The organism is Virgibacillus sp. 6R, assembly GCF_001895305.1.
Lineage (GTDB): Bacteria > Bacillota > Bacilli > Bacillales > Amphibacillaceae > Virgibacillus > Virgibacillus pantothenticus.
In genome coordinates this window covers 2018500-2076170 of the sequence record NZ_CP017762.1, presented here as the reverse complement: position 1 = coordinate 2076170, position 57671 = coordinate 2018500, and the positions used below count along the sequence as shown (strand labels likewise).

Genomic DNA, 57671 nt, shown 5'->3' with positions numbered 1-57671 from the left:
AAATGAGCCTCATCTTTATTTTTTAAAGGAAGGTGAGGGAAGCTATTATTTAAAAGGATCTAGCATAATATGAATAGGTTGTAAAACACGGTAAGCATAACTTTTTACGTTTTGACACCCCTATTAATTATCCTATAATTGGAGGTTATCATGGACAAACCTTTATTCAATATTCCCCATCAAACATATTCCATGCTTAGTCAAAGTGAGCGCTATTTACTTGAGTTTATCCATGAGCATATGGATGAAATAGCTGATATGTCCATTGTCACTCTTAGTGAGCGAGCCAATGTTTCTACAGCTACAATCGTAAGGTTAATGAAAAAAATGGGATATAACGGTTATACCTCATTTAAATATCGGTTGAAGCAAGATGAAAAAATGTTAGACGAGAATGATTCATTAACAGATATTGATGACGATATTAAACAGGTAATCAAGAAAAACGAAGAAGAAGTATTGCGAACAATTCAATTGCAAAGCATTGGGCAGATTGAGGATGTCGTACAAAAAATATACAACGCGAAGCGAGTTTATATTTTTAGCCGCGGCTTTTCTGAGATGATTGCGAAGGAAATGATGATTAAGCTGCAAGCATTAGATAAAATTTGTGAGACGCATGAGGATCCAAATATTATTCGCGTGAAATCACGTAAAGTAACGAAACATGATATAGCCATTTTTGTTTCTTTAAATGGAGAAACTGCCGAACTTGTAGAGGCTTGTCAAAATTTAAATATTCGTCAAGTAACAACAATTACTTTAACAACTAAAGTAGATTCGTCATTAAGTCGCTTATCCGACATGACATTATTAGGCTATAAAACGGAGCATTCACTGTTTCCTGAATATGAAGTCCGCTCTCGTTTATCCCTAAATGTGATTGCGCGGATATTGCTCGACTCGTATGTCATACGAACAGGGAAATAAATGTGATTCATAAAATGAACAGTCACTTATAGAGAATAAGCATCTTTTTTGGAAGATAGCTTTTCTCGGTAAGTGGCTTTTTTATTGTAAGCACCCATTTGAATGAAATTTAGATATTACGTATATTCTAGCCCTAACTTCTCCATGAGGGGGTTATGCTGTTTTTCCTCCTACTCTACAATGATTTTTTATTTCTCTCACCATGTTTTTATTCGCTGTGCCCCGGTTTACATAAACTGAAAACATTTACATAAAAAACTGTGCAATACTTAAATTAACAACAAAGAAAGAAGGTGAGGCTGTGATCTATACATGCACGATGAATACAGCGATCGATTTATACGTTGCAATGGAAGCGTTACAACCAAATACAGTTAACCGAACGTACGATGAGGATTACCAGCCAAACGGAAAAGGCGTCAATGTGTCTGTAATGTTGAAAAAGATGGGGATACCAAATACGGCATTAGGATTTATTGGTGGATTCACAGGACAATTTATTAAAGAAGAATTAGAGAAGCTGGGGATTGCAACAGATTTTATTGAAGTAGAAGGCAATACACGTATTAATGTCTTTATTAATGCGAATGAAGAATACAAAATCGTCAACCGGGGACCGGTCATTCATCAACAGGCTGTAAATCAGCTGTTGGCTAAAATAAAGAAAATTCCGACTAAAAGCACGCTTATTGTATCGGGAAGTCTACCAAGGGGAGTGGAGGATCAGATTTTAGTTTCAATTGCCAAAATATGCAATGAAAATGATTTGAAATTGATCCTTGATTCCAGCTCTCCAGCTGTTTTAGAGACGCTTGCTTATAGGCCATACCTTTTAAAGCCAAATGAAGAGGAATTAGCACAGCTATTTGGAGAAGAAGTATCTTTATCTGAAGAACAAATGATAGCATATGGCAAGGAATTAATTCAACGAGGTGCAAGACATGTCATTATTTCCAGAGGAGAAGCAGGAGCATTATATATCGATAAGCAGAAGATTATGAAAGCGAGCTCTCCGAAAGGAAAAGTTGTCAACACAGCATGTGCTGGTGATGCATTACTGGCTTCGTATATTGCCCAAACCCTTAGCAGCGCTTCTATAGATGAGGCATTAGTATATGCGGTAGCGACAGGTGCATCGACCGCTTTTTCAAAAGGATTAAGTGATTTAAGAGATATTCCAGATTTAATTAAAGACGTTGATATTCAACATTTAAGGAGGTAAATCAGCATGACCAAGAAGAAAATTGTTGCTGCTACAGGTTGCCCAACTGGAATTGCACATACGTTTATGGCTGCCGAAGCGTTGCAAAAAGCAGCCGAGAAGTTGAATGTAGAAATAAAAGTGGAAACACATGGACAAGTGGGAATTGAAAATGCATTAACACCCGAAGAAATTAAAGCAGCAGATGGTGTTATTATTGCTGCTGATAAGGATGTACAGGCAGACCGTTTTCACGGCAAGCCGGTAGTAGATGTTCCCGTTTCAAAAGGGATTAAAGATCCTGAGGGACTAATTGAGCAAATTTTACAAGGCAAGGCTTCTATTTACTACGCATCTGGTTATGAAGGAACTGATGAAGGAGAGATAGTTCAAGATGGAGCACCAGAAGGAAATAGCCGTAAATGGGTTCACGCCATTTATAAACATTTAATGAACGGAGTTTCTCACATGCTCCCATTCGTCGTTGGCGGTGGGGTGCTCATTGCGATATCGTTTTTATTCGGAATTTATTCTGCAGATCCAAAGCATGAGCAATACAATGAATTCGCTGCCTTATTGAAAGAAGTTGGCGACTTAGGTTTTAGCCTAATGGTACCTATTTTAGCGGCATTTATTGCCGAGTCCATTGCGAAACGACCTGGTATGGTTGTTGGATTTATTGGTGGTTTATTAGCGAGTCAAGGCGGCGCCGGATTTTTAGGAGGAATTTTAGCTGGATTTATTGCTGGTTATATTATTATCCTTTTGCAAAAGCTATTAAAAGGTTTACCACGTTCCTTAGATGGACTAAAATCGATCTTTTTGTACCCTGTGTTAGGAATCTTTTTAATCGGTATCATTATGAAACCAATTATTATCCCAGTTACCGGATTAAATGAAGGATTGATGGACTTTTTAGCATCTGTTCAATCAACGAATCCACTATTACTTGGTTTAATTGTTGGAGCGATGTGCGGATTTGATATGGGTGGACCATTTAACAAGGCAGCGTATGTTACTGGCACATTGTTACTTGCTGAAGGTAACTTATATTTCATGGCGGGTGTTTCCGCAGCTTGTATTGCACCTCCATTAATTATTGCCTTTGCTACGGTATTGTTTCCAAAATACTTTACTAAAGAAGAACGTAACGCTGGTGCGGTGAACTTTATTTTAGGGTCTACTCACATTACAGAAGGAGCGATACCATTTGCTGCGAAGAATCCGATTGTTGTGTTGCCAATTATTATGCTCGGTTCTAGTATAGCGGCGATGCTAACGTATTTGTTTAAAGTCCAAGTTCCAGCACCACACGGAGGATTTCTCGTTCTGCCTGTTGTAACAGGAGCATTTCAATGGGTAATAGCCATTCTTATTGGTTCCATGGTAGGAGCATTGCTTTATGGTATGTATCGCAAAAAAGCAGCCCAGAAATAAATGAAGGAAGGATGATGGAAAAATGAAACAAATAATCCAACCAGCATGTATTCAGCTACAAGCAACAGCAACCTCACAGCAAGGAGTGTTTCAGGCGATTGCGGATATCGCAGTTGCCAATGGCATTGCACAATCAGCAGAAGCAATTGTAGCTGGACTGAAAGCACGTGAGAAAGAAAGCACAACTGGTTTTCAGGAAGGATTTGCAATCCCACATACGCAAGTGGATGAAGTCAACCAACCAGCAATTATTATTGTGCGGACAGAGACGGGGATCGAATGGGAATCATTTGATGGCAAGCCTGCATTTTTCTTTCTATCTCTGCTCATTCCGAAGTCAGAAGCGGGAACAACGCATTTACAAGCATTATCCGCTTTATCACGAGCATTAATGAATGAAGAAATAAGACAATCCATGCTAACAGCAACAACACCAACAGAACTTGCTAATATCGTTAGTCAAGCTATCTCAGGAGAGGACGATTAATATGCCACTTATATCAACGACACCAATGCTAGAACAAGCTAAAAACGAAAATTATGGAATTGTAGCGTTTAATGTACATTCATTTGACAGTATTTATTGGGTATTAGAAGCAGCGGCAGAAATGAAATCACCGGTTATTTTACAAACGACCGTTGGCACGGTGAAATCACTTGGGGCAGAAAATATTGTAAAAGTAGCAACAGCAGCTGCGGATTACTATCGTGTTCCAACGGGTCTTCATCTAGATCACTGTACAGATTATGAAGTTATTAAACAAGCTGTTCGAGCTGGATACACATCCGTTATGATTGATGCTTCCAGACATGCATTTGCAGAAAATGTACGACAAACGAAGCAAGTCATGGAACTAACGGCTAACTTAGGAGTTAATGTAGAAGCCGAATTAGGAAAAGTAGGTGGGGTAGAGGAAGAGATTGTTGTCTCCGAAAAAGACGCTCAAAAAGCAGTGCCTGAAGAATGTAAAGAATTTGTTGCTTTAACAGGTGTACCTACACTTGCCCCAGCGATAGGCACAGCTCATGGTATTTATAAAGGTGAACCTGATATTGACTTTACCCGTATTGAACAAATTAGTAAAATGCTAGATATTCCACTTGTATTACATGGGGGTTCGGCTGTACCAGAGGAAGATGTGCGTAAATGTGTAGCGTTAGGTATGGCAAAAGTAAATGTTTCAACAGAGCTAAAAAATGCTTATTCCATTGCAATTAGAGAGCATTTTTCGCAACAACCTGATAGTCTCGATCCACGCGCTTATTTACAAACAGCGAAAGAAGCTGCCAAAGCTATGGTTATCTCTAAAATAAAGATGGTAGGCAGTGAAGGAAAAGTTGCAGCTACACCAATAAAATAAACGCTGCTTGTGCTAGAAAATAAGTTTCTAGTCTGATGCTTAACCTTTGCAGCTCTTATTTATTAAATTTTTACCGAATGGTCTTTCCTAAGCATTGGGAGAGGCCTTTTGGTATAATAATAGAGGAAGAATAAGCGAAAATTACATTTCGCTGCCAAATAAATTGAGGAGGCTACTCCATGAAATTAATAGCCATTGATTTAGACGGGACCTTATTATCTGATGATGGAACAATTAGTAATGCAAATATAGCGACCATTCAAGAAGCACAGCAGGAGGGACATATCGTCTCTATTGCCTCTGGTAGATCACTTCCAGATACGAAGGAAATCTTGCGGCTTTCCGCATTAGACTGCCCGATTATTGCAGGTAATGGTGCAACCTCATTTCATCGTGGTGAGCAGGTGCACCAGTTATATATGGATCAAGAAATTGTAAAGCGTATCATTCCAATTTTAAGAGAGCTGCAATTATACTATGAAGTGTATGTAGATGAAGGTGTTTTGCTGGAAGAGGATATGGAAAACATATTATGGCAAGAATTGGAGCAAATTGGTCATGATGTAGCTTATACTTCTGAAACCCTTAAACAAACGATCGCCATCCAACATAGCCAACATGACTTACAGTTTGTCGATCAGTATGAGAAAGTTGTTTCAAACTATGAAGGCATCTATAAAATATTTGTTCTTTCGTTGCTTGATGAAAAACGTAACCAGTTACAACATTTCATGGAATCACAAGGTGGTATATCTATAACTTCATCAGGTAGAGAAAAACTTGAAATTGCTCATCCTCGAGCAAGTAAAGGCTATGCACTAGAGCTAATGGCACATCATTTTGACATTCCCATGGAAAATACAATTGCCATTGGCGATAATTTTAATGATCTCTCTATGTTTGCAGCCGCAGGGGTAAGTATTAGCATGGGAAATGCAGAAGAAGAAGTGAAACAGCAGTCGACGCACACAACATTGAATTATGACGAAGATGGTGTTGCATACGCCATTAGACGTTATGTGCTTGGGGAAGAATAAGTCTGTTGACCGCTGGGAGATGAAAAAGTACAAGGCGAAGGATGGGCCACGTGCTTTTTTTGATTCGTATACAAAAAGGTTGGACAAGCAGAGGAACAGATTGAAATGAAGCGCTGAGTTGATGCAATAGCTGGCTACCTTAAAGTAAACAGGTAGGCTTCGAAATCGTTCATAAGCTAAAGCATTGGAACGAGCAAAGCCGAACACAGCGAAAAAGTCGAGCACCCGAAGCGGAAAAGTTGCGCATCGTAGCAAGAAAGTTGCACACCGAAGCGAGAGCGAATTGAAAAAACCGCTCACCAGAATGGAAAACTATCGCGGTGAGAGCTGAAGATTTCCACTAACGAGGCTAGTTAAAGAGTAGATTATTTTTGCTTCACCAAAAAGCTACATAAGGCGCCAATATTTACTCCCAGTAAGATTGAAATGGCAAACATTCCAATACCCATGCCGGCCCACTCACCAATAGTAAATATACTTAGAATAAGTATCATAAAGCTGATAAGGCTTACAATGGTGGTAAGTAAATACAGAATGGTACGGCGTATATAACGTGCTAAAATAACGACAGAAGAAGCTGTTATTACGCCTGCAAGGATTATCGGCCACCAAGCTTCAAATAAATTACTATACATGGTTAAACATCCTCCAATCTCCAATCGTAGTTCTATTTCAGAAATTACACATTTTTTCATCGTTAACAGATTCTTATTTTAAGCGTATGAATGGTGGACATATATTGCCACACGTAACGACTAAAGTCAAACGGTATAATGTTACACATGAACAAAGGCGCAGGGCGCCCGTTTAGCAACGCAGCGAATGGAACGGTTCAACTAAAGATAAAGGAATCATGCCACTAAAACAGGGGTATGCCGACGTCGGGTGGCAAGTCCGTTTTTAGTCGGCCTTCCCCTTAGCGACGAACCGTGATGACTTATCGTAGGGTGATTTCGTGAAGTCGCATCGTTGCTGGGCTCATGCGCCGGGCGTGGCTAATCGGTTATTTCGTTATCCCAAGCACCTTCATTTTATACTTGCTTATCTTTTAAAAAAAGCGCGTTGAAACAACGCACTATTAGGGTTTACCGTGTTTCACGAATGATATACGCATCAGTAACGCCAGCCTTTTTAACGCGTTCTAAGTGATTTTCCGCATTTGTTCGATTGGAGAAAGCACCCGCCTGTACACGATACCAGTTCCTGCCTGATATTCTTACAAGTGCTACAAAAGCCTGAATACCTTTTGCAGCTAGCATATTGACAAGTTGGTCGGCATTATCTTTTGACTGGAAAGATCCAGCGATAATGCGAAAAATGACATTGGAATTCTCCTTTTTTTGCAAATTAAATGCCTGCTCCAACCCATTCACATGTCCTCTTGCAACTGCTTGTCTCCAGGAAGTGCTTCCCATAAGCGAAGCATCATTGGCATTATCAATAAAACCATTTTCTGTTAATAATGCGGGCATAGATGATTCTCGCAACACATGGAAGTCTGCTTTCTTTTGTCCACGATTACTTAACTGATTCACCTTTGTTATTTCCTCGTGAAGTTGGTCTTGATATTGGCCAGTTTGTGAGCCGCTGGAAAGGGAAGAATGAATATAGTCTTCATACCCTCTTGCTGTACCATTAAACGCATTGCAATGAATCGAAAGGAAATAATCTGCACCCCAGTTATTTGCGTTGTTCGTACGTTGCGTGAGACTAACAGTGGCATCCGTCGTTCTACTCATTCTCACTTGTACGTTTTCATATTCATTAATCAGTATATTACGTATACGTGTGGCAATGTCCAATGTTACATTTTTTTCAAATAATCCATTGCCTGAAGCTCCATTATCCGAACCACCATGTCCAGGATCTACGAATATTTTCATCTATCTTCCTCCCAAATTGATTTTATCCATAATAGCGTATGACGTCGTAAAAGATCGAATTGGATAACCGTATTATTTTAAACGAAAATCCATTTCTGTCTGCGCCTTTTCGTCGTTATATTCGAAGGAAGTATAGGAGAAGGGGCATGAGTATAGTCGATTTTCTATGTATATAGACAAAAGTTCGAATTTTTTCTGTTTAGGATGAAAACATTTAGCATAGCGGAATTGAAATGTTTAAGTAGGGTAGTCTATTGACCGGTTTTGCCAAATGGTCACTCCGGTGAAAAAGCAGGATAACAGAATCAAATAACTCATCAGAGTATAAACATCACTTGAATAGAACGACGGTAGCTTGGCTTTATCTCATACAGAGATCCAGTTCGCTCATCGCAAATGCTGGGAACATAAAGCAAGCACCACACCTACACACGCCCTAACAATCAGAACTATAACATGTTTATCACATATATAAGGTACTTGTAAGACTCCCACTTCAGGAATTGGATAATCTGTATTGCAACAAGTCTAAGTGGGAGATAACAGCACCTAAATACCCGATTCGTTCCTCTAACAATCAGTAGGGGATGAATGAAAACCCCCACGGCTTGAAGGTTCACTTTATTGCGATAAAAAATAATCAGGCGAACGCTATTCAGCCACCTGATTATCCTTCTGCTTCTTTTTTAAGTTGTTTCTTTTGTGGAACTTTTTTCTCCGTGTTTCCTAGAAGTACGTTCTTTGCTTTAATTCTATTCTTTCGATTACTTAATACGTATAATGTATCATCTTCTAGAATAACGGTGTCGCCGGTCGGAGTAATAATTTGTTTATCCCGAATGATACCAATAATAAGTGTGTCATCTGGCAGTTCTATATCATTTAAAGTTTGATAAATAGCGGGAGACTTGGAGAAAATATGTACCTCCATAATCTCTGCCTCGGTCTTACCCAAATGAATAAGTTCCATAGTCGGTTTCGTTGGATCATTTTTTCCGCCGGTTAATCCAAGCTTGGAAGCGAGCCAGGATAACGTACTCCCTTGTACGAGTGCTGAGATAAGGACAACGAAAAAGACGGAATTAAAAATCAGGTCGCTATTTTTTACATCAGCAATAATAGGATACGTAGCTAATACGATAGGTACAGCACCTTTTAAACCGGCCCAAGAGATAAACAATCGCTCTTTTAAACTATATTTCATAAAGATCATCGAAATAAAAACTGCAATCGGCCTTGCGATGAACATAAGGATGAGCGTCAATAATACACCTTGCCAAAAGATAGCAGGTAACTGCTCTGGAAAAACAAATAAGCCGAGCAAAATAAACATAAGAATCTGCATCATCCAGGCAAAGCCTTCGCTAAATCGTAAAATGGAGAAACGGTACATTAAATCACTATTTCCCACAAAAACAGCCATTACATAAACAGCGAGCAAACCACTTCCGCCTAAAAAATCAGCCATAAAATAAGTAGCGGTAGCCATTCCGATCGCAAGCGTCGGATAAAGCCCAGAAGTATCGAGGTTAATATTATTGATAATGAGGACAGTAACTTTCCCAAGCAGTAACCCGAGTATGAGACCTAATCCCATTTGTAAAAAGAAACTGCCGATAGTTGTCCATATCGACGCATCGGGGACTTGAATTAACTCGATAAAAGCAACAGTAAGAAAAACAGCCATTGGGTCATTAGATCCAGATTCTGCCTCTAATGTGGATGTTAGTTTTGCTTTAATGTTTTTATTCCCAAGTACGGAAAAAACGGCAGCTGCGTCAGTCGAGCCAACGATAGCTCCAAATAGCATCCCTTCTAATAAAGTAAGTTTGAGAATATACATGGCGGCAAACCCTGTCACAATGGTTGTCAGCAGAACGCCAAGTGTTGCAAGCGATCCAGCTGCACCTAACACAGGACGCATTAACTCCCATTTTGTTTGCGTCCCACCTTCAAACAAAATGATAATTAATGCCATAATCCCGATTAATTGCATGAGTTGAGCGTTTTCAAAAAAGATAAATTCATTTAACCCCATCCCGATTAAGAGGAAAAGAACAAGAGCGGGTAGCCCAAGCTTAGAGGAGAATTTCGTTGCCAGAACGCCAACGATCAGCATGGCGGAAAAAAGAAAAATAAGCATCTGTAGTGATAACTCCATGTTGAACAATCCTTCCAAAAGACAATCTATTTCTATTATATCGTTATTTTCCCATTTTGAACAAAAATGCACACCCTATTGATGTGATTTTTCCTTATATTCAGGAAGACGTAAGCGGAGATTACCAATACTTAATGTAAAGTTAAAAGGAAAATAGCAGAGGGTTAAGTTGATTTTTTTGTAAGAATTATTCAAAGTAACAATGAGAATAGGGAAGCATCATTTGGTGAAAGCTATACGAAAGCGACGAAAGTCATATATCATTTTTACCAATACTTTTTAATAACATTTATATGTGGAAAGGAAGAGTTTAATTGACAAATAAACAACGGCAATTTAAGGAAACACAAAACCATGGAGAGCATCGCAATGGACGAAAAAGCCCATACAAAAATAGCAACAGCTATGGGGAGGGAGAACCAAACGAATACGTTAATGAGCAAAAAAGGAAGTAGCATGTTTATCATATAGAACCGATTAGAGCTTATGCTAGCTTTCATGTTAAAAGGTGGTTATATATCACATTCCTGATGGGTCAGATGAAGAAGCTTTAGTTATGTTAAGTGATATTCTTCCAACTGGTTTTGAAATAGGTGTGCTCTATGGACAGGTTCAGCCTGGACAAACGGTTGGAGCTGGTCCAGTTGGTATGGCTGCATTGCTAACAGCACAATTTTATTCACCTGCAGAAATAATAATGGTTAATTTGGACGAACATCGACTTAAAGTAGCTAAAAAATTTGGTGCGACGCAGACGATTAACAGTTCTGACGGAAAAGCAGTAGAGAAAATTATGGAATTAACAGGTGGACAAGGTGTAGATTTGCAATGGGAGTAGTCGGAGTGCCGGCCACATTTGAAATTTGCCAACAAATTATTAAGCCAGGTGGAGCGATTCCGGTATTAGGGTTTCACGGAACATCAGTTGAATTCCACCTTGAAGAACTTTGGATTAAAAACATTCGTTTAACAACTGGATTGGTGAGTACGAGTATCACTCCAATGCTCTTGAAAACAGTTCAATCGAAGAAATTGCAGCCTGAAAAGCTGATTACACACCGATTTTCATTTGATGATATGTTACAAGCATACGACGTTTTTGAAAATTCGGCAAAAACGGAAGCGTTAAAATTAATCATATCTGAACAGAATAGTTTTATTACTAGTGTTGCAGGGCAAGTGGGATATGTCTCACTTGCTTTTTCCATGTAACCAAGCATTTTGCATTTTTTAAAGCTATGTCTTTTCCAAGCATGAAAAATTGCTTGGAAATAATGAAAACTTGGTTACCGATAAAACACGTGGACCATTGAGCAAGCTGTTTAAAACCTTATTAAGAGTTAATTATAGGTTATATGATATTTTTCCATACATATAAATTTTATCCCGCATATAAGTTGCTGTAAGACTCCCACTTCAAGAACTTGTAACCCATACTGCAACGAGTCTAAGAGGGAGATAGCAGCACCTAAATATTCCAATTCGTTCTTCTAACAATCAGTGAAAGATGAAGGAAAACCCCCACTGATTAAAGGATCATTTTATAAAGTGAAGATTATAAAAGATGTCGTATATAATGTTAGGACAACGCATAACAAATTCTTTCAACCGTCACCATTTTTTTACATTCCCTTAACATTCAATTGATATACTAAGAGTAAATTTAGGTATAAAGTAGGGGGTATTTCGTTTGGGTAAACATAGACAATTCTGGCTAAAAGGCTTCTTTTCGTTCGCCAAAAACATCCAAACTAAATTTAGTTTGTGGAGCAGATTGTTGATTTTATTTATTGTGTTATTACTTCTTTCAGTGACGGCTGTAGGAATTAGCTCTTACGTACAGGCGAAGAAGATGGCAACATCTTCTATTGAAAATCGATTGGAGCGCGAGACGGAACTGATGGGGTATATTGCAGAAAATCTTAAGTTTTTATATGTGAGTGATGACGAGTATTTTCGACAGCAATTAAATGCGAATGTTCGTAAACAGAAAAAGAAGCTGGCTGAAGAAGGGATACCTTCTGAATACTTTTACATAGAGTCAGGAGAAGTTGTACCACTTCAAGAAAGCGAGGGAAAGCTGCCGACGATTTCAAAAATGTTGGTTAAAGAATTAGAAAAGAAAAAGCATGGGCTTTTACATAAAAAAATTGCGGGAAAGGACTATACACTAACGTTTCAGGAAATGAAAGAGATTAAAGGAATGTATGTACTGCTTGTGCCCACTTCTTCCTATATGGGGCCAGTAAAGGGAATGGCTGTTGATACGGTAATCATTAGTTTGATCAGTACCATGATCGCGAGTGTAGTGATTGCCTGGTTTGTTCGTAGTTTAACGAAGCCGCTCGGCGTTTTGCGGGAGACGATGCGGGAAGTACGGTCAGGGGAAATGAAGGAACCAGACTCATTACAGACGACATTGCCTGAGTTCATATCTTTACATAAAAGTTATACGACGATGATCCATTATATGCGCACGTTACTTAAAGATATCAAGGCAACGACAGGGGATTTAAATGAGGCTGGGGCAGAGTTGCAAGCTTCAGCAGCCGAAAGCTTATATTCTGGTGAGCAGCTGAAGCAGGCAATTCATGTCGTAAAGGACGGAGCGGATCAGACAGCAGCGAGTTCAGAAGAGAGTATGGCACGTTTTCATACTATGAAGGGAAATGTAGAGCAAACAATGGTACAGATGGAACAATTGGATCAAAGTTCACAAGTGATGAATCAATCGGCAGAAACGGGTGAACGGCATATTGGCGAGCTAATTGATACGATCACTTCCTTTGAGTCGGACTTTACACATTTGACGAATACCATTTATAGTGTTCGGAATGATTCCAAAGCTATTACGAAACTAGTTGATATCATACAAGGAATTGCGGAGCAGACGAAATTATTGGCGTTAAATGCTGGTATTGAAGCAGCCCGCGCAGGCGAGTCTGGAAAGGGATTTACCGTCGTTGCCAAGGAAGTGCGCAAACTAGCGGAGCAATCGTCAGAGGCGGCAGTAGAGATTACCGCCACTATTACTAGTATGGAAGGAAATACAGCCTCAGCTGTAAAAGAATTTGATCAAATGCTTGCGAAAACGAAGACGACGTTAACGATGTCAGAAGCAGCAAAAGTGTCGTTTGATGAATTACTACAGGAAATCGGACAGGTTGGGAAGCAATTACGAGTCATGAAAGAAGAAGTACAAGCGGTAGGAAAGATGTTGCCGGGGTTAGAGGAGGCGGCCATTAGTTATTCTTCTGTTTCACAGGAAAATTTGGCTAGTGCGGAACAAATGCTGACAACTAGTGATGAACAAGTAACCCAGCTCAAGACAAACCAACAGGTTGGCAAACGCTTGACTGAAATAGCCGCGGTCTTGTCACAGCATACGAAGCAATTCAATATTTCATAAAGGTATAGACATCATTATCGACGTCTCATAAAAGGACTATCGTTGTTTTTATCCCGTATATAAGGTGCTGTAAAGGCTCCCACTTTAGGAGTTGGATAATCTGTACTGGTCTAAGTGGGAGATAACAGCACCTAAAGCCCGATTCGTTCATCTAACCATCAGTAGGGGATGAATGAAGCCCCTACTGATTGAAGATTCACTTTATAGCTTAGTTGTAAAACATGCTGATAAAATAAGCAGCTTATTTTATTGCTAACGTTGCATATATATTAACGGTATAGCACTACAAATCGCTTACTTATGCTAGCTTTTGAAGCCCCACATGTAACTGGCAGCAAGACCTGCCCTGTAATTCCTACGATGTGAATTCAGAGGATAAACGGAGCATCGAATTGCAAATCAAATTCCCGATTCTGTTCAGATCCCTTTAAGTCTCATTCTTGTGGAACTAACAAGCAGTAGGGGATAAGATAAGAAGATTTATAGTTTTGTTCCTATGTACTAGCGCTGAACTTGTATTCAACTAGTTGAAACCTTTTTAGCTAAGTAATAACGGAAAGAGTAGTCCATTTGTAAACAATACACGAAAAATCCTGCTCCATCATGGAACAGGATTTTTTATTTATAAATGGGGAGGTATTGTTTCTACGTTTATTTTTCGTTAAAGGGGTTAGAAACAGCTTTTTCACACGTGAAAAGCTATTCGTACCTAAGTAAGCTTTCGAAAAAGATATTGATTTTTAACCAAAGCGACCAGAAATATAATCTTCCGTTCTACTGTCCGCTGGGTTCGTGAAGATCGTATCTGTTTCATCATATTCCACCACTTCTCCATTAAGGAAAAATGCGGTACGGTCGGAAATGCGTGCAGCTTGTTGCATATTGTGTGTAACGATGACGATAGAGTAGTCTTTCTTTAACTCTTGAATGAGTTCTTCCACACGTAAGGTTGACTTTGGATCAAGTGCTGAAGTCGGCTCATCCATTAAGATCACATCTGGTTCAATAGCTAAACAGCGGGCAATACAGATACGTTGCTGCTGTCCACCGGAAAGTCCGTATGCATTTTCTTTTAAACGATCTTTTACTTCATCCCAGATAGAAGCGCCACGCAAGCTTTTTTCCACGATTTCATCGAGAATTTTTTTGTTGCGAATGCCGTGTATTTTTGGACCGTAGGCGATATTATCATATATCGATTTTGGAAATGGGTTCGGCTTTTGGAATACCATCCCGACTCTTGTGCGTAAATCTTCTACTTTAAAAGATTTATCCAGGATGCTCTTATCCTTATACGTAATGACACCTGAAGTCTTAACACTAGGAACGAGTTCAACCATGCGATTTAACGTCTTCAAATACGTTGATTTTCCGCATCCGGATGGGCCAATAATCGCTGTTACTTCTTTCTCGTAAATGGACAGGTTAATGTCTTTTAAAGCATGCGTTTCGCCATACCATAGGTTTAAATCTTTCGTATCGTAAACAATTTTTTTATTCACGTTTTGCTTTGTCGTCGCTACGGTTTCTGTAATTGACTTTTGTTCTGTATTCGCATGATTCTTTATGTTCACATTGGGCTTCGTTAACGTAGCCATTTAGTTCACTCCTTTTTAATATCGCTTTTGAAACTTATTACGGATAACGATGGCTGTCGCATTTAAAAGAAAGAGCAATACGAGCAATACGATGATCGTTGCCGCAGCTAAGTTTGCATATTCTTCAACTAAGGAAGAATCAATCGTCCAGTAATATATTTGCATTGGAAGCACCGTAAATCTGTCCATAATCCCACCAGGAAAAGGAATGAGTAAAGCAGGAATACCGATAACAACGAGTGGTGCTGTCTCTCCAATGGCTCTGGATAGAGATAGGATGGACCCTGTTAAAATACCGGGTAATGCGGCAGGGAGAATTATATTTTTTACCGTCTGCCATTTGGTAGCTCCCATACCGTAAGATGCTTCACTTAGGTGTTGCGGAACTGCGCGAATAGATTCCTGGGCCGCGACAATAATAATCGGAAGGACCAGCAATGACATAGTTAGACCACCTGCTAATACAACGTTCCCGAAATCAAGGGCACGGACAAAGATAGTCATCCCGAGAATTCCGTAAACAATGGATGGTACACCGGCTAAATTGGCAATGTTTGTTTGAATAAAAGATTGGAAACGCCCTTTTCTCGCATACAGCTCTAAATAGATGGCTGTACCTACACCGAGAATAAGTGTCACAGGAATGACGACGACCATGAGCCAAAACGTTCCTAAAATTGCACCCATAATCCCGGCACGGTCAGGAGAAGTAGATAATTTATTTGTTAAAAAATCCATATTGATCCAGCTAGCACCTTGGATAATAACACGGATAATTAACACAGCCAGAACGATTAAGCCGAAAATGGTAGCAAGAAAGAACACAGACTTTAATATATTATTTTTTAGTAAACGACCATTCATATTTTTTTGAACTTGGTTTGTATCCACATATTTCATTTTAGTATTCCTCCCTGAACTTACGAGAGACATATCTTGCTAATAGGTTCATAATAAGCGTAAATACGAACAACGTCATGGCAACGGCGTATAAGCTGTAATAAATGGTTGAACCAGCGGGTGCTTCTCCACCGGATACTTCGACAATATAAGCTGTCATTGTTTGCATAGATTGGGTAATATCAAAAGTAAAGTTTTTCGAGCTTCCGCTGGCAATAGTTACGATCATCGTCTCACCAATTGCACGGGAAATACCAAGAACAAAGGATGCAATGATTCCAGAAAGCGCGGCGGGAATGACGACGCGAAATGTAACCTCTAATTTGGTAGATCCTAATGCAAGTGCACCTTCACGCATTGCGTTGGGAACAGATGTCATTGCATCTTCAGAAAGCGATGCAATCATTGGAATGATCATAACACCCATCACGAGTCCAGGACTTAAAATATTTGTCGCTTCCACACTTGGAAAAAATTCGCGTATAAGCGGTGTGACAAACGTAAAAGCAAAGAAACCATAAACGATGGTTGGTATGCCAGCAAGAATTTCAAGCATTGGTTTTAGTGTTCTTCTAACACGTTCAGACGCATATTCACTTAAGAAAACAGCAGTCATGATTCCAATCGGCCCAGCAACGAGCATGGCAATAATGGAAGAAATAATCGTACCGTTAATAAGTGGCAGTACACCGAATTCAGGATTTTGACTTAATGGTTTTAGTACAGTGCCAGTAAAGAAGTCCATAATCGGTACACGTTTGAAAAACTCAATGGTTTCGATTAAAAGTGTATAGACAATTCCAATCGTAGTAAGGATGGAAACAGCAGCAATTAAGAAGAGAAGAGCTGGCATCACCTTTTCGGTTATGCTTGTTAAGTTTTTTCCGTTTTTCTTCTTAGCAATCATATCTTGAATACTTCTTTTGTCTTGATTGTCTATCTTGTTGTCCAGTGCCATCAAGGGGCCCCCTTTCCAGAGCAATAACTCACAAGAAGATGAGAGCGTACGCAGCCCTCATCTTCTAGGTTAAATAATGGTTCAATTAGATAGATGTTTTACAGTGAACGCTTCTTTGTTGAGATAAGAGTGAAACCATTAGTAGAAACAAATTCCGCTAATGGTTCCTCCTACCTTATTTTAGAGCTTCTAAATCGCTAACTAGACTTTGTGCTTCTTCTTCAGGAATTGGAGCAAAGCCAGTTTCCCCAGCGAATTCATTAACATTGTTCATGATATAGAGTGCATAATCAAGTACTTGCGGCTTTTCTTTTGCATGGTTTACGTTTAAGTACGTGAACACTGGTCGAGTGTAGCCAGCGTAGTCGCCGTCTTCAGCAATCGTGTCTAGTGATGGCTCTACTGGACCATCGCCAAAGTCAATGCTTACAGCTTGTACTTTATCTTTGTTGTTGTCATAGTATCCGAAACCGAAGAATCCAATTGCGTTTTTGTCTTCAGCTACAAGTGTTACAAGAGTTGAGTAGTCTTGTTGTAAGTTAATATCACTTACTAGATCTTGCTCTTCTAAAATATTTTCATAGAAAAATTCGTATGTTCCATGGTTTTCATTTGGTCCATAAGTTTGAATTTTTTCTTTTGGCCATTCAGGGTTAATATCTGACCAGTTTGTATATTCTCCAAGGAAGATTCCTTTTACTTGATCTTGTGTTAATTCTTTAGCCCAATCATTCTCAGGGTTCGTAACGATAGTTAAACCGTCTAAAGCTACTTTTAATTCTTTTACTTCTATTCCAAGCTCTTCAGCTTTTGCTTTCTCTTCGTCTTTGATTAAACGAGAAGCATCGTTAAAGTCCGTTCCGTCTTCTACTAAGAATTTTTCAAATCCTGCACTAGTACCAGCGCGGCTAACTTCAACAGATACGTCTGGCTTTTCACCCATGTACTCTTCTGCTAATCTAGCCATTAAAGGATAAACCGTACCGGATCCGTCAATTACAACGCTACCTTCTACTTTTTCAGAATCGCCTTCTGAGCTTGCATTTTCAGATGATTTCTCTTCGCTATTGTCTTTGTTTTCTCCTTCTTTCGAATCCGATCCGCAAGCTGCAATTACTACTGCAAGAGCAGCGATTAGAAGGAACATAAGATACTTCTTGAACTTCATCAAAATTGCCTCCCCTATTTTGAGTAGATATAAAGTTGAGGTTTATCCCTCTCAATTGCTAGTATAGTAGCCAATTATTAAAAGAGTATGTTATGAATGTAAAGGTTTTGTAAATTTTTGTGGAATAACGGTCTTTTTTGTGCATAAGAAAGGAGGGTAGAAACATTCAAAAATAAGGTGAAAGTTGATGATACGGCTTAATAAATCGGGAGAAAAAGAGGGTAGGTTGGTTAGAGTAAGATGGATTCAAAAGTAAGTAATTATCTTTATATTGTAGTTTTGTTAAACTAATGTAAATGAATAGAAAAGAGGGTTATTTATGAGTGCTATTCAGCGTATATACTATAGATTATGGGAATATTACGGTCCGCAGGGGTGGTGGCCCGCCGAGTCGGTGTTTGAAATGATGGTGGGTGCAATTCTCGTTCAACGCACGAATTGGAACAATGTAGAGCAGGCGTTGCGCCGCCTTACTCCATATTTAACACCAGAGAAAATAGCGCGCATGTCTATCGAGGAGTTGGAGTCTGCAATCCGTCCAAGCGGTTTTTACCGGCAAAAAGCGAAGCGCTTAAAAGCTTTCGTCCGTTGGTATAAAGCATACGATTATAAGCCTGAAAAATTGCGGCATGCAGAAACAGATGCCCTACGTACAGAGTTAATGGGGATACACGGCATCGGTGCTGAAACGGCAAATGTTTTATTGCTTTATGCCTTCGATCATCCTGTTTTTGTTGTTGACGCTTATGCACGGCGGATTTTTGCTCGATTCGGTTTGGACATTCCCGAAAAGGAACCAGCATTCCGTATTCAAGTGGAGTCGGAATGCCCCTTGGATACAGAGGGCTTTAAGGAATTCCATGCATTGATCGTGCGGCATGCGAAAGAGCATTGTAAAATGAAACCTATTTGTTCAGGTTGTCCGCTGCTTGCTGATTGCCAACAAGTAGGAGTGACATAATAAAAGGCGTTGCCATATCATATGGTTGCGCCATAGCTGCTCGCAAACGAGAAAAAGTAGTCCGCAACTGTCGTAAGGTCGTTTATAAATACGAGGAAGTCGCCAGGTCGCTCGTAAAGACGAAACGTTGCCCGGGGGCATGCCCTCAGGCTGCTCGCGAAAGAGGAGAACCTGATCGCATAGCCCTCAGACTGCTTGCAAAGGAGGAGAATCCTCCCTCAGACTCTCGCAAAAGATGAACAGTCGTCCAACAAGCCTTTTCGTCGCTCAAGCCATAAAAGGAAATTTGCAAGCATTTAAAATCATCCATCATATAGGCACTGTGCAAAAAAAAGATACAGGTACTCCCCACACTTCCTAATTATAAAAAAAATAACTCCGGCTTGCTTGAAGCCGGAACTATTGATGGCTTATTTACCATGCAATTTTTCGTTAACCATATGATTTAACACATGATTGATACCGATTGTTTGATCGACATCGATTACAAAAGCAATTCCCTTACCAGCTCTGCTTAATTCTGCTTCTTCTTCAATGGCATCTAGGACAGCCTTCGTTTTATCTTTACTAATTAAGGTGAGGACGACTTCTTTTTCAGGCTCGATTAATATATTGAACAGCTTGGCTTTTTCATGAATCCCAGTGCCTCTTCCATTTAGAATCGTTCCGCCTTCTGCACCTGCTTTTTTAGAGGCGTCAACCACTTTATCACAGTTACCTTTATTGACGATTGTGATGATTAAATCATACATGATTTTATCTTCCATTTTCAGTTCCACATCTCCTTCATTAGGTTCGTTGTCATTATCTTCTAACCCTAATAAATGCTGTGTTCCGGTAATTTTTTTCGTGTCAATTACAAAGCCGATTCCTTGCCTTGGCTTATTTAAATTAACCGAGTCGATAATTGCTTGCATCACTTCGGGGTAAATGGTCTCTTCAACGATTGTTAAGATGATTTCTCTTTCCCGTTCAATCGGAATACCTAGAAATCTTTCCTTTTCATTGGTTCTGTAACCTCTTCCGAATAAGATCGTCCCCCCACGGGCGCCAGCTTCCTTAGAAGCACGTATGACCTTTTTGGCTTTTTCTTTTTTAACGATCGTAACGATCAGTTTCTGTCTCGGTTTCTTTGTGGACATACAGCTCCTTCTCCTTTCTGCTATATAAGATACCTAATGTTAAAACAGATAAAATAGGAGCCAAAGCTACAAGTGCAACCATGCCAAACCCATCAAGCAATGGGTCACGTCCCTCGGTTACGGAAGCAATGCCGACAAACATTGCTAAAATAAATGTTGCGGTCATTGGTCCTGTAGCAACCCCTCCGGAATCAAAAGCAATCGATGTGAACGTTTTCGATGAGTATTTTACCATAATCAGCGCAAGAATATAACCTGGCAGGATAAAAAACCAGATGGAGAAGCCGGCAAGAATACGAATCATGGATAACGCAACCGATAAACCAACGCCAATAGAAACGGTATAGAGCAGGACCTTTTCTGGGATGTATCCGCTAGAGGCCCTTTCTACTTGCTGGATGAGCACGCGAACAGCAGGCTCTGCATAAGTGGCGAAAAAACCAAGCACAAAGCCAATTGGGATTAGTATCCATGTATAATTAATCGCACCAAGACTTTTGCCAATTTGTTCTCCAATCGGTAAAAACCCAATATGGACTCCCTGAAGGAAAAAAGACAGCCCAAGGAAGGTTAATAGGATTCCTATTGCAATGTCGAGTAATTTGCGCATGCTAAGTTTTAAAAAAAACAATTGAAAGATAGCAAACAATATAATTAATGGAAGGAGTGCAATGGCAACCTCTCCCATTGTTTGACCAAACCCCTGAAAGATGTGTATATTCATCCGTAAATCACTCCTAAAATTAACACTGAAAGAATGGGGCCAAGAGAAGCTAAAGCAATGAGCCCGAAACCATCTTGAGAGGCTGACTTTCCTCTTAACACGGATGCCACGCCAACACCAAGTGCCATAATAAACGGTACCGTTAACGGTCCGGTTGTAACTCCACCTGCATCAAATGAGATGGGTACAAAAGTTGAAGGGGTAAAAGCCGCTAAAATAAAGATCATTCCATAACCGCCAGCAAGGATATATGTAATCGGAATGGAAAAAATAATTCGCATTAATGAGAGAGCGACAAATATTCCCACCCCTATAGCGACTGCTAGTATAAGGATGGTTTTAGAGATTTCCCCGTTGGATACTTGATCTACCTGTGTTGATAAAACACGTACATCCGGTTCAGCAATGGTGACAACAGCACCTAATAAAAAACCAAAAAACACGATAAGCCAAATAATTTTTGTTTTCGATAAGGCCGATCCTATCATTTCGCCGATAGGAAGCATCCCGATGTTAACTCCCAATAGAAATAGAATTAAACCTATTCCTACCATTAAAACGCCGATTAAAAATTGGATAAAAGTTTCTGTTGGTAACCAAATGAGCGTAAACTGTAAAACCGTAATCACGATTGTAATTGGTAAAATGGATTGAACTACTTCAATAATCGTTTCTTTTATATTATCCATCGACTTCCTCCTTCTTCTATAGGGTCTTTCTCAATATATCAACCTTATGCCACTAAAAGGGGTGTTTAAAAAACATTTATAAAATCCATTCTCAAGTAAGCTGCTAGTTTGCTAGGGCTAATGATGTTAAGGGAACATGGTGTATTGTGCGTGAGCTGTGGGGCTTTAGACAAGTTTCAACTCTTATCGAAAGGCAGATGGGTGCTTTCGGTTAGTTTTTTTATGCATTGTTGTTCATTATCGTAGGGTTGCTTGATTTTGAAAGGGTGTTCTTTGTATTTGGGTATATGAAATACGTTTTTAACTGTCTAGGGATATTGATACATGCTGTTTACGGCAGGGATATCCAAAAGTGGTATAAAAAATAATTATTTACAGTTAAATTATAGCATTATCACTAACAAGGAAAAATAATAACGCATAGAAATTGTAAAAATTCATGAGAAAACATACGAATAGCTCTTGAATGTTTATTCATTATAGTGCATAATGTTTCAATAATAGATAGGTTAAAGGAGTGTCCGTTGTGGGGAAGAAAAAGATTGTTTTAGCTTATTCGGGTGGATTGGATACATCTGTAGCAGTTCGTTGGTTACAGGAAAATTACCATTATGATGTGATTGCCGTTGCGCTTGATGTGGGAGAAGGGAAGGATCTTGATTTTATTCAACGTAAAGCATTGCAGGTAGGAGCTGTGAAATCGTATGTAATTGATGCGAAGGCATTATTTGCGAATGAATTTGTGTTACCTGCATTACAGGCTAACTTATTATATGAAGGGAAATATCCATTAATATCAGCTTTATCGCGACCACTTATTGCAAAGATTTTAGTTCAAATCGCTAAAGAAGAAGGAGCAGTTGCGGTCGCACATGGATGTACAGGAAAAGGAAATGACCAGGTACGGTTTGACGTCGCCTTTACAGCGTTGGAGCCAAAGTTAGATATTGTGGCACCAGTCAGAGAATGGGCGATGTCAAGAGAAGAAGAAATTGCCTATGCTAAAGAGCATGATATTCCGGTGCCGATCGATTTGGATAATCCATTTAGCATTGACCAAAATCTTTGGGGTCGGAGTAATGAATGTGGGATTTTAGAAGATCCATGGATCGAAGCACCGCAAGAGGCATTTGATTTAACGACGGATCCGCAAGCAGCCCCAGATGAAGCGCAAATTGTAGAAATTGCTTTCGAGCAAGGGAAGCCTGTTTCTATAGATGGCAAAAAGCTGCCATTGCAAGAGCTTATTTTGCAATTAAATCAAATAGCAGGAAAGCACGGCGTCGGCAGAATTGATCATGTAGAGAATCGACTAGTTGGAATTAAGTCACGTGAGATCTATGAGGCTCCAGCAGCAGTAACGCTAATTGCTGCGCATCAGGAACTGGAAGCATTAACGTTAACCAGAGAGGTAGCACAGTTTAAGCCGTTAATTGAACAGAAACTGGCACAGGCTGTTTATGATGGTCTTTGGTATTCGCCACTAACGAAAGCATTAACTGCTTTTATTTCGGAAACGCAGAAGGACGTGTCTGGAATTGTGAAGGTGAAATTGTACAAAGGTCATGCTCAAGTGGTTGGTCGAAAGTCAGAACAGTCGTTATATGACTTTGATTTGGCGACGTACAATGCAGATGATGCATTTGATCATGAAGCAGCACTAGGTTTTATAAAATTATGGGGGCTGCCGACAAAAGTACATGCAACCGTAAATCAAACGCATGCCAACATGGGGGAATCTGTAAAAGAAGCGATTTTAGATGTGAAAGAAAGAGAAGATTTACCCCTATAAAATGGAATTTCGCCGGAGTTCACAATTGCCAGCTAAGATTGAGACGACATTAATGAAAATAAATTGCCAAGGCAGAAAGTAATGCCTTGGCAAATTTTATAGATTTCATAAAATTTTACTTTTTACAGCGCTTACTCCGATTTTTTTGTTTAATAGAAGCTATTCGCTTACCAACAATGAAAAATAACTGCTATAATATAGAGTATTCGTTTGAAAATGGCAAGGAGGAAAGAAACGTGGAAAAGGCAGGAAAAATGATAGTGCATATCGGCTTATTGTATATCATTTTCCAATTTGGTAACTGGATACAACGCACTTTGAATTTATTTATCCCAGGAAGTGTTATTGGAATGATTGTGTTGTTTCTATTATTAAGTACAAAACTCGTTCGAGTATCTTGGATTGAAGAAGGGGCCAATTACATTGTTGCTAATTTAGCCTTCTTTTTTATTCCCGTAACAGTTGGAATTATAGAGTATTATGATTTGTTTTTAGGAAAAGGATCTTTATTAATTTTAATCGTGTTAGTGAGCACGATGTTGGTCATGGGTGGCTCCGGATTTTTCAGCCAATGGCTGATGCGTAGAAAGGAATGGAAGCATGAGTGAGTTTTTGATTGCCATTTTAGCTATTTTTGGTACATTTGCCATTTATCATATTGCATTATGGGTTCATCGAACATGGAATTATTCGTTAACTGCTCCTGTATTAGTAGCTACCATCCTTATTATTGTGGTTTTAATTACTTTTCGTATCCCTTATGAGACATATATGGTTGGGGGGAAATGGATTAATGAACTGCTCGGACCAGCAGTAGTTGCACTTGCATACCCCTTATATAGATATAAAGATACATTAAAAAAAGTGGCTGCGCCGATAGTAGCAGGAACATTGCTCGGAGGGATTATTGGAATATCTACAGGCCTATTGCTTGCTCAGTGGGCAGGATTTGAATCAACTATTGTTTACTCTTTAACGCCAAAATCGGTAACAACGCCTGTTGCTATGGCGGTAACAGAAACGATCGGCGGGGTTATGCCGCTAGCTGCTATATTTGTCATGATTGCAGGTATTGGTGGTGTGCTCATGCACCATTATGTATTTCGGTTGTTTCAGGTAGATCACTATTTAGGAAGAGGTGTAGGCATGGGGAGTGCTTCTCATGCAATTGGGACGGCTACTTCTATGGAGGTGAATCAGCTGGAAGGTGCAGTCAGCACGATATCGATGGTCATGAGTGCATTGGTCGTATCAATTATCGCACCAAGCCTTGTACAACTGATGATGTAACAGGAGATGGCTTTATCTTCTCCAAATCTTTGAAAATGCGTTGGCTTGGAGTCTGAGATGTTTTATTCTATAACATAAGATGCTCGTAAAATCCCCATTTCCGGGAGATCGAGTAGATACCAATAAGTCTAAGTCAGGGATAACGGCACCTAAATTCCCGATTCGTTGGGCTTGTGAGATGTTGAACGCAAAAAAGGCATTGCAACAGGACAAGGAAAGCCTCGGAAGCGACGCCTCGCACGCAGAAAAAGCGTTCTTCTTTTTCAAGGACAAGGAAAGCCTCGAAAGCGTCGCCTCGCACGCAGAAAAAGCGTTCTTCTTTTTCAAGGACAAGGAAAGTCTCGAAAGCGTCGCCTCGCACGCAGAAAAAGCGTTCTTCTTTTTCAAGGACAAGGAAAGCCTCGAAAGCGACACATCGCACGCAGAAAAAGCGTCTCTTCCTTTTCAAGGGCGCTTGCGGTTTGAGCCTTTCTACTTTATCAGTGGAGGATGAAATTTCACTTTATCAACGGGGAGGCGTTTCTCCCCGTAACATTTAGTCTAGGCTAACTTGAAGCACGATATTGTTTGGAATAAAATATCATCCTTATCCCGCATATATCCCACATAAAATTGCCAGTGAGTCCTCGCCCCCTATCCTACGAGGTGAATCCAGGAGGATAGGCCTAGCTCAAACTGCCTGTTCTTCTAATAGCTAGTAGGAGATAAAAGAAATCCCACGGATTGAAGCTTCACTTTTTATTACATTTTCCTTCAAAAGACTACCTATATTTGCCAAAAATGTTCCTTTTTTCTCTAGTCAAAGGGTAATGTTCTTTAAAGACGTGAACAGAGCTATGTTACTGTTTTAATGACGTTTATTTAACCAAAGGACGCCTGATTTTGCAATCCGTGGTAATAAACCAGTCAATGGCTTCTGCATCATATTGCCAAATCCGTCTGATTTTCCAAGCGAGCCTAATGTCCCTTTTAGTTTAATTTCCTTTGGTTTCTTTGGTTGTTTGCCTTGCAGTACTGCTAATAATACTTCAGCGACTCGTTCACCTTGCTGACCCGCAAGCTGGCCGCTTGGGGAATATTCCGAAGAAGCGCAGTCACCAACTACATAAATATTCTTGTTTTCAGGTACTTGAAAATATTCATTTACAATGATTTTTTCTTGCTCATCTTTGACAAAAGGGAGCTCCCTAACTAAATAATTTGGTCTAACGCCAGCCGTCCAAATGGTAACATCGTTCACATAACAGACACCATTATTACAGACGCCATCTTTTTCTACATATTCGACATTTGCATGATGCAATACATCGACATCATTCGCTACGAACCACTCGGATACATATTGCTGAATCTTTGGGTCAAATGCTTTTAACACCGTTGCACCACGATCAAGTAAGCGAATATTAAGGTCCGGTCTACTCTCTCTAATCTCTGAAGCTACTTCAATACCACTCAACCCGGCGCCAACGATAGAAACCTTTCCATATGCCTTTAAATCACAAACAGCAAGTCCTGTTTTTCTTGCATTGGAGAACGTCTGTACACTATGGGTAAATTCTTGTGCTCCTTCAATGCCATGATAATTATCCTCACATCCTAAGCCGATAACGAGGTAATCATAAGCTATGATTTCACTCATATTGGAAAAAGAGATCGCTGCATTGGATGTATCAATTTTCGCAATTTCTCCAAAAACATAACGAACTCGTTGATCGTCTGGAAAATGGAGGCGAACATCCTTATCTGCAGACGTACCAGCAGCAATCGTATAAAACTCTGTTTTTACGGAATGATATGGATTCCTGTCGACAAGGGTGATTTCAACATCCTCTGGTAGCTGATGGTCAAGTAATCCTAATAGCGCTTTCAGTCCGCCATATCCCCCACCTAATATGACTAATTTTTTCATGCCACAAAACCCCATCTCTAAAAATTCTTTTAATTTGTTCAAACGCTTATCATGAAAATATAACTCCAACTTACTATTTTAACGGAGTAAATTTATTTGAACAACCCCTTCTATGCTTATTCTAGCGAACATGATGAACGATGTCACCACTTGAATCCGGTTGGTTTTATGACAGAATATTAGTAATGTTGATACACTTTAATGAACAAATAACTAGGTACTGTTCACCCAACATAGCTATGTTATACTAGGCAAAAAGGGAGGAGATGTATTGGAAACAAAGGCAATTCAAGATATTTACCCTGAAGATTATGCTTGGTGCTATGGATGCGGCAGACGAAATGAAACGGGTCTTCATTTGAAAACAGTATGGGACGGGGAGAAAACGGTGACTACGTATACACCACGCGAAGAGCATATTGCAATCCCTGGGTTTGTGTATGGAGGGTTACTAGCTTCGTTAATAGATTGTCACGGTACTGGTTCTGCCTCGATGACTCTTCATAAGAAAAACGGGCATGTCATAGGCGATGGAGCTCAAGCGCCTCGATTTGTAACTGCTTCGCTAAAAGTGGATTTTATGAAACCGACTTCACATGGTGCAGAACTGAAAGCGATTGGGGTAGTGGAGGAGCTTCATCCTAAAAAGTTTAAGGTGATAACGGAAGTATATGCAGATGAGGTTTGTTGTGCTAAAGGAGAAGTTATTGCAGCTGTTATGCCAGATGCATTTAAACCGAATCGTTAAAAAAGCAGTGATGAAGCGACATGTCAGCTTATTAAACGGCTATAATTATATTAACCATAATGATCAGTATTCACTTTATATAAACGAAATGAGGTATAAAGGAGTAACTATAAAACGATGCAAAGACTTACTACAAGTTCTTTATTGGACGTAATTGGAGAGCTATTTTCCGATGAAATTTCCATAGCTGTAACTTCGACGACAGAATATATTTACTATCGGCCAAGCCTGCGTGTTGATTTAAAGATTCGCCCGGGGGATCCAATCAAAGAAGGTACGTTAGCAAATAAAGCAATCGTGACGGAACAAAAGGTGTCTGAATTTATCGATCGTCAAGTGTATGGTATTCCTTATCATGGAATGGCTGTACCATTTCATTATCAAAATAAATTAGAAGGTTGTGTTATGGCTATTTATCCTGCTTTAACAGAAGGAAAATCAGTCATTACGGTAAAGACATCAGATGGGTGGAAACCACTCTCATTTAGTGATGTGCTCTATTTAGAAGTAAAGGACAGAAAAACATGGGTGGTTACGAAAGAATTCACGGGTATACATCGAAAAGCGCTCCAGGAATTTGAATATATGTTACCGAGAGAGTATTTTATCCGCTGTCACCGTTCATTTATCGTAAACGTAAATCATATTACACATATTTATCCAGATACCCATTCCACTTTTTTATTAGCTATGGATAACGGGGATCAACTTCCAGTTAGTCAATCATATTCCAGCTATTTTCGTAAATTACTAGGGTTTTAAAACTAGCTGTTTTAAACGATAAATTTACTGTTTCAAACCGATTCTATCTATCTCTGTCATAGAACCGCAAAAAAGAAAGCGCTTCATATAAAATAGATTGTAAATTCTTAATAAAATGGAAAGGGGTCTAGGGATGGGGAAACAACTAGATAGAATCGGTGATGCACGTTTACATGATCGAATAGTGAGTGCAGAAACGGCAGCAGCTTGGATTCAAGATGGCATGACGCTAGGCTTAAGCGGCTTTACCCGGGCAGGGGATGTAAAAGCTGTGCCAACAGCGCTTATTCGACGAGCCAAATCTGGTGAGAAGTTGAAGGTCAATGTGTTTACAGGTGCTTCTTTAGGCTCTGATATTGACAAAATGATGGCAGAGGCAGGTATGATTCATAAACGCTTACCATTTCAAGCAGATCCAACAATGCGAAAGAAAATAAATGCTGGGGAACATTTATTTGTGGATCATCATCTTTCACACACAGCAGAAATGGTGCGAGCGAATGTATTAGAACCGGTAGATTATGCAATATTGGAAGCGATTTCGGTAACGGATGACGGGCAGGTCATTCCGACAACATCGATTGGAAATTCGCTTGTATTTGCTGAACATGCTAAGGCAATTATTATTGAAATTAATACCGCACAATCAACAGCACTAAAAGGAGTGCATGATTTATACAGTCCGAATTCGCAAGGGGAGCGAGAGCCAATTCCGCTTAAAGAAGTCGAGGATCGGATTGGCACAATAGGTATTCCAATTGATATAGATAAGGTTAAAGGAATTGTGTTTACGAATCAGCCGGACTCTCCTTCTACGATTGTGCAGCCAGATCAGGAAACAGAGATTATGGCTGGACACTTATTGGATTTTTTACGACAAGAAATTGACCAAGGGCGCTTAACTGAAAAGTTGGCACCCTTACAATCTGGAATTGGATCGGTGGCAAATGCAGTACTTCATGGCATGATTCATTCGGAATTTAAGGATTTGGAAGTATATTCGGAAGTCCTACAGGATGCTGTGTTCGATCTAATCGATGCAGATAAAGTAAGCGTAGCCTCATGCTGTTCGATTACACTGTCGAATGGGAAAATGCAGGAGGTATTTAGCAACTTTGATAAATATCGTGACAAAATTATTATGCGTCCGCAAGAAATTTCCAATCATCCGGAAATTATTCGTCGTTTAGGAATTATCGCAATTAATACTGCATTGGAAGCAGATATATATGGCAATGTAAATTCGACGCACGTATCTGGAACAAAGATGATGAACGGCATTGGCGGTTCTGGGGACTTCGCCCGAAATGCTAGGTTAGCCATTTTTGTAACCAAATCAATTGCAAAGCAAGGAGATATTTCCAGTATTGTTCCATTTGTATCTCATGTAGATCATACCGAGCATGATGTAGATGTACTTGTTACTGAACAAGGTTATGCAGATTTAAGAGGGTTGGCACCAAGAGAGCGTGTGCCTTTAATTATAGAAAATTGTGCTCACCCAATGTATCGGGAGCAATTATGGGATTATTACAGAGAAGCGTTAAAAGGTGGCGGGCAGACACCTCATAATTTGGAAAAAGCATTTAGCTGGCATATGAATTATGCGAAAAATGGTACGATGCGTGAACTTGTAGGACAAAGATAACGGCTGATTAGATGCATGAAAACAAAGGGGTTAGACATAATATATATAAGCTTCATTTCTATATAGAGATGAAGCTTTTTTGTTGTATAGGAAACAATAAAATTAGGTGCTTGTGGATAACGAAATAACCGACTAGTCACGTCCGGCTCCATCACCCAGCAACGATGCGACTTTAGAAATGCGCCCTACGATAAGGCCTCATCGGTTCGTCACAAAGAGGAAGGCCAACTAAAAACGGGCTTGCCGCCCAGACGTCGGCATACCCCAGTTTTAGTGGCATGATTCCTTTATCTTTTTTAGTTGATTCGTTCCATCCACTACGTTGCTAAACGGGCGCCCCGCGCCTTTGTTGTATCTAAAAAATGAGCCTGATCATTTCTTTATCATGCATTAAGGTGCTGTAAGGATTCCCACTTCAAGAACTGGAGAACCATACAACAAGTCTAAGTGGGAGATAACAGTACCTTAATGCCCTTTTTGTAAAAGGTCTTTAGGTCATACCATTACGGTACTAACAGGTAATGAGGACTCCAAGAATATTCCCACTAACTGAAGTTTCACTTTAGTGTAGATCATTTTGAGCCCGGGGTGGGTCCAGGTAATGTTGAAGAAGTATTTTTTATCGAGGTGAGAAAATGCAATCATCAGGGGTTTTCCTTGATCGTGATGGTGTTATTAATGAAGTATTATCAGAACGTGTTAAGTTTGTTAATCAGCCAGAAGATTTTTACTTGTTACCCGGTGTAGGTGAGGCGATAAAGCAATTTAACAAACTAGGATACTTCGTGTTTGTCGTTACGAATCAAGGCGGAGTTGGGCTTGGTTACATGACAGAAGGTGAATTAGCGAAAGTTCATCAAAAAATGGCAGAAGAATTAGCGCTTTATGGTGCAGTAGTTGATGCAGTTGCTTATTGCCCGCATAAACCACATGCCGGATGTGCATGCAGAAAGCCAAATGCTGCTATGATAACTCGCTTAGCTAAAAAGTACAATATTGATTTAACGACGAGCTATATGGTAGGTGATCGCCATGCGGATATGGAAGCAGGAAAAAATGCTGGTACAGCAACAATATTAGTAGGGGAAAGAGAGAAGAATCTCCGCTATGCGGATATGGTGTTTCCTGATTTATCATATGTGGCTACCTATCTAACAGGTGTTCAGGCAATGAAGAAACAATAATAAAACTTTGTTAGACAGAACAGGATGCTTTTTTACTACATCGTAACTAAAAATTGAATTTGCAAAATTGCGAATAAAGCAGGGTTTTATCTTTCCGTGTATCGAATTTTTTATCCATGAGCAACGGAAGCAGCAAATGGTAACAGAACGTGTTTTATTATTGGACCAAGAACCAGAGCAATCTTTTGGAGGGCAAGCTTGGTGGTCATTTGGCGGTTTATTTTTAGTGGACTCGCCAGAACAGCGTCGCATGGGGATTACCGATTCTAGTGCATTGGCATGGCAGGATTGGCTTGGTACAGCAGGATTTGATCGCAAGGAAGACAATTGGGGAAAGAAATGGGCAGAAGCTTATGTGGAGTTTGCGTCTGGTGAAAAACGGGCATGGCTTCATGAAATGGGAGTGCGCTTTTTTCCTGTCGGCTGGGCAGAAAGAGGTGGACAACTGGCTGATGGCCACGGTAATTCTGTGCCACGATTCCACATCGTTTGGGGGACAGGACCAGGTATTGTAAAGCCATTTGTTGACAGGGTGCAAACACATATAGATAACGGTTTGATTCAGTATTTACCGAGGCACCGTGTGGATGAGCTGGTAACAAATGATGGTGTGGTATCAGGCGTGAAAGATTCTATTCTTGAAGCAAGTTATGTTGCAAGAGGAGAAGTGAGTTCAAGGAAAGTCGTTGACCAATTTGATTATCAAGCTGAGGCAGTTGTCGTAGCGATCGGGGGAATAGGAGGGAACATGGACTTGGTTTGTAAGCATTGGCCTAAACGTCTAGGTCCGCCTCCAAAACAAATGCTTTCTGGTGTTCCAGCACATGTAGATGGACGCATGCTTGCTATTTCAGAGAATGCAGGAGCAAGAGTCGTTAATCGTGATCGCATGTGGCATTATACAGAAGGAATTAAGAATTGGAATGCCATTTGGCCGCAACATGGTATCCGTATATTGCCGGGCCCGTCGTCCATATGGTTAGATGCGGAAGGAAATCGATTAGCGGCACCTAATTTCCCCGGGTTTGATACGTTAAGTACGCTAGAAGCAATTCAAAACACAGGTTATAGCTATTCATGGTTTATCTTAAATCAAAAAATTATAGAACGAGAATTTGCTTTATCCGGATCAGAACAAAACCCAGATTTAACAGGGAAAAGTTTGAAAAAAGTATTAAAGCGATCTTTACCGGGAGCGCCTAAACCAATTCAAGCGTTTATGGATAAAGGTGAAGACTTTATTATTGCGTCTAATTTAGATAACTTAGTGATCGGCATGAATCGATTAACGAAAGAAAAACGGTTACACGTGTCACATATTGAAAAACAAATTCGTGCTAGGGATAGGGAGATGGACAATCGATTTACAAAGGATGCCCAAGTAACCGCTATTCGAGGCGCTCGTTATTATACAGGTGATCGGTTGATTCGTGTTGCGGCTCCTCATCAGTTATTAGATTCAAAAAATGGACCGCTCGTTGCTGTTCGGCTTCACATACTTAGCAGGAAAACATTAGGAGGCTTGCAAACCGATTTATTAGGACGTGTTCTTGATAACGACAATAAACCGATTACAGGGTTATATGCAGTAGGGGAAGCAGCGGGGTTTGGTGGTGGCGGCATTCATGGCTACCGATCATTGGAAGGAACCTTCGTTGGAGGCTGTTTATTTACTGGCAGGCAAACGGGAAGAGCGCTAGTTACAGAATTCCGCTAACAACGAATGGTTTTCCCGAAATGAATCTGCTTCTTTATGTAAAGCTAATAAATTTTAGGTTGTGAACAAATGTCAGATAACCTTGATACAGGATTAGCGGAAACCATTATAAATAAGGCAAACCCGATTCCGTGGTGGTCGGGTTTGCCTCAATATTTCTGTTTTGAAATGTTAACTTCTGATCGATTTAGATCACCATATGCTAGCTTAAGTCGCAGACAGCTTTAACCAATAGCATTCTGAAAGTTTATTCAATCTCCTCATAAAAATTTTGTTCTGTCAGTGCAGACCAAATACAGTTTTTACGATAAGCGGTGAATTCGCTCATCTAAGCTTGGGTGTGTCGAAAAGATAGACGCTTTTTTATTGCCGTTAATTTTTAACGTAGCAATTGATTTTTCTTCCTCACGTACACGACTAGAATACATTTTTAGAGCTTCCAATGCATGTCGCATTTTGTCTTTACCTGCTAAGTCAGCTCCTCCTCTGTCAGCATGAAACTCCCGATGTCTTGAATAAGCAAATACAATGAGACTACCAAGAACAGAAAAGATAATCTGGAAGAATAAAATCGCAAGAAAATGGACAATAGGTGCCAACTCTTCTTTTACAAAGCGCGTCACGATAAAAGCTGCGATTCGAGCAAGGAAGACAACAAATGTGTTTACAACTCCTTGTAACAGCGTCATCGTCACCATATCGCCATTAGCAATGTGCGCAACTTCATGGGCAATAACTCCTTCCATAGCATCAGCATCCATTTCGTGCAACAGACCGCTCGATACTGCAATAAGTGATCGTTTTTTACTAGGACCTGTAGCAAAGGCGTTTACTTCCTTTGCATAATAGATACCTACTTCAGGCATATGCATTAAACCTGCAGAACGAGAAAGACGGTGCACGGTGTCGACAATTTCTCGTTCTTGCTGGCTTAGATTGTCATTCGGATCGAGCACGTGGACGCCCATCATTTTCTTAGCCATCCAACGAGATAGACCTAATGATAAAAACGAGCCAGTAAATCCAATGATGGCGCTAAAAATGAGTAGCGTTCCAAGCTGTAATTGACCATCTTCTCCAATATAATTCCATGTTCCTGGTATAAGCATAAAAATAATGCTGATCGTTACTAACACTAAAACGTTCGTCAATATAAAGTAGAAAATTCGTTTTCCCATCCACTATTCTCCCTTTTTATTTTTTTGCCATAATGAGACAAGATGTGATCATCTGTTGCTCATTCATATGCAATTATACTGCGTTTCATAACAGCTTCATATTCGTTATTTCATTATGTCATATGCTTGAGTAAAAATACATTGCTATTTAAAATGGAACTAATAATAATTTGGCGTGTTTGTTTATACATCTCCATTTAAAGCTCCTTACTTCATATTATAAATTGTTTTGTAAGAGCTAACAACAGGCCAAGTAAAAAATCCCTTTGGTTATTATTTGTAAGTTAATTATTTGACAATAGTATATAAATCTATTATTATTGTTACATAAAGTAACCTGGTTGTAAAATAACAGAGCTACTTTGTGAATAAATTGCAGCAAAATAGGGAAGTTTGGAACATAAATAAGGTGTTCACAAGGTTTGATGAAACCTTATTAGCTATATGATGATATATCGTATGTTTTGGGTGATTTATGTAATAAACTTATACATTGAAGAGCATCCTAAAACATATCTCATCTTACTTGGAACAAGAACTTCAGTTAAAGTTGCAAGAAACATAAAGGAGATAACGCCATGGAAAAAGTAAAATTAGCAGTCATTTATTACAGTTCTACAGGGATTAATTATCAACTAGCAAACTGGGCAAAAGAAGCAGCAAGTGAAGCGGGTGCAGAGGTAAGACTTGTAAAAGTTCCTGAGCTTGCGCCTGAAGCAGCCATTGCGTCCAATCCAGCATGGCAAGCACATGTTGAGGAAACAAAGGATGTGCCAGAAGCTACTTCCGATGATATTGAATGGGCGGATGCCATCATTTTCTCAACACCAACTCGTTTCGGAAATGTTGCTGCACAAATGAAACAATTTATTGATATGCAAGGAGGGCTTTGGGCATCTGGTAAAACAGCCAATAAAGTCGTAAGTGCCATGTCGTCTGCCTCTAATTCCCATGGTGGACAAGAAGCTACTGTATTATCTCTATATACATCGATGATGCATTGGGGAGCAATCATCGTCCCTCCAGGCTATACGAATGAAGTTGCTTTTACATCAGGTGGTAACCCGTATGGTGTAAGTGTGACGCAAGGAAAAGATGGAAAAATGGTAGAAGATGTTGAAGAAGCTGTGAAGCATCAAGCTAGGCGTACGATTGAAGTTGCGAAGAAAATAAAAGCTTAAAAAACGAACTAGAAGTGAGAGCGAAGTAATTTAGAAACGGCATATTTTTGACTATAACAGGACTGATTGAGACATAAGTTATCGATCAGTCTTTTTTGCTAGAATAAGAAAGTATAAACTTAGGTGCTTATGGATAATGAAATAACCGAATAGCCACGTCCGGCTTCAGCGCCCAGCAACTAGGCGACTTTAGAAATGCGCCCTACGATAAGTCATCATCGGTTCGTTACAAAGAGGAAGGCCGACTAAAAACGGGCTTGCCGCCCGACGTCGGCATACCCCTGGTTGCAGGGGCATGATTCCTAAATCTTTAGTTGATTCGTTCCATTCGCTACGTTGCTAAACGGGCGCTTGCGCCTTTGTTCTATTGATAAAATATAAATACCTGTTTTATTATAGATATCTTACAAGGCTTGCTAAGCTTTAGGTGAAAGATACATATAAGGATAATTTGAGCGTTGCGATATAATTAAAACGCGATCTATTTTAAAAATATCAAGCTGGCGGAAGTAAAAAAAGAACGAGGCGGAAATGAAACAGCTATTACAAAAACAGAAGGATTAAGGAATCAATGTAAGTAAAAAACGGTCCATGCTTCATGCTGGACCGTTTTATCATGAGTCTGTACAGGATATTCGGATATTCATAGTGCTGGAACCATTTAGCTATACACCGAGCATTGCTTGTTGGGATTTACAACCATTTAAGAAGTTCCATCACTCGTCTCATCCATTAACTCGCTAATAATTTCAAAGGACCGCAAGCGATCTTCCAAATGAAAGATTTGCGAACTAATAATCATTTCATCGGCCTCTGTTTTCGTTAAGAAATGTTCTAGCCCTTGCTTGACCTTCTCTTTATTACCAATAATCGTCGTTGTTGGGTTAAGCGTTTGTTCAATTGCTTGTAATTCGAAGGCGGAAAAATGGGCTTCGATATTTTCTATAGGTGGTTGTAATTTTGTCGGTTGTCCACGACGCAAATTCAAAAATTGCTGTTGTAAGGAGCTGGCGATATATTGTGCCTTTTCATCTGTATCTGCTGCAATGACGTTTAGACCTACCATTGCATGGGGTTTTGGCAGCTGTTCCGATGGTTTAAATTGCTCTCGGTACAATTGTAATGCTGGTATCGTATATGCTGGAGCAAAGTGACTGGCAAAAGAAAAAGGCAACCCTTTTTGTGCTGCTAATCTTGCGCTGAAATCACTTGAACCTAACAACCAAATAGGAATATCCAAACCTTGTCCGGGGACAGCTTTTACGCGAGATACTGGTTCCTTTGAAAAATAATCCTGCAATTCATTCACTTGCATTGGAAAATCTTCGACACGCATGTTTAACGTCCTGCGCAACGCATAAGCGGTTGCTTGATCCGTTCCCGGCGCACGTCCAAGACCTAGATCAATTCTGTCTGGATAAAGTGATTCTAATGTGCCAAACTGTTCTGCGATAACAAGTGTTGCGTGGTTAGGAAGCATAATTCCACCTGCACCGACGCGAATATGGCTTGTTTTTTCAGCAATATGTCCGATTAGTACAGAAGTTGCTGAACTTGCAATACCAGGCATATTATGATGCTCTGCTAACCAATAACGGTTGAATCCGAGCGCTTCTACATGTTTTGCTAATTGTACACTATGCTGAAAGGACTCACTTGGGTTACTACCTTCATTTACTGGGGCTAAATCTAACACCGATAATGGAATATGATGAAAGGTTTTCGCTATTGACATGTTACCATTCCCTTCATTCTTCTTAATAAGCAATGATAAGTGCTTTTTTCTTCATCGTCCAATTTTCCGCTCATAATATGGTCCTATAAGTCATGTTCATCCTTTGTGGTGGCGCAACAGTTCACAGAAATATTCAAGTAGAGGGAAGTAACCTTAAAGGTATTCATCGATGGATTTTCTGCATGCCAATACGAAAAGATTGCTAGATTCCAATTTACAGGATGGAAATTATATTTCTGCACGTGACAAAGATGTCATCGTTATTGGGGGTGGCGATACAGGGACGGATTGTTTGGCAACGGCAGTACGGCATAATTGCAGAAGCCTTACACAATTTGATATTTATGATAAAAAGGGTCTCGCACGTGATATCGAAACAAACCCTTGGCCCACAATATCCGAAAATCCACCGTATAGAATATGGACATAAGGAAGCAGCTAGTGTGTTTGGTAGTGACCCAAGAGCTTATGCGGTAATGACGAAGAAATTTGTCGGTGATTCCAAAGGTCATGTGAAGGAAGTTCATACGATTAAAGTGAAGCTTCGATTTGACAAAGCGGGAAATAAAATACGGGAGGAAATTCCTGGAACAGAAAGAGTTTGGCCAACAGATCTAGTCTTGATTGCGATTGGTTTTCGGGGCCCAGAGCAGGATCTGTTAGAGCAAATAGGTGTTGAAACCACAGAAAAATCAACGGTGGCAGCAGAATATAATGACTACCGGACAAATGTAGAAGTTGTTTTTGCAGCAGGAGACATGCGCCGTGGACAAAGCCTCATTGTTTGGGCTATTACGAGGGACGTGGAGCAGCAAAAGAATGCGATCGTTATCTGATGGGAGAAACAACGCTCCCTTCAAAGACCTTAAGAAGGTAGAATACCGCTTAATATGCTATCCAATATTAGTGATTTCTACCTTTGATGATAAAAAATAAGTACCGGGGGAGGGACTCCCCACCTTGCGTAAAATGAATAAGAACTTGCTTTATCAGAAATAAATTAATGATTACATGTGCTTTTACCCTCGTTTCAAGTCACAGATACGAAAAATCGTTAGAAGTAAACGCAGGGATTTGCAACAACTCCTTTCATGAAGTAAGATAATATGGTGAATCATCATTTTATAAAGTGAATCTTCAAACAGTGGTTTTTTCTTTCACCTCCCACTGCTTGTTAGTACCGTGAAGGGAGGACCTAAAGTCCTCTGAGCGAATCGGTCATTTAGGTGCTGTTATCTTCTACTTTGACTTGGTGTAATGGATTCTCCAACTCTCGAAGCCTGAGACTTACAGCACCTTCTATCGGGATAAACGGAATATGGATCACTCTGAAAACTAGATTATCTAGAAATGAGGGTAAATGCATGAGTAAATCATCCATTTATGGATTAACATACGAACAGTTGAAAGATTGGTTAATGGAGCATGGACAGCAACGCTTTCGCGTCGATCAGGTCTGGAATTGGTTATATAAGAAGCGAGTACATCAATTTTCCGATATGAAAAATGTTAATAAACAGACCATTGCGCTATTGGAAGAGCATTTTGTACTTGGAACATTAGCAGAAGAAGTGAAGCAGGAATCGAAAGATGGTACGATCAAATTTTTGTTTCGCCTAGCGGATGGTAATTTAATTGAAACAGTGCTGATGCGATTTAATTACGGTTTATCAGTTTGTGTTACGACTCAGGTTGGCTGTAATATCGGTTGTAGCTTTTGTGCGAGTGGATTGTTAAGTAAAAGCCGTGATTTAACAAGTGGTGAAATTGTTGAGCAGATTATGATGGTGCAAAAGCATCTTGATACACGCGGTGAGGAAGAAAGAGTGAGTCATATTGTCGTGATGGGAATTGGTGAGCCATTGGATAACTTTACCCATTTAATGAATTTCATCTACGTAGTAAATGATGATCGAGGATTAAATATTGGCGCAAGACATATTACCGTGTCTACAAGTGGACTAGCTCATAAAATTTATAAATTTGCCGATACAGGTGTACAAGTAAATTTAGCTATCTCCCTTCATGCACCAAACAATGAATTGCGACGGAGTATTATGAAGATCAATAAGGCGTTTCCAATCGAAAAGCTCATGAAGTCTGTTGATTACTATTTGGAAAAAACAAATCGTCGGATCACGTACGAATATATTATGCTAAAAGATGTGAATGATCATCAGGAAGAAGCTTTACAACTGGCAGAATTATTACGTAACCATCGTAAGTTAGCATATGTTAATTTGATTCCTTACAACCCCGTAGATGAGCATAGCCATTATCAACGCAGTGATTCAGAAACGATTCAAATGTTTTTTGAAACGTTGAAGGGACAAGGCATTCATTGTGGCGTACGCTGGGAAAACGGTGCGGACATTGATGCTGCCTGCGGACAATTAAGAAGCAAACAAATTAAAAAAGAAACGGCAAAATAAACGAAGGAGCCTAGGCGATGAGCTTAGGCTCCTCATTTCTGCTCTGCAAGCAACCCATTTTATTGTCTAATTCCTACGCGTACTCTCTACCTAAACTTCAGCCGTTTAGCTTGAAGGTGAACAAAAACTCCTCCATATTTGTCAGCTGCTTCATTATAAAAACCGCTTTCTAACATCTGGAGATGGGAGTTCACAGCTATCTTTTTTTCCAAACCAGCGGTAGCGATTATTAGCGATCCGGTCATAAAAGAAATCACGAATCGGTTTTGGAATCAAAATAAACGCATATAACAGCTTCCATGCTCCTGTCAATTCTTTACATATATGAAGTACAGCTGTTGATTTGCTGTAGTACTTATCGTTATCGATTAAAATTAAACTGCTCAAATCATTAATGATTTTATGCTCAAACACCAATTTTTGCCCTGTATCCCCTTGGAGCGATGCAAATAAAAATTGCTCTTGTTTATCGTGTTTCAAGATGAATTGTACACTCTGATCACAGAAGTGGCACACACCATCAAAAAGAATGATTTTGCTCATGTTACGTTGACCTCCTTCGTGTATCCAAATTAGATGAGGAAACGTTAAACGGTGCTTTACTTTGGTTCTACTATAGGAAAGGATAAGATTTTTTTGGTTTATAGTATAAGAAAGTATAAAATTTGTTGCTTTGGGATAAGGGAATAACTGAATAGCCACGTCCGGCTTCAGCGCCCAGCAACTAGGCGACTTCACGAAATCGCCCTACGATAAGTCATCATCGGTTCGCGGCAAAGAGGAAGGCCGACTAAAACCGGGCTTGCCGCCCATCGTCGGCATACCCCTGTTTTTAGTGGCATGATTCCTAAATCTTTAGTTGATTCGTTCCATTTGCTACGTTGCTAAACGGGCGCCCTGCGCCTTTGTTCATAAAAAGTCTGTAGTTTAACGATAACATTTATAAAACCCATATTGCCAGCTATATCTAACACGGACATTTTGATACCATCCTTCTTGTTTAACTTGTTTTTCTTTTGGGAACAGTCCCTCTACAGGAAGAACTTTGGATTTTTTCAATTAAATGAGGAGGATAGAGTGATGTCAAAACAGCGACAAGACGGTGCTAAACAAGAACAATTAGATGCTTATCGGGTTCATGACGAGGGAAGAAAGCTGACCACAAATCAAGGGCTAAAAGTTTCTGAGGATGAATTTTCATTAAAAGCCGGAGTACGTGGTCCAACGATCATGGAAGATTTTCATTTTCGCGAAAAAATGACCCATTTTGATCATGAGCGCATTCCAGAACGGGTTGTACATGCACGGGGCTATGCAGCTCATGGTGTTTTTGAAGTATATGAATCGATGGAACCATACACAAAAGCAGATTTTCTAAAAGAGAAAGGGAAAAAGACACCTGTATTTGTAAGATTTTCAACTGTTGCTGGCTCAAAAGGCTCTGGAGAGCTGGCTCGTGATGTCAGAGGATTTGCTACGAAATTTTATACGCAGGAAGGAAATTACGATCTGGTCGGCAATAATATTCCGGTGTTTTTTATTCAAGATGCGATCAAGTTTCCAGATTTCATTCATGCTGTTAAACCCGAACCGCATAACGGTATCCCACAAGCCGCATCCGCACATGATACCTTCTGGGATTTTGTAGCCCATAATCAAGAGACAGCACATATGGTGATGTGGCAAATGTCAGATCGGGCGATTCCACGTAGCTTTCGTATGATGGAAGGCTTTGGCGTGCATACGTTTCGCTTTGTAAATGATAAGGGTGAGGCAACTTTCGTTAAATTTCATTGGAAGCCGACATTAGGAGTTCATTCTACGGTTTGGGATGAGGCACAAAAAATAAATGGTAAAAACCCGGATTTTCATCGTCAAGATTTGTATGAAGCCATTGAAAATGGGGATTTTCCAGAATTTGAACTAGGTGTACAATTAATTGCTGAAGAAGACGCGGATTCATTTGACTATGATATCCTCGATCCAACCAAACTTTGGCCGGAAGAAGAGGTTCCCGTTAAGAAAATCGGCAAAATGACCTTAAATCGGAATGTGGATAATGTATTTGCCGAAACGGAGCAGGTAGCATTCCATCCAGGACATGTTGTTCCTGGTATTGACTTTACCAATGACCCTTTATTACAAGGACGGTTATTTTCGTATACGGATACGCAATTAATTCGTTTAGGAGGACCAAACTTTCATGAACTACCGATTAACCGTCCAGTATGTCCATTTCATAATAACCAACGGGATGGCTACGGAAGACATACGATTAATGTCGGACAAGTTAGCTATCACAAAAATGGATTAGCTCATAACACGCCAGAACCGGCTTCTCCTGAGCAAGGCGGATATGAACATTACCAGGAGAAAGTCGACGGCAGAAAGATTCGCGCAAGAAGTGAAAGCTTCAATGACCATTTTTCTCAAGCAGTTTTATTTTGGAACAGCATGAGTGAAGCAGAGAAACAGCATATCATTGATGCATTCAGTTTTGAGTTAGGAAAAGTGAAGAATGAAGATGTGCAGCAACAAGTAGTAAATATGTTTGCAAACGTAAGCTTAGATATGGTACAGGAAATCGCAGAAAATATCGGCGTGACTGCCCCGAAGGAAGGGGGATCTCCTATAACCAAAACTTCTCCAGCTCTAAGTCAGGAAAACACTGTTAAAACAGCGGCAACGAGAAATGTAGCTGTTCTTTTAGATAAAGGCTTCCATACCAAAGAAGTGATTTCTGTGATAAATCGATTAGTAAAACAAGGAATTCGCCCAGTAGTAGTTGCGAATAAGCGTGGAGAGGTTGCTGGAGCAGAAGGTCAGACAATAGAGGCCAGCGAGAGCTTCTTAACAGCTGATTCCGTTCTTTATGACGCTGTTTATGTTGCCGGAAGTAGACAAATGAGTGAGAAGTTTTCCCAACAGGCAACCCACTTTATTCATGAAGCATTTCACCATTTTAAGCCAATAGGTTCCTCTAATGACGGTGCCACTTTATTGGAAGATAGCGGTATTACCCATGCGAAAGGGGTTATTTTGGAGTCATCTGTCAACGATTTTGTGGATGCCTTTAGCGAGGCAATTGCAATCCATCGTTTTTGGGATAGAGAAGTTCATTTCTAAAGCGTAAAAAATCCACCGCGTGTGCTGTTCCATATTTTCGGACAGTTACCGGCGGTGGATTGTTTTTATGATGATATATTAAGTCTAGGGAGAGCTAGAGTAGCCTTCTTATTGGACGAGATTTTACTGCTTTAGCATGCATGTTGGTAGAGTTATTTTTTCTATCGCTTTTTGTCATATGTTATCTCCTCAACTCTATCATGATGTGTATAGACATTCATGGCTCCTTTTCTTACAAAGCCGATTACCGTAATGCCAAGATCTTCGGCTAGCTCTAAAGCAAGTTTGGTAGGAGCTGATTTGGATATAAGAATACTTATCCGCATTTTGGCGATTTTTAATAGTACTTCGGATGAGACCCGACCACTAAATACAATGACTTTATCCCTTACAGAAGTCTGGTTCATCAACATATGTCCATACAGCTTATCAAGTGCATTGTGACGACCTATATCGGTGCGAATAAGCTGCACATCGTTAACAGTAGCCAAAGCTGCGTTATGCACGCCACCTGTTTGGCGAAATTGGTTTGACGCTTGTTGTAATTGTGTCATAAGCTGTAAACATTGATTACAAGAGAGACTTAAGTTTGACATAATTGTTTTAGCGGTCTTCACATCATTTTTAAAGTAAAACTGGCGGCTTTTTCCACAGCACGAACCGATAAATCGTTTCGAATGATCCTCTTGGTACGTATCAGGCAATTTCTCGATCTCCAAGTAGGCAAACCCAGCTACTACATCCACAGTCAGTTGCTGGATGGCTTTATATTGGAAAATAACTCCCTCAGATGCAAGAAAGCCAACGATCAGTTCTTCCACATGTTCGGGGGAGCAGACCATTGTAGCGAATTCCTTACCATTGATTATAATGGTTATAGGGTATTCTTCCGCCACAGAGGATACTTCTTTTGTAGCGCCCCCGTCATGAAAACGGACAATCTCCCAATCTGCTAAATTATCAGACATGTAATCCTCCCTTTTGTGCGTGTTCAAAGCGAAGGAATTGTAGTGTATTTTTAAACAACGCTTTTATGTGTGAGCACTCTTAATGACTGTCGATTTCTAATTCTTCCACTCGCTTTTCGGCATATTTAACATCTTTCTGTGCATAATAGGTGACGGCCTTTTCTAATATTACTGCTGTATTATATTCAGGTATGCCTGCGTATTGTTCGTATACGCCTTTGGGGATGAGAACATTTCCTTCTGGCCAATGCACTTCCAGATTTCCGGCTTTGACAGGGGCGAACTTGGCACGTCCTGCATATAACCCGTGCTGGTTATACACGACTACTTGTTCCCCTTCTTGAATATCAAGGGATGCTGCATCTTGTTGATTTACTAAAATATCATCTCTATGCGCATTGTTGAATGGATCTGTTTCACTATAAATCATCGAGTTAAATTGCTTTCCTCTACGTGTCGTGACATAAAAATGCCCTTCCGGCTTCCTTAATTCTGGAATGTCCATGGCAATGAGATTTCCTCTTCCATCTGGCGTTGGACAAATGCCATCCTCACAAAGCCAAGCACCACCCCATTGGAAAAGATCACCTTTTTCATTTAAATGCTGAATACCGTCATAATTAGGGGCAGCTTTCGCGATTTCTTCACGAATAGCGCGCGCATCTGGGAAGTGAATCAGGTCTTTAGCCTCGGGTCTTACTCGTTTTGCTAAATCTATATAAATCTCCCATTCTGAACGGGCTTCTTCAATACGGGGACCCTTAATCTCCGGTGAAAAATAGACCATTCTTTCTGTAGAGGTAGAAGTTCCCCCCCCAGGTTGCTCATACCTCGTCATTGCAGGTAACACAATGACAGCTTCTTTTGCATCGACTAGTGTAGACGTATTAAAAATAATATCTTGATGCACTCGTAGCTCTATATTTTCTAAGCATGATTGGACATAATCAGGATTTGGCATCGTCTCAAGAAAATTCCCTCCAGACATATAGTACAGCCTTAATTTTTTTTCATGGTCTTCGGGTAAGTGAGCATTCTCCAGTGATTCACCAACAATGTCTCCTTGCCAAGTCGGAATATCGAATTTCCAAACTTTCTCTACACGTTCACGGTGTTCGTCATTCATGCTTCCACCTGGCAAAGAAAATGGGTCTGCTCCCATCTCACCAGATCCTTGAACACCGGAGTGTCCACGAATTGGCATTAAGCCGCAATGCTCGCGTCCGATAAATCCCCGCAGTAATGCTAGATTTGCAACCTGTGAAATATTATCTGTACCAAATCGGTGTTGGGTTAGTCCCATCGACCAGACAAAGACAGCTGATTTGGAATTTGCTAGGATAGTAGCTAATTCGATCATCCTTTGTTTGGAGATACCGGAGGATTGCTCTAATTGTTCCCACGTATGGTTTTCTACTTTTGCTTGTAAAGCTTCTAATCCATTAACATGTGCTTGAATAAAGTCGTGGTTTAGAGCTGATCCAGGTTGTTCCTTTTCCATGTCAAACCAATGTTTCATAATACCGTGCATAAAGGCAATATCGCCACCAATATTCACTTGGTAAACATCATCTGCTATTTTGGTACCGAATAAAGCAGACTCTGCAATAGAAGGAATCCAATATTCATCCATCGATGGTTCATGATATGGATTAATTACAATGATTTTCGTACCTTTCTTTTTTGCGGCATACATATATTTTGTAGAAACGGGCTGATTATTAGCTGCGACAGACCCCCAAAACAGCAAAACGTCTGTGCCGATCCAATCTTTATAATTGCAGGTGGAGGCGCCAACACCTACGGAGCGGGTTAATGCTGTCTTGGATGGTGAATGACATATTCTGGATGCATTATCGATATTGTTGGTACCAAGAAAACGGGCTACCTTACCAAGCACGTAATACGTTTCGTTCGTTATACCGCGAGATGTAGAATAAAAGGAAAATTGTTTCTGTTGAAGTGCACGCATTTTGTCGGCAATATAGTTAAGCGCTTGATCCCAGGAAATACGTTGAAATTGGCGGTCTCCCGGCTTCCGGATGAGCGGATAAGGAATACGACCGAGCTGGCGTAGTTCCGTGCTGTTCATTTTACGTAACGTTTCTATATCAGCATGCAGAATATCTTGTTTCATTGCTGGCATAGTATTCAAACGAAGAACATTTAAGCGTGTAGTACAAAGGTGTGGTCCGGTTAATGTTTGATCTTTAAGTCCTTGCACCCCAAGGGCACAACCGTCACACACTCCCTGTGTAAGGATCCGTGTAGCGTATGGAAGTCTATCTTTATTGTCCCAAGCGACTTTAACTGTATCGCGAATATGATGTGGTTTTACTTTCCCAAGACCGAATGGAACCTTACTAACCCATAGTGATGGGTTTGGTCGTTTGGATAGCTTGATTGGACCAGTATGTTTCGTTTTCCCCATTACTTCCTCCTCCAATTTATACAGCTCTAATTTACTTGCCTTCATCCTATCATGAAAGCGAATACAATTCAATTTAGGGTTACGCTCTTTATTGCACCGTTTGGAAGCTGGTAATCGTTGCGTATAAAATAAGCCTTTTTCACAATACTAATGTAAGAAATTGGCTGGTGATCGTTTTAAAATGTAAAATGAGTCGTGATCAGTTTGAAGTTGAATGACCCCTGATACCATTCTGCATACGATGACATTTTGGATAGCGAAGTTTTGCGTAACTGTAGTTTAGAAAGCGTTGGGAAACAAAAGGAAAGAAGAAATGTAATACATATGTTTGACGTACTAATTAAACAACCTCTTGAAGGAGGGATATGAAGTGGATTGGTCATGGATTTGGAAGGCTGTTATTATCATCATTGGTGGAACATTTCTACTACGACTTGCTGGCAGAAAATCGATTTCTCAAATGACCTTGGCACAAACTACCATTATGATTGGAATAGGGTCATTGTTAATTCAACCGTTAGCTGGAAAAAATATTTGGATAACACTAGGCGTAGGCACCGTTCTCGTGCTTACCCTTATTTGCATGGAATTAGCACAAATAAAGTCTGATTTTGTAGAGAATATTATAACGGGAAAATCAAAAGTGCTTATACATAATGGAGTGGTGCAAACGGACCAGCTGAAAAAATTACGCTTAACGGTAGATCAGTTGGAAATAAATTTAAGACAGAAGAACGTAACTCGGATAGAGGACGTAGAGTGGGCTACAGCTACATTAGAAGCAAATGGACAAATTGGATATACTTTAAAGCCAGAAGCACAGCCCGCAACGAAAGCGGAAATACAAACATTGTATATAGAAATAAAAAAATTGCGGCACCATTTAGTGCAGCTGGAGCAACATAGAACAGCACAAGGAACTGTGCAAACCCAACTTAACCAAGTGAAATTATTTCAGGAAGTAGATGCCAAACAGCATAACAGTGAAGATGTACCCCCTAAGCAATTGGATTAAAGGAAAAAAGGGGATTGAAAAAGCAGACGAAAGGGAAAGGAATTTATAAGTTTTAGACAAAAAATGGCGTCGTTTGGCTGTGATTTTTTTGCTTCGACAGCAAACCATTTTAAATAAAGTTAAAAAAGTATATAATATAATTTGTGTGTTTTATTACCCATGAAAATGGTCTTTCGTCCCAGTAACCTCAGAGCGGGTGAGCCAAATGCAATTCCAAATACCGAACTTATTCAGAAGCCTTTTGGTTATCCTCCTGTGTCTTACAACCAGAGAAGGGTAAAGGAAACCTACCAATGGAAAATTCACTTTAAGCCTGTTTCGTAGGGGCATCGTGCTAATGTAGGAGCAATCTACTAATTTTCTAGTTATAGGCACATGCAAATAAAAAATTCTCTATTTTTTCTATCCGTTGCTAACATTGTTCGGGCGATGTTTAAAAGGGATTACACGATGTTATATAGGTCTAAAAATAGATTGCAATAATAGAGTTTATATGCTAAGCTTGTAAACACAATATATCGTAATCAGTTCTTTGCAAGCATACTATATATTGTGTTTTTAAGTTAGAAATCAGGTTGTTATTATTAGAAAATTGCGAGTTTTGTATCCGCTAGTTCGAGTTAGGAAACTCAGTTACACCCAAAATGATACAGATATTATTCCTCAAGTTCTCCAGTTAGATGTGCAGTTAGTGAGTATTTGGGATAGGAACTAGAAGGAACATTTCATGATCCAGTTTTAGAATTGTAAATGAAAAGCTTGGCATTATTGCCGAGTTTTCTATTGCCCATTTACTGGATTCTTGAACAGCATCTAATTTGTATAACCGACTAGAAACATGGATGGGTCATTTTTAGTGCACTTTTCGAACAACCTCTTATAGGTTACAAAGCATGTATCATCACCCTTATAGGGTTTAAGTATATAAAGGGAGGATTATGAATGATCATCGACATCGCAACTACAAGAGATAAGCTTGTAGACATTATCGATCGTGCGCAACAGGGGTTAGCTGTTGAAACCGAAGCATATAAGGACAAGGCTTTCAAAACGATTCAGGAGGATACACCGATAGACAAAGCATTGGATATACTTGTGCAAAATGCTTTGGAGAATATGGACGAATCTGCGCCTGATTGGACGTATGTAGCCAGCCGAATTTATTTACAGCAGCTTTACCATCAAGCACGTCAAAATCGTCAATACAATACGGGTGAATATGGTGATTTTTATCAATTAATTACAATGCTTACAGAAGAGAATATTTATAAAACTACTCTTTTAGAAAAGTATTCGAAAGCTGAAATTGATCACTTTGCCAAACAGATTGACCCAGCGAGAGACTTGTATTTTACCTATTTAGGGTTACATACATTAACAACACGCTATTTGGCAACGGATCATGATAAAAATGTGTTTGAACTACCGCAAGAGCGCTGGATGATTATTGCTATGACGCTTATGCAACATGAAGATAAAGCCAATCGGACAGAGCATGTACTAGAAGCTTACTGGGCATTAAGTAATTTATATATGACAGTAGCGACACCAACATTGGCTAATGCTGGAAAAACACACGGTCAACTTTCTAGCTGTTTTATTGATACTGTCGATGATAGTTTACAGTCTATTTATGATAGCAATACCGATATTGCTAAATTGTCTAAAAATGGTGGCGGTATTGGCGTTTATATGGGGAAAATCCGCAGCCGTGGAAGCTCCATTAAAGGATTTAAAGGAATGTCCAGTGGAGTTGTTCCTTGGATTAAACAGCTGAATAATACGGCAGTAAACGTCGATCAGTTAGGAACAAGAAAAGGTGCTATTGCTGTTTATTTAGATGTTTGGCACCGTGATATCGAGGCATTCCTTGACTTGAAGCTGAATAATGGCGACGAGCGAATGCGCGCGCACGATATTTTTACCGGTGTAACCTTGCCAGATCTATTTATGGAACAAGTGGAAAAACGTGGTGATTGGTATTTATTCGATCCTCATGAAGTGAGACAAGTCATGGGATATTCATTAGAAGACTTCTACGATGAGGCAAAAGGGAATGGAACTTGGCGAGAAAAATATGAGGAATGCGTGAACTCAGAGGAATTATCAAAACGAAAAATACCAGCTATCGATATCATGAAACGAATTATGAAATCACAACTAGAATCAGGAACACCATTTATGTTCTATCGCGATGAAGTGAATCGTCAAAATAGCAACAGCCATAAAGGGATGATCTATTGCTCCAATCTTTGTACAGAAATCACCCAAAACCAATCTCCTTCTGAATTTGTGGAGGAATTTTTGGAAAATGAAAATACGATTGTGAAAAAATATAAATCCGGTGACTATGTCGTCTGTAATTTAAGCTCGATTAATCTTGGAAAAGCTGTTCCAGATGAAGTTCTAGATCGGTTAATAAAAATTCAAGTACGTATGCTGGACAATGTGATTGATATTAACACATTACCGATTATGCAGGCTCAATTAACGAATAAAAAATATCGTGCCATTGGGCTTGGAACATTCGGCTGGCACCATCTTCTTGCTCATAACAATATGAAATGGGAAACGGAAGAAGCGGTCCAATATGCAGATGAATTGTATGAGCGAATTGCGTTTCTTACGATCCAAGCAAGCATGGAGCTAAGCAAAGAAAAAGGAAGTTACCCTGCGTTTTCTGGAAGTAAATGGAGTTCTGGGGAATACTTTGACCAAAAAGGCTATGACAAAACAGAATGGCTCGCATTAAAAGATGATGTAAAACAGCATGGTATCCGCAATGGTTATTTAATGGCTGTTGCACCGAACTCGACGACTGCAATGATTGCCGGCTCTACAGCTAGTATCGATCCAATCTTTAAACCGTTCTACTATGAAGAAAAGAAAGACTTTAAAATTCCAGTAACAGCACCAGACTTAACGCATAAGACATACGATGTATATCGTCGTTCCGCCTATATTGTGGATCAGCGCTGGTCGGTTAAGCAAAATGCTGCTAGACAGCGACATGTTGATCAAAGCCTTTCCTTTAATTTCTATGTACCAAATACAATTCGGGCTTCTATTTTGCTTGATTTGCATTTGCAAGCGTGGAGAGAAGGGTTAAAAACAACGTATTATGTCCGATCTACTTCGAATGAAGTGGAAGAATGTGAATGGTGCCAAAGTTGAGGGTACTGATCGCTTATTTGACGTATAGTGGCAACACCCAAGAAGTAGCGACGATTATTCAGGATGAATTACACGCAAATGAAGTGGAAACGGCGGTTCACCGCATTGGCATTGATCCGCCAGTTGACCCTTCCTCGTATGATATCATCTTCCTTGGCACCTTTACGTGGGATATGGGAAGTACACCTGAAGAAGTGAAGGATTTTATCCTTGAGATTGGGTATAAACCGGAAAATGTCGCTGTATTTGGTACAGGTGATACACAATTTGGCGGCGATGACTTATTTTGTCGCGCTGTAGATAAGTTGGTCAAATTTTATCATAGTCCTTGGTCTGGATTAAAAATTGAACAGTCGCCGAGAGGAAAACAAGAGCAACTTGTAAAAGACTGGGTGGAAGGAGTATTATATCATGGCAAAAGTAATGCTGGAAAAAGCAAAGACACTAGAACCGTTAAATCCAAATAAGTCAACAGGGGTATTTGGAGGGGAATCCAGTGGTATTTTAAATTGGAATGATATTGCTTATCCACACTGGTATAAAATGTATAAACGGTTAGTGGGTAATTACTGGCAAGCAGATGAAGTGAATATGCAAAGTGATATTAAACAGTTCCCTACACTTACAGAAGAGGAACAGGACGCATATTTAAAAATCATTGGCTTGCTATCCACATTAGACGCACCGCAAACACGAACAGCTTTATTGATTTCTCTGTATGCAACCGACCCATCTGTACAATCCATTATGGCTGTAATCGCACAACAAGAAGCAGTGCATAATGAAAGTTATTCCTACGTATTATCTTCAGTTGTCTCGTTAGATGAACAGAATAAGTCTTTTCAGCTAGGACGTACAGATTCTGTTTTGCTCAAACGAAATGAGAATTTAACGAAGCAATATAACGCCTTTGTAGAAGAGCCTACGATCGAAAATATCTTAAAGACGTTAGTTTACACAGCCTTATTAGAAGGGATGTTCTTCTATTCTGGTTTTGCGTTTTTCTATAACTTGGCGCGTCATAATAAAATGGTTGGTACGTCCACAATGATTAGTTATATTAACCGCGATGAGCTCGAGCATGGTCGTTTTATATCAGAACTATTCCGTGCTACACTAGCAGAAAATCCAGAGTATAATAATGGAACGTTTATCCAATGGGTGTATGACCATTTTAAGCAGTCCGTCGAATTGGAAATCGAATGGTCGAATTATGTTCTTGGCAATGTAGAAGGTATTGACTTGGACGAAATGGCTGGATATATTAAGTATCGCGCAAATAAGATGTTGCGGATGATGGGGCTCCATGATGTGTATCCAGACTATACCGAAAATCCTATGAAGTGGATTCGTGCATATGTCGATAATTTTGATGGCACGAAAACAGATTTCTTTGAACAGAAATCTAGACAATATACGAAAACAAGTGATTTGAACGGCTTTGATGATTTATAAGCAGAAAATGGTCTTTTACAAGTAAATAGTCCAAAAGCTAGCAGGCAGGTTAAGAAATAGATCCATCTCTTAACTGTCTGCTTTTTTGTTGTACAGGGAACAATAAAATGAGGTGCTTGTGGATAACGAAATAACCGAATAGCCACGTCCGGCGCATGAGCCCAGCAACGATGCGACTTTAGAAATGCGCCTTACGATAGGGCTTGTCGTTCGAAATGCAAAATGTCATTCCTGGGTCCTGCTGGTTGAAAACCTTGTTCTCATGCACACGTTGACCTTTGAAACGCTGATCTTGTAGACATTTGCATTCAACCTCTTTATTTTCCGTATTTTGTTAATGCAACTTATACTCTCATTAGTCGGCAAATACTCTAAACGGCAAGCGTTTCTTCTGCGCAACAATGACCGCTGGATGTTAAACCAATTCTAAAAATTGGGTTGTTGCCAATATTTCAGGAATACTCATGTAAGTAACATAAAACAGAGTGAACACATAAAATTAAATTTTAACCAAATTAGACAAATTGCAACAATTTTTTATTCATATGTTAAAATTTTACTTATACTCACCAAATTAATTCAACCGAAACAAGAACTTTCAATATGAAAAAAGGCAATATATTTATGATAGTAACGAAAGGAGTGTGTAAGTGAAGTGGAAGTAGGTCAACTCATCCAAAAAACGTTGGACGGTTTAAAACAAAGATTGAATAGTGATGGAACTATCACGGTGCAGGAAGAAGGCGGGGCTATCTTTGAACTTTCTTGTTCTTTTCAAAATCCAGCTACAAAAGAACAAATTGAAAACTTCCAATTCGAACATAATTGTTGTTTGCCGATAGATTATCAAAACTTTCTTTTAGAGCACAATGGAGCGCGGATTTTTGAGGACTTAGATTTATATAGTTTAGAAGGATTGATTGCTTATAAGGATCCTAGCTTACCTGATGGATGTATTTGTATAGCAAGTTACTTAGATACCCGTATTGTAATAGATACGCGTATTTATAAACAAGGAGACCATGATTATTTATTTTGTTTGGATTCAGTAGATAGCTTTGAAGATGGCATAAACTTGAATGCTAACTTTGAAATTTGGTTAGACCGTTTAATTATCGCACAAGGAGCAAAATATTGGGAATGGCAAGATTCTAACACATTCTATTACCGTTGGAACATGTCTTAGCCAACAATAACTAGGAAATGATTCCAAACATCGGTTTTTGGTGTTCGGAGTCATCTTTTTGTTGGGGTATTTTTACTGTTTGTTATGTTTTTGTAGATGTACTTCCTTAAGTCTAACGCCATAAATGAAATCCTAATTCCTTTTCTACTTTCTATTTGCCCCTTACGATCAGGCGAAGCAACTTTTCAAGCAATTATTCAAAAAAATATTTGAAACGTCGGGTAAAGCCCAGATAAGCGCATAAAAAACGCGCCCTTATTAGGTGCTTTTCTCTTGAATTGAAGCAATAGCTTTGGGGTTCGTGATAAATTCGCGCTACATGTATTTCAACCATGCGATGAACGCATATACAGAAAGAATCATCCTAGTAATGTTCTCTTTGATTGAATAATTCGAAAACTATATTTATTCCCCCTTTAAAAGTGGAAGGTACCAGAAAAAAGTTAAAAGGGAGATATCGGCGCCTAAGTTCCCGATTCGTTCAATGGTCTTTAAGTCATATCTTTGCGGGACTAAATCAGTGGCGGATGAGAAAACCCTGTTGATGGAAGCTTCACTTTTGTGACCGTTTATTTTAGTATTGCTCTAACACAAATAACCCTTTACATTAACGTAAGGTTAACGTTTATGATAAGGATAAAGGAGGCGTATAGATTGTATATCAAGGAAGTGGCTAGACGTTTGAATACGACAACAAGAACCATCCGTTTTTATGAAGAAAAAGGGTTAATATCACCCACTAAACAAGACAATCAATATCGGACGTTTACAGATGAAGAGATTGTAAGGATCAGTACGATTTTAGCTTTACGTGAATTTGGCTTGGGCATTAGAGACATAAAGCAACTGCTAAATGAACAAGGGCAATACCGAATTCATGATTATTTTAATATTCAGCGGGCAGTACTCTTTGAAAAATGGCTGGAAACGAAAGACATGATTCATACGATTGATCGTTTGTTAGAACAGAACATGGACCAATCGATCTCTAGGGAAGATATATTTACGTTATCCAAGCATTTAAAGCGGTTGAAATCCCTCCGTAAGTCTTGGCATGACAAGTGGGATTTTGATTCACAAGCAGCTGATTATGATCAAAGTCTAAAAATGCATGGATTTCGCTTTAATGTCCACCAAGACTATGAAACAGCTTTGGAGAAAGTAGTTGATACAATGCCATTAGAAGCGGCACAAACATGTTTAGATATTGGTGTTGGCACAGGAAATTTAGGCGCTAAATTTTTAACAAAAGGAATTCATGTCATTGGTGTAGATCAATCGGAAAAAATGTTGCAAGCATGTAAACAGAAATATCCGGAGATGGAAGTACGCAAAGGACACTTTCTAGCGCTACCTATATTAGATCAGCACATGGACGGGATTGTTTCTAGTTATGCGTTGCATCATATCTCAGATGAACAAAAACTGCTTGCATTGGTTGAAATGGATCGAGTACTACGTCCGAAAGGGGCGATCTGCATCGTTGACTTAATGTTTCAGGATGATTCTCAGCGCAAAGAAGTGCTACAACACTTCGAAGAAAGCGGAAATAAAGAAGCTATTTATGCAATAGAGGACGAATTTTATGCAAACCGTTCTTTACTAGTCGATTGGCTGCAGTCGCATAACTATCAGGTCACAACACATACCTTTAATCCAATCTTAAGTATGATTTATGCAACTAAAAATGGACAGGAAATGGACTAAAGTGATGATAAATTTAAAATTTTTGCAAGCAAAGCATATAAAAGCTTTCGCATCGTATCATTTAACAGCTGACCAATTAGCCTTTACTGCCCATCCTTTAGAAAAATTACTGCAAGCCATCCAATCTAGTTACTGTAAGCCTGTTGGGATATGTTATGGCAAAGATATGGTCGGTTTCTTTATATTGCAGTGGGGGGATATTCAGCCTTACAGTTGTGACGAAGATGCGTTGCTGTTACGTGCGTACTCCATTCAACAGCAATATCAAGGGCAAGGCTTTGCTAAACAATCGATGCATGAATTACCTGTTTTTGTGAATGGTTACTTTCCAGATGTAAGAAAGGTTGTTTTGGGGGTGAATCGCAAAAATAAACTTGCACAAAAAGTATATCTAGCCGGTGGGTTTGAGGATACAGGAAGAAGAGTTCAAGGTCAAGTTGGTGAACAATATATTTTTCAGAAAAATATAAAGTTGGAATAAAGTGCGTTACTTTAAACGCTACACAAAAGCTGCCTCTTTTACATGAAAGGCAGCTTATTGTGGCATAACGTTTGTTTAATTTGCAAAATAGGCTTTTAAACCATTGGTAATTCCACTCGCTACTTGATGTTGAAATGGATTGGATCGAATATTCACGAAATCGGAATAATTGGTAATGAATCCTAGCTCTAATAATATCGAAGGTACATCGTTATTTCTTAGAACATAATAGTTATTTGGCGCAGTACCACGATCACGTATCGAAATGGAAGAGGTAAGGCCTCGATGAACGCTCTCTGCTAACTTCTGGTCTGTTGCAGAATAGTAGAATGTGTTTATGCCGTGTGCAGCAGAATTTGGATGCGCATTATAATGTACGCTGATAAATGCGTGAGTAGCATATGCCCGACTAATTTCCACTCGATCATGTAATGAAACGTACTCATCGCTTGATCTTGTTAATAATACATTAGCACCGGCCGCCCGTAATTTCTTAGCGATCTGTTTCGAAGTTTCGAGCGTTAAGAACTTTTCTTGAACGCCGCTAATTCCAATCGAACCGGGATCGTAACCACCGTGCCCAGGGTCTAACATAATATTGTACCCATAAAGTGAAGTGCCAGCGTTATTTGCTTGCACATTCGGCTGTGGTTGTGCCGGAGCGGTTTTGGTTTCCTCATAGGAGGGTGTCTGTACCTGTACTTGTACAGGTTTATTTTGTGTTGTAGGAACTAAGTGATGCTTAGCAACCCATGCTTCTTTACCTTCAAAATAGGTTTGAACCCAACCATATTGCTCATTGAATTCAATCAATTGATCTCCCGCCTGTAATTGTCCTACAATTTCGGAGTCTAATGACGGTCCGCTTCGCACATTTAATACGGCTTGTCCTACGTCATATACGTCTCCATTAGCTGCATGACTACTATGAGGCAGCAAGAACAGAGTAGTTAGCATAATGGCTAAAGATGTTAATACAAGATATACGTTTTTCAAAATGAGCATGGCCTCCTTAAAAAAGAAATTTTTTGCTTTATCCCGTATAATAAGTTGCTGTAAGACGCCCAATTCAGGAGTTGGATAATCTGTACTGCAGCAAGTCTACGTGGGAGATAACAGCATTTAAATACCAGATTCGTTCATCTGACAGTCAGTGGGGATGAATAAAACCCTACTGGTTGAAGATTCACTTTATATTGAATTCGTTCCATTCTCCCCACTTTTGGGGGCGATTGATAGAATACGAGATTAAAGCTATCTTTAGTGTAATGCTATCTTAATAGATGCATCGTTAGGCTAGGCTAAATAGCAATTGCAGTCCTACTCTTGTTAAGAGAATCATAGATTAAGGCTATAATGGTTTTATCTTTCAACCATTAATTATCTTTTTTCCTTTAAATGCACTATATGTACTAGAAAAGAATGAGTGAAAATACCTATCTATATTATCATAAAAGAATAGAAATGCTAGTTTATGATTTACATTGATGTTGATGTAGAACCATAATGGTTTACTTCTTTATCGGTGTAGTTTTTACTTATGTCAAGTTTCTCCTCAAGAAAACTTATTAAAAAGCATTAACCATTAGAGAAATTTTTAAACTAGTTAAAGAAAAAATCGTTCATTCGTACTAGAGAAAAGTAAATCTAACAGACTAGAAGAGCTATGAATAAGTTTTACTTTTACATGAGTTCCTTTTTAGTACAAAAGAAAACAACTGCATAAATTGCAGTTGTTAACGAACGCTTAAGTAGTTATCTATAAAAGGTCGAGACGCTAGAATTGAGGAAATATCACTTTTATCCCGTATATAAGGTGCTGTAAGACTTCTATTTCAGGAGTTTGATAATCTGCATTGCAACAAGTCTAAGAAGGAGGTAACAGCACGTAAATACTCAATCCGTCCAAGATGCCTTTAGGTCATACTTTTGTGTTACTTACAATCAGTAGGGATGAGTGAAAACCCCCACTGATTAAAGATTCACTTTATAAGCAGGCTATATATTCATTTTCTATTTTAGTTTTGCTATATCCTTTACATAGAAGTACGGTTGTCTAGAAACTTTCAAATCAATGATTCGTTGAATAAACGAGAGGCTGCGTCCAAAACTTGTTTATTGTTTACAATCTCTCCTGGCTTACGTGACTGTCCGATAATATAGTTTTCTAAAGACATGCCAAAAAACTGACATATATACTGGAACTGTTGGACGAGAGGTAGCCCTTTTACATGTGGGTGATCCCCGCCAACAAGAATAAGATACACTTTCTTTTCTTTTAATGCTTGTCGAAAGTGAGGATAGTTAGGGTCTCGTAAAATTTGCGACCAACGATCAATAAACGTCTTCATTGGTCCAGACATGCCATACCAATAAATGGGGGTTGCAAAAACAACAATTTCATGCTTTAATAATTGGTCAATTAAAAATGTGTGGTCATCCTGTATTTCTGGGAAACCTTCATCCGCATGGCGTTTATCAACTATAGGTTGGATGTTATAATCACGTAAATAAATATGTGTTGCAACTTCTTTTGGGATGGCGTGATGTGCCAAATACTCTGTATTACCATTTGTTCTCGTCGAACCATGAAATACGACTATACTCATGTTGTAATTCCTCCTCTGTTTAGGTTTATGGCATAGCTTACAGAATCATTTTGAATTTCTTCCTTGTAAGAGTGTATTCTATATGTAGAAGTTTAGAAGTAATGGAAATGGAAATCGGAAAAATGACTGCATTTATTTTGGACTTGAACCAAAAAAGGAGAAACTTTTTTGAAGTGTGTTTCGTATTTCTAAATAGATAAGTAAGGCATAGGTGGAATGTCATGAAAAAAATCGTAACGATATTTATTATATTGCTCATTATTTCTATATATACCTTTTTTCTAAGCTATTGGGCAGGTTCTTATCTCATGTTGGAGCCTGATTGGCAGGAAAGAATAGTCCTGACGCCAGATTCGGTGAAAGACCCAAGAGATATTTACTTTT

At 39.5% G+C, this 57671-nt stretch carries 47 protein-coding genes and 2 pseudogenes (1 of these 49 running past the window's edge); 31 read left to right on the top strand and 18 right to left on the bottom strand.

Features of this window, described 5'->3' with window-relative positions; translation table 11 throughout:
- The first annotated feature begins 150 nt into the window (after window positions 1-150).
- The 6 genes from BKP57_RS09355 to BKP57_RS09330 all read left to right on the top strand — a co-directional run bounded on the left by BKP57_RS09355 (window position 151) and on the right by BKP57_RS09330 (window position 5966).
- Complete coding sequence (locus tag BKP57_RS09355; RefSeq protein ID WP_050350809.1) at window positions 151-930, top strand: MurR/RpiR family transcriptional regulator; 780 nt, start codon at window positions 151-153, stop codon at window positions 928-930.
- 301 nt (window positions 931-1231) lie between these two features.
- Window positions 1232-2152 carry a 1-phosphofructokinase gene (gene pfkB / locus BKP57_RS09350; protein WP_072741410.1) on the top strand — a complete coding sequence of 307 codons (921 nt, stop codon included), beginning with the start codon at window positions 1232-1234 and terminating at the stop codon, window positions 2150-2152.
- Window positions 2153-2158: 6 nt separating this feature from the next.
- Window positions 2159-3568 (top strand): PTS fructose transporter subunit IIC, encoded by a 1410-nt coding sequence (locus tag BKP57_RS09345; protein ID WP_072741409.1) that lies wholly within the window; start codon window positions 2159-2161, stop codon window positions 3566-3568.
- 22 nt (window positions 3569-3590) lie between these two features.
- Window positions 3591-4055 carry a PTS sugar transporter subunit IIA gene (locus BKP57_RS09340; protein ID WP_156875309.1) on the top strand — a complete coding sequence of 155 codons (465 nt, stop codon included), beginning with the start codon at window positions 3591-3593 and terminating at the stop codon, window positions 4053-4055.
- A gap of 1 nt (window position 4056) precedes the next feature.
- Window positions 4057-4929 carry a class II fructose-bisphosphate aldolase gene (locus BKP57_RS09335; RefSeq protein ID WP_072741408.1) on the top strand — a complete coding sequence of 291 codons (873 nt, stop codon included), beginning with the start codon at window positions 4057-4059 and terminating at the stop codon, window positions 4927-4929.
- Window positions 4930-5108: 179 nt separating this feature from the next.
- Window positions 5109-5966, top strand: a complete 858-nt coding sequence (locus BKP57_RS09330) for a Cof-type HAD-IIB family hydrolase (protein ID WP_072741407.1) — start codon at window positions 5109-5111, stop codon at window positions 5964-5966.
- 365 nt (window positions 5967-6331) lie between these two features.
- Here the strand turns inward: BKP57_RS09330 and BKP57_RS09325 are convergent, their stop codons facing one another.
- From BKP57_RS09325 to BKP57_RS09315, 3 genes are all read right to left on the bottom strand, one after another.
- Window positions 6332-6601 (bottom strand): YesK family protein, encoded by a 270-nt coding sequence (locus BKP57_RS09325; protein WP_072741406.1) that lies wholly within the window; start codon window positions 6599-6601, stop codon window positions 6332-6334.
- Between the two features lie 450 nt (window positions 6602-7051).
- On the bottom strand, window positions 7052-7849 hold the full coding sequence (locus BKP57_RS09320; RefSeq protein ID WP_072741405.1) for an N-acetylmuramoyl-L-alanine amidase: 798 nt from the start codon (window positions 7847-7849) through the stop codon (window positions 7052-7054).
- Window positions 7850-8516: 667 nt separating this feature from the next.
- Entirely contained in the window at window positions 8517-10010 is a 1494-nt protein-coding gene (locus BKP57_RS09315; RefSeq protein WP_072741404.1) for a potassium/proton antiporter, read from the bottom strand.
- A 514-nt stretch (window positions 10011-10524) separates the two neighbouring features.
- On the opposite strand from BKP57_RS09315, the pseudogene BKP57_RS09310 reads away from it, so the two are divergent.
- Window positions 10525-11153, top strand: a pseudogene (locus BKP57_RS09310) (zinc-binding dehydrogenase); the annotation flags it as partial.
- 547 nt (window positions 11154-11700) lie between these two features.
- Window positions 11701-13419 carry a methyl-accepting chemotaxis protein gene (locus BKP57_RS09305; RefSeq protein WP_050350817.1) on the top strand — a complete coding sequence of 573 codons (1719 nt, stop codon included), beginning with the start codon at window positions 11701-11703 and terminating at the stop codon, window positions 13417-13419.
- 740 nt (window positions 13420-14159) lie between these two features.
- On the opposite strand, the gene pstB is transcribed toward BKP57_RS09305, so the two are convergent.
- From pstB to BKP57_RS09285, 4 genes are all read right to left on the bottom strand, one after another.
- Window positions 14160-15017: a phosphate ABC transporter ATP-binding protein PstB gene (gene pstB / locus BKP57_RS09300; RefSeq protein WP_050350818.1), complete on the bottom strand. Its 858-nt coding sequence runs from the start codon at window positions 15015-15017 to the stop codon at window positions 14160-14162.
- A 15-nt stretch (window positions 15018-15032) separates the two neighbouring features.
- Window positions 15033-15917: a phosphate ABC transporter permease PstA gene (gene pstA / locus BKP57_RS09295; RefSeq protein ID WP_050350819.1), complete on the bottom strand. Its 885-nt coding sequence runs from the start codon at window positions 15915-15917 to the stop codon at window positions 15033-15035.
- A 1-nt stretch (window position 15918) separates the two neighbouring features.
- On the bottom strand, window positions 15919-16824 hold the full coding sequence (pstC, locus tag BKP57_RS09290) for a phosphate ABC transporter permease subunit PstC (protein WP_373314152.1): 906 nt from the start codon (window positions 16822-16824) through the stop codon (window positions 15919-15921).
- 226 nt (window positions 16825-17050) lie between these two features.
- Window positions 17051-18043: a PstS family phosphate ABC transporter substrate-binding protein gene (locus tag BKP57_RS09285; protein ID WP_072741403.1), complete on the bottom strand. Its 993-nt coding sequence runs from the start codon at window positions 18041-18043 to the stop codon at window positions 17051-17053.
- Between the two features lie 319 nt (window positions 18044-18362).
- Between BKP57_RS09285 and BKP57_RS09280 the strand changes: the two genes are divergently transcribed.
- Window positions 18363-19004 carry an endonuclease III domain-containing protein gene (locus BKP57_RS09280; RefSeq protein WP_050350822.1) on the top strand — a complete coding sequence of 214 codons (642 nt, stop codon included), beginning with the start codon at window positions 18363-18365 and terminating at the stop codon, window positions 19002-19004.
- 410 nt (window positions 19005-19414) lie between these two features.
- Here the strand turns inward: BKP57_RS09280 and BKP57_RS09275 are convergent, their stop codons facing one another.
- Genes BKP57_RS09275 through BKP57_RS09265 form a run of 3 tightly spaced genes read right to left on the bottom strand, consistent with a single transcriptional unit; the run spans window position 19415 to window position 21559 of the window.
- Window positions 19415-20146 (bottom strand): P-II family nitrogen regulator, encoded by a 732-nt coding sequence (locus BKP57_RS09275; RefSeq protein WP_072741402.1) that lies wholly within the window; start codon window positions 20144-20146, stop codon window positions 19415-19417.
- The gene (locus BKP57_RS09270) at window positions 20100-20870 is read right to left on the bottom strand and encodes a DUF1538 domain-containing protein (RefSeq protein ID WP_050350824.1); all 771 of its coding nucleotides are present in this window, start codon (window positions 20868-20870) and stop codon (window positions 20100-20102) included. Before BKP57_RS09270 ends, BKP57_RS09275 begins: the two co-directional genes overlap by 47 nt.
- Entirely contained in the window at window positions 20867-21559 is a 693-nt protein-coding gene (locus BKP57_RS09265) for a DUF1538 domain-containing protein (RefSeq protein ID WP_050350825.1), read from the bottom strand. The genes BKP57_RS09270 and BKP57_RS09265 overlap by 4 nt, the downstream gene beginning before the upstream one ends.
- A gap of 526 nt (window positions 21560-22085) precedes the next feature.
- Here BKP57_RS09265 and BKP57_RS09260 point away from each other — a divergent pair.
- From BKP57_RS09260 to BKP57_RS09245, 4 genes are all read left to right on the top strand, one after another.
- Entirely contained in the window at window positions 22086-23351 is a 1266-nt protein-coding gene (locus tag BKP57_RS09260) for an argininosuccinate synthase (RefSeq protein WP_050350826.1), read from the top strand.
- 236 nt (window positions 23352-23587) lie between these two features.
- A complete protein-coding gene (locus BKP57_RS09255) occupies window positions 23588-23959 on the top strand; it encodes a CidA/LrgA family protein (protein ID WP_232231369.1) in 372 nt (123 codons plus the stop codon).
- The gene (locus BKP57_RS09250) at window positions 23952-24641 is read left to right on the top strand and encodes an LrgB family protein (RefSeq protein WP_050350827.1); all 690 of its coding nucleotides are present in this window, start codon (window positions 23952-23954) and stop codon (window positions 24639-24641) included. Before BKP57_RS09255 ends, BKP57_RS09250 begins: the two co-directional genes overlap by 8 nt.
- 199 nt (window positions 24642-24840) lie before the next feature.
- Window positions 24841-25134, top strand: a complete 294-nt coding sequence (locus tag BKP57_RS09245) for a hypothetical protein (protein WP_198035035.1) — start codon at window positions 24841-24843, stop codon at window positions 25132-25134.
- Window positions 25135-25488: 354 nt separating this feature from the next.
- On the opposite strand, the gene BKP57_RS09240 is transcribed toward BKP57_RS09245, so the two are convergent.
- Window positions 25489-26550 carry an NAD(P)/FAD-dependent oxidoreductase gene (locus BKP57_RS09240; RefSeq protein ID WP_072742403.1) on the bottom strand — a complete coding sequence of 354 codons (1062 nt, stop codon included), beginning with the start codon at window positions 26548-26550 and terminating at the stop codon, window positions 25489-25491.
- A gap of 271 nt (window positions 26551-26821) precedes the next feature.
- On the opposite strand from BKP57_RS09240, the gene BKP57_RS09235 reads away from it, so the two are divergent.
- From BKP57_RS09235 to BKP57_RS22050, 6 genes are all read left to right on the top strand, one after another.
- Window positions 26822-27298: a PaaI family thioesterase gene (locus BKP57_RS09235; protein WP_050350829.1), complete on the top strand. Its 477-nt coding sequence runs from the start codon at window positions 26822-26824 to the stop codon at window positions 27296-27298.
- 117 nt (window positions 27299-27415) lie between these two features.
- On the top strand, window positions 27416-28060 hold the full coding sequence (locus BKP57_RS09230) for a LytTR family DNA-binding domain-containing protein (protein ID WP_050350830.1): 645 nt from the start codon (window positions 27416-27418) through the stop codon (window positions 28058-28060).
- A gap of 133 nt (window positions 28061-28193) precedes the next feature.
- Window positions 28194-29708 (top strand): succinyl-CoA:acetate CoA-transferase ScpC, encoded by a 1515-nt coding sequence (locus BKP57_RS09225; protein WP_050350831.1) that lies wholly within the window; start codon window positions 28194-28196, stop codon window positions 29706-29708.
- 635 nt (window positions 29709-30343) lie between these two features.
- The gene (locus BKP57_RS09220; RefSeq protein ID WP_072741400.1) at window positions 30344-30892 is read left to right on the top strand and encodes a D-glycero-alpha-D-manno-heptose-1,7-bisphosphate 7-phosphatase; all 549 of its coding nucleotides are present in this window, start codon (window positions 30344-30346) and stop codon (window positions 30890-30892) included.
- A gap of 88 nt (window positions 30893-30980) precedes the next feature.
- On the top strand, window positions 30981-32609 hold the full coding sequence (locus BKP57_RS09215) for an FAD-binding dehydrogenase (protein WP_072742402.1): 1629 nt from the start codon (window positions 30981-30983) through the stop codon (window positions 32607-32609).
- Window positions 32610-32678: 69 nt separating this feature from the next.
- On the top strand, window positions 32679-32837 hold the full coding sequence (locus tag BKP57_RS22050; RefSeq protein WP_156875306.1) for a hypothetical protein: 159 nt from the start codon (window positions 32679-32681) through the stop codon (window positions 32835-32837).
- 74 nt (window positions 32838-32911) lie between these two features.
- On the opposite strand, the gene htpX is transcribed toward BKP57_RS22050, so the two are convergent.
- Window positions 32912-33787 (bottom strand): protease HtpX, encoded by an 876-nt coding sequence (htpX, locus tag BKP57_RS09210; RefSeq protein ID WP_072741399.1) that lies wholly within the window; start codon window positions 33785-33787, stop codon window positions 32912-32914.
- Window positions 33788-34365: 578 nt separating this feature from the next.
- On the opposite strand from htpX, the gene wrbA reads away from it, so the two are divergent.
- A complete protein-coding gene (gene wrbA / locus BKP57_RS09205) occupies window positions 34366-34968 on the top strand; it encodes an NAD(P)H:quinone oxidoreductase (RefSeq protein WP_050350834.1) in 603 nt (200 codons plus the stop codon).
- A gap of 703 nt (window positions 34969-35671) precedes the next feature.
- On the opposite strand, the gene BKP57_RS09200 is transcribed toward wrbA, so the two are convergent.
- On the bottom strand, window positions 35672-36703 hold the full coding sequence (locus tag BKP57_RS09200; RefSeq protein WP_050350835.1) for an LLM class flavin-dependent oxidoreductase: 1032 nt from the start codon (window positions 36701-36703) through the stop codon (window positions 35672-35674).
- A 98-nt stretch (window positions 36704-36801) separates the two neighbouring features.
- On the opposite strand from BKP57_RS09200, the pseudogene BKP57_RS09195 reads away from it, so the two are divergent.
- Both BKP57_RS09195 and rlmN read left to right on the top strand, forming a co-directional pair.
- A pseudogene (locus BKP57_RS09195) lies at window positions 36802-37580 on the top strand (FAD-dependent oxidoreductase); the annotation flags it as partial.
- Between the two features lie 487 nt (window positions 37581-38067).
- On the top strand, window positions 38068-39135 hold the full coding sequence (gene rlmN, locus BKP57_RS09190; protein WP_050350836.1) for a dual-specificity RNA methyltransferase RlmN: 1068 nt from the start codon (window positions 38068-38070) through the stop codon (window positions 39133-39135).
- Between the two features lie 153 nt (window positions 39136-39288).
- Here the strand turns inward: rlmN and BKP57_RS09185 are convergent, their stop codons facing one another.
- Window positions 39289-39678, bottom strand: a complete 390-nt coding sequence (locus BKP57_RS09185) for a thiol-disulfide oxidoreductase DCC family protein (RefSeq protein WP_050350837.1) — start codon at window positions 39676-39678, stop codon at window positions 39289-39291.
- A gap of 537 nt (window positions 39679-40215) precedes the next feature.
- Between BKP57_RS09185 and BKP57_RS09180 the strand changes: the two genes are divergently transcribed.
- A complete protein-coding gene (locus BKP57_RS09180; RefSeq protein ID WP_072741398.1) occupies window positions 40216-42261 on the top strand; it encodes a catalase in 2046 nt (681 codons plus the stop codon).
- A 161-nt stretch (window positions 42262-42422) separates the two neighbouring features.
- Here BKP57_RS09180 and fdhD read toward each other — a convergent pair whose 3' ends face one another.
- The gene (gene fdhD / locus BKP57_RS09175) at window positions 42423-43229 is read right to left on the bottom strand and encodes a formate dehydrogenase accessory sulfurtransferase FdhD (RefSeq protein WP_050350839.1); all 807 of its coding nucleotides are present in this window, start codon (window positions 43227-43229) and stop codon (window positions 42423-42425) included.
- 79 nt (window positions 43230-43308) lie between these two features.
- The gene (locus tag BKP57_RS09170; protein WP_050350840.1) at window positions 43309-45660 is read right to left on the bottom strand and encodes an FdhF/YdeP family oxidoreductase; all 2352 of its coding nucleotides are present in this window, start codon (window positions 45658-45660) and stop codon (window positions 43309-43311) included.
- Between the two features lie 370 nt (window positions 45661-46030).
- On the opposite strand from BKP57_RS09170, the gene BKP57_RS09165 reads away from it, so the two are divergent.
- From BKP57_RS09165 to BKP57_RS09135, 7 genes are all read left to right on the top strand, one after another.
- Complete coding sequence (locus BKP57_RS09165) at window positions 46031-46675, top strand: DUF421 domain-containing protein (RefSeq protein ID WP_072741397.1); 645 nt, start codon at window positions 46031-46033, stop codon at window positions 46673-46675.
- Between the two features lie 942 nt (window positions 46676-47617).
- Window positions 47618-49849, top strand: coding sequence for a ribonucleoside-diphosphate reductase subunit alpha (locus BKP57_RS09160; RefSeq protein WP_050350842.1), 2232 nt, complete (start codon window positions 47618-47620; stop codon window positions 49847-49849).
- Complete coding sequence (locus BKP57_RS09155) at window positions 49834-50316, top strand: flavodoxin (RefSeq protein WP_050350843.1); 483 nt, start codon at window positions 49834-49836, stop codon at window positions 50314-50316. Before BKP57_RS09160 ends, BKP57_RS09155 begins: the two co-directional genes overlap by 16 nt.
- A complete protein-coding gene (locus BKP57_RS09150; protein ID WP_050350844.1) occupies window positions 50261-51304 on the top strand; it encodes a ribonucleotide-diphosphate reductase subunit beta in 1044 nt (347 codons plus the stop codon). Before BKP57_RS09155 ends, BKP57_RS09150 begins: the two co-directional genes overlap by 56 nt.
- A gap of 655 nt (window positions 51305-51959) precedes the next feature.
- Window positions 51960-52490, top strand: a complete 531-nt coding sequence (locus BKP57_RS09145; protein ID WP_072741396.1) for an SMI1/KNR4 family protein — start codon at window positions 51960-51962, stop codon at window positions 52488-52490.
- Between the two features lie 654 nt (window positions 52491-53144).
- Window positions 53145-54197, top strand: a complete 1053-nt coding sequence (locus BKP57_RS09140; RefSeq protein ID WP_050350846.1) for a MerR family transcriptional regulator — start codon at window positions 53145-53147, stop codon at window positions 54195-54197.
- A gap of 4 nt (window positions 54198-54201) precedes the next feature.
- Window positions 54202-54678, top strand: coding sequence for a GNAT family N-acetyltransferase (locus tag BKP57_RS09135; RefSeq protein ID WP_139325362.1), 477 nt, complete (start codon window positions 54202-54204; stop codon window positions 54676-54678).
- A 75-nt stretch (window positions 54679-54753) separates the two neighbouring features.
- Here the strand turns inward: BKP57_RS09135 and BKP57_RS09130 are convergent, their stop codons facing one another.
- Both BKP57_RS09130 and BKP57_RS09125 read right to left on the bottom strand, forming a co-directional pair.
- A complete protein-coding gene (locus tag BKP57_RS09130) occupies window positions 54754-55674 on the bottom strand; it encodes an N-acetylmuramoyl-L-alanine amidase family protein (RefSeq protein WP_072741395.1) in 921 nt (306 codons plus the stop codon).
- A gap of 1070 nt (window positions 55675-56744) precedes the next feature.
- On the bottom strand, window positions 56745-57287 hold the full coding sequence (locus BKP57_RS09125; protein WP_050350849.1) for a flavodoxin family protein: 543 nt from the start codon (window positions 57285-57287) through the stop codon (window positions 56745-56747).
- Between the two features lie 221 nt (window positions 57288-57508).
- Between BKP57_RS09125 and BKP57_RS09120 the strand changes: the two genes are divergently transcribed.
- A protein-coding gene (locus BKP57_RS09120) for a DUF4306 domain-containing protein (protein ID WP_050350850.1) crosses the window boundary here: on the top strand, window positions 57509-57671 show its 5' portion. 140 nt of this gene lie beyond the right edge of the window; only the first 163 of its 303 coding nucleotides appear in the window; the start codon lies at window positions 57509-57511; the stop codon falls past the right edge of the window.

What these genes read in the sequence shown, in the direction of transcription:
- BKP57_RS09355 (WP_050350809.1), top strand. Translation starts at nt 151, where the DNA reads ATGGACAAACCTTTATTCAATATTCCCCATCAAACATATTCCATGCTT.
- BKP57_RS09345 (WP_072741409.1), top strand. Translation starts at nt 2,159, where the DNA reads ATGACCAAGAAGAAAATTGTTGCTGCTACAGGTTGCCCAACTGGAATT.
- BKP57_RS09340 (WP_156875309.1), top strand. Translation starts at nt 3,591, where the DNA reads ATGAAACAAATAATCCAACCAGCATGTATTCAGCTACAAGCAACAGCA.
- BKP57_RS09335 (WP_072741408.1), top strand. Translation starts at nt 4,057, where the DNA reads ATGCCACTTATATCAACGACACCAATGCTAGAACAAGCTAAAAACGAA.
- BKP57_RS09330 (WP_072741407.1), top strand. Translation starts at nt 5,109, where the DNA reads ATGAAATTAATAGCCATTGATTTAGACGGGACCTTATTATCTGATGAT.
- BKP57_RS09325 (WP_072741406.1), bottom strand. Translation starts at nt 6,601, where the DNA reads ATGTATAGTAATTTATTTGAAGCTTGGTGGCCGATAATCCTTGCAGGC.
- BKP57_RS09320 (WP_072741405.1), bottom strand. Translation starts at nt 7,849, where the DNA reads ATGAAAATATTCGTAGATCCTGGACATGGTGGTTCGGATAATGGAGCT.
- BKP57_RS09315 (WP_072741404.1), bottom strand. Translation starts at nt 10,010, where the DNA reads ATGGAGTTATCACTACAGATGCTTATTTTTCTTTTTTCCGCCATGCTG.
- pstB (WP_050350818.1), bottom strand. Translation starts at nt 15,017, where the DNA reads ATGGCTACGTTAACGAAGCCCAATGTGAACATAAAGAATCATGCGAAT.
- pstA (WP_050350819.1), bottom strand. Translation starts at nt 15,917, where the DNA reads ATGAAATATGTGGATACAAACCAAGTTCAAAAAAATATGAATGGTCGT.
- pstC (WP_373314152.1), bottom strand. Translation starts at nt 16,824, where the DNA reads ATGATTGCTAAGAAGAAAAACGGAAAAAACTTAACAAGCATAACCGAA.
- BKP57_RS09285 (WP_072741403.1), bottom strand. Translation starts at nt 18,043, where the DNA reads ATGAAGTTCAAGAAGTATCTTATGTTCCTTCTAATCGCTGCTCTTGCA.
- BKP57_RS09280 (WP_050350822.1), top strand. Translation starts at nt 18,363, where the DNA reads ATGAGTGCTATTCAGCGTATATACTATAGATTATGGGAATATTACGGT.
- BKP57_RS09275 (WP_072741402.1), bottom strand. Translation starts at nt 20,146, where the DNA reads ATGTCCACAAAGAAACCGAGACAGAAACTGATCGTTACGATCGTTAAA.
- BKP57_RS09270 (WP_050350824.1), bottom strand. Translation starts at nt 20,870, where the DNA reads ATGAATATACACATCTTTCAGGGGTTTGGTCAAACAATGGGAGAGGTT.
- BKP57_RS09265 (WP_050350825.1), bottom strand. Translation starts at nt 21,559, where the DNA reads ATGGATAATATAAAAGAAACGATTATTGAAGTAGTTCAATCCATTTTA.
- BKP57_RS09250 (WP_050350827.1), top strand. Translation starts at nt 23,952, where the DNA reads ATGAGTGAGTTTTTGATTGCCATTTTAGCTATTTTTGGTACATTTGCC.
- BKP57_RS09240 (WP_072742403.1), bottom strand. Translation starts at nt 26,550, where the DNA reads ATGAAAAAATTAGTCATATTAGGTGGGGGATATGGCGGACTGAAAGCG.
- BKP57_RS09230 (WP_050350830.1), top strand. Translation starts at nt 27,416, where the DNA reads ATGCAAAGACTTACTACAAGTTCTTTATTGGACGTAATTGGAGAGCTA.
- BKP57_RS09225 (WP_050350831.1), top strand. Translation starts at nt 28,194, where the DNA reads ATGGGGAAACAACTAGATAGAATCGGTGATGCACGTTTACATGATCGA.
- BKP57_RS09220 (WP_072741400.1), top strand. Translation starts at nt 30,344, where the DNA reads ATGCAATCATCAGGGGTTTTCCTTGATCGTGATGGTGTTATTAATGAA.
- BKP57_RS22050 (WP_156875306.1), top strand. Translation starts at nt 32,679, where the DNA reads ATGTCAGATAACCTTGATACAGGATTAGCGGAAACCATTATAAATAAG.
- htpX (WP_072741399.1), bottom strand. Translation starts at nt 33,787, where the DNA reads ATGGGAAAACGAATTTTCTACTTTATATTGACGAACGTTTTAGTGTTA.
- wrbA (WP_050350834.1), top strand. Translation starts at nt 34,366, where the DNA reads ATGGAAAAAGTAAAATTAGCAGTCATTTATTACAGTTCTACAGGGATT.
- BKP57_RS09200 (WP_050350835.1), bottom strand. Translation starts at nt 36,703, where the DNA reads ATGTCAATAGCGAAAACCTTTCATCATATTCCATTATCGGTGTTAGAT.
- rlmN (WP_050350836.1), top strand. Translation starts at nt 38,068, where the DNA reads ATGAGTAAATCATCCATTTATGGATTAACATACGAACAGTTGAAAGAT.
- BKP57_RS09185 (WP_050350837.1), bottom strand. Translation starts at nt 39,678, where the DNA reads ATGAGCAAAATCATTCTTTTTGATGGTGTGTGCCACTTCTGTGATCAG.
- BKP57_RS09180 (WP_072741398.1), top strand. Translation starts at nt 40,216, where the DNA reads ATGTCAAAACAGCGACAAGACGGTGCTAAACAAGAACAATTAGATGCT.
- fdhD (WP_050350839.1), bottom strand. Translation starts at nt 43,229, where the DNA reads ATGTCTGATAATTTAGCAGATTGGGAGATTGTCCGTTTTCATGACGGG.
- BKP57_RS09170 (WP_050350840.1), bottom strand. Translation starts at nt 45,660, where the DNA reads ATGGGGAAAACGAAACATACTGGTCCAATCAAGCTATCCAAACGACCA.
- BKP57_RS09160 (WP_050350842.1), top strand. Translation starts at nt 47,618, where the DNA reads ATGATCATCGACATCGCAACTACAAGAGATAAGCTTGTAGACATTATC.
- BKP57_RS09155 (WP_050350843.1), top strand. Translation starts at nt 49,834, where the DNA reads ATGGTGCCAAAGTTGAGGGTACTGATCGCTTATTTGACGTATAGTGGC.
- BKP57_RS09150 (WP_050350844.1), top strand. Translation starts at nt 50,261, where the DNA reads ATGGCAAAAGTAATGCTGGAAAAAGCAAAGACACTAGAACCGTTAAAT.
- BKP57_RS09135 (WP_139325362.1), top strand. Translation starts at nt 54,202, where the DNA reads ATGATAAATTTAAAATTTTTGCAAGCAAAGCATATAAAAGCTTTCGCA.
- BKP57_RS09125 (WP_050350849.1), bottom strand. Translation starts at nt 57,287, where the DNA reads ATGAGTATAGTCGTATTTCATGGTTCGACGAGAACAAATGGTAATACA.